Source organism: Pseudomonas sp. SCT, assembly GCF_003864275.1.
Classification (GTDB): Bacteria; Pseudomonadota; Gammaproteobacteria; order Pseudomonadales; family Pseudomonadaceae; genus Stutzerimonas; species Stutzerimonas stutzeri_AE.
In genome coordinates this window covers 796,939-853,008 of record NZ_BDJA01000001.1, presented here as the reverse complement: position 1 = coordinate 853,008, position 56,070 = coordinate 796,939, and the positions used below count along the sequence as shown (strand labels likewise).

Annotated in this window: 54 protein-coding genes and 1 pseudogene (2 of these 55 cut by a window edge); 31 read left to right on the top strand and 24 right to left on the bottom strand. The window is 63.8% G+C overall.

Going from position 1 to position 56,070, the window contains the following annotated elements; all coding sequences use genetic code 11:
- From BHD08_RS03895 to BHD08_RS03865, 7 genes are all read right to left on the bottom strand, one after another.
- Nucleotides 1-465 carry the 5' portion of an ABC transporter ATP-binding protein gene (locus tag BHD08_RS03895; RefSeq protein ID WP_015275734.1) on the bottom strand. 462 nt of this gene lie to the left of the window's left edge, so the window shows 465 of its 927 coding nt (coding positions 1-465); it begins with the start codon at nt 463-465; its stop codon lies off the left edge, out of view.
- Entirely contained in the window at nt 462-1,772 is a 1,311-nt protein-coding gene (locus BHD08_RS03890; protein WP_125020874.1) for a nitrous oxide reductase family maturation protein NosD, read from the bottom strand. The genes BHD08_RS03895 and BHD08_RS03890 overlap by 4 nt, the downstream gene beginning before the upstream one ends.
- Before the next feature lie 121 nt (nt 1,773-1,893).
- On the bottom strand, nt 1,894-3,807 hold the full coding sequence (nosZ, locus tag BHD08_RS03885) for a TAT-dependent nitrous-oxide reductase (RefSeq protein WP_106157649.1): 1,914 nt from the start codon (nt 3,805-3,807) through the stop codon (nt 1,894-1,896).
- Between the two features lie 67 nt (nt 3,808-3,874).
- A complete protein-coding gene (gene nosR, locus BHD08_RS03880) occupies nt 3,875-6,052 on the bottom strand; it encodes a transcriptional regulator NosR (protein ID WP_125020873.1) in 2,178 nt (725 codons plus the stop codon).
- Nucleotides 6,053-6,319: 267 nt separating this feature from the next.
- A complete protein-coding gene (locus BHD08_RS03875; protein ID WP_106157647.1) occupies nt 6,320-7,570 on the bottom strand; it encodes an acyl-CoA dehydrogenase family protein in 1,251 nt (416 codons plus the stop codon).
- Between the two features lie 166 nt (nt 7,571-7,736).
- Nucleotides 7,737-8,177, bottom strand: a complete 441-nt coding sequence (locus BHD08_RS03870; protein WP_106157646.1) for a CopD family copper resistance protein — start codon at nt 8,175-8,177, stop codon at nt 7,737-7,739.
- A gap of 68 nt (nt 8,178-8,245) precedes the next feature.
- On the bottom strand, nt 8,246-8,599 hold the full coding sequence (locus BHD08_RS03865) for a hypothetical protein (protein WP_106157645.1): 354 nt from the start codon (nt 8,597-8,599) through the stop codon (nt 8,246-8,248).
- Between the two features lie 215 nt (nt 8,600-8,814).
- On the opposite strand from BHD08_RS03865, the gene BHD08_RS03860 reads away from it, so the two are divergent.
- Nucleotides 8,815-9,234: a DUF488 domain-containing protein gene (locus tag BHD08_RS03860; protein WP_106157644.1), complete on the top strand. Its 420-nt coding sequence runs from the start codon at nt 8,815-8,817 to the stop codon at nt 9,232-9,234.
- Here BHD08_RS03860 and BHD08_RS03855 read toward each other — a convergent pair.
- Entirely contained in the window at nt 9,218-10,216 is a 999-nt protein-coding gene (locus BHD08_RS03855; RefSeq protein WP_015275726.1) for a TRAP transporter substrate-binding protein, read from the bottom strand. The two genes, BHD08_RS03860 and BHD08_RS03855, sit on opposite strands and share 17 nt — an antisense overlap.
- Nucleotides 10,217-10,579: 363 nt before the next feature.
- Nucleotides 10,580-11,575 carry a TRAP transporter substrate-binding protein gene (locus BHD08_RS03850; RefSeq protein WP_106158807.1) on the bottom strand — a complete coding sequence of 332 codons (996 nt, stop codon included), beginning with the start codon at nt 11,573-11,575 and terminating at the stop codon, nt 10,580-10,582.
- Nucleotides 11,576-11,928: 353 nt separating this feature from the next.
- Between BHD08_RS03850 and BHD08_RS03845 the strand changes: the two genes are divergently transcribed.
- From BHD08_RS03845 to BHD08_RS03835, 3 genes are all read left to right on the top strand, one after another.
- Nucleotides 11,929-12,876 carry an NAD(P)/FAD-dependent oxidoreductase gene (locus tag BHD08_RS03845; RefSeq protein WP_125020872.1) on the top strand — a complete coding sequence of 316 codons (948 nt, stop codon included), beginning with the start codon at nt 11,929-11,931 and terminating at the stop codon, nt 12,874-12,876.
- Nucleotides 12,877-12,984: 108 nt separating this feature from the next.
- Nucleotides 12,985-14,361 carry an L-serine ammonia-lyase gene (locus BHD08_RS03840; RefSeq protein WP_015275723.1) on the top strand — a complete coding sequence of 459 codons (1,377 nt, stop codon included), beginning with the start codon at nt 12,985-12,987 and terminating at the stop codon, nt 14,359-14,361.
- Between the two features lie 127 nt (nt 14,362-14,488).
- Nucleotides 14,489-18,661: a CheR family methyltransferase gene (locus BHD08_RS03835; protein WP_125020871.1), complete on the top strand. Its 4,173-nt coding sequence runs from the start codon at nt 14,489-14,491 to the stop codon at nt 18,659-18,661.
- 134 nt (nt 18,662-18,795) lie between these two features.
- Here BHD08_RS03835 and BHD08_RS03830 read toward each other — a convergent pair whose 3' ends face one another.
- Entirely contained in the window at nt 18,796-20,355 is a 1,560-nt protein-coding gene (locus BHD08_RS03830; protein WP_125020870.1) for a sigma-54-dependent transcriptional regulator, read from the bottom strand.
- Nucleotides 20,356-20,605: 250 nt separating this feature from the next.
- Here BHD08_RS03830 and phhA point away from each other — a divergent pair, with 250 nt between their 5' ends.
- From phhA to cynS, 5 genes are all read left to right on the top strand, one after another.
- Entirely contained in the window at nt 20,606-21,391 is a 786-nt protein-coding gene (phhA, locus tag BHD08_RS03825; protein WP_125020869.1) for a phenylalanine 4-monooxygenase, read from the top strand.
- 190 nt (nt 21,392-21,581) lie between these two features.
- Nucleotides 21,582-21,938, top strand: coding sequence for a 4a-hydroxytetrahydrobiopterin dehydratase (locus BHD08_RS03820; protein ID WP_011914586.1), 357 nt, complete (start codon nt 21,582-21,584; stop codon nt 21,936-21,938).
- Complete coding sequence (locus BHD08_RS03815; RefSeq protein WP_125020868.1) at nt 21,938-23,134, top strand: amino acid aminotransferase; 1,197 nt, start codon at nt 21,938-21,940, stop codon at nt 23,132-23,134. The genes BHD08_RS03820 and BHD08_RS03815 overlap by 1 nt, the downstream gene beginning before the upstream one ends.
- A gap of 197 nt (nt 23,135-23,331) precedes the next feature.
- A complete protein-coding gene (locus tag BHD08_RS03810; protein WP_125020867.1) occupies nt 23,332-24,093 on the top strand; it encodes a phytanoyl-CoA dioxygenase family protein in 762 nt (253 codons plus the stop codon).
- Between the two features lie 84 nt (nt 24,094-24,177).
- Nucleotides 24,178-24,627, top strand: coding sequence for a cyanase (gene cynS / locus BHD08_RS03805; RefSeq protein ID WP_015275717.1), 450 nt, complete (start codon nt 24,178-24,180; stop codon nt 24,625-24,627).
- A gap of 4 nt (nt 24,628-24,631) precedes the next feature.
- Here cynS and BHD08_RS03800 read toward each other — a convergent pair whose 3' ends face one another.
- A complete protein-coding gene (locus tag BHD08_RS03800; protein WP_125020866.1) occupies nt 24,632-25,186 on the bottom strand; it encodes an ankyrin repeat domain-containing protein in 555 nt (184 codons plus the stop codon).
- 64 nt (nt 25,187-25,250) lie between these two features.
- Nucleotides 25,251-26,789, bottom strand: a complete 1,539-nt coding sequence (locus tag BHD08_RS03795; RefSeq protein WP_125020865.1) for a catalase — start codon at nt 26,787-26,789, stop codon at nt 25,251-25,253.
- A 290-nt stretch (nt 26,790-27,079) separates the two neighbouring features.
- On the opposite strand from BHD08_RS03795, the gene codB reads away from it, so the two are divergent.
- On the top strand, nt 27,080-28,357 hold the full coding sequence (codB, locus tag BHD08_RS03790; RefSeq protein ID WP_125020864.1) for a cytosine permease: 1,278 nt from the start codon (nt 27,080-27,082) through the stop codon (nt 28,355-28,357).
- A 13-nt stretch (nt 28,358-28,370) separates the two neighbouring features.
- Nucleotides 28,371-29,606: a cytosine deaminase gene (gene codA / locus BHD08_RS03785; RefSeq protein ID WP_125020863.1), complete on the top strand. Its 1,236-nt coding sequence runs from the start codon at nt 28,371-28,373 to the stop codon at nt 29,604-29,606.
- On the opposite strand, the gene BHD08_RS03780 is transcribed toward codA, so the two are convergent.
- Nucleotides 29,600-30,286, bottom strand: coding sequence for a c-type cytochrome (locus tag BHD08_RS03780; protein ID WP_125020862.1), 687 nt, complete (start codon nt 30,284-30,286; stop codon nt 29,600-29,602). The two genes, codA and BHD08_RS03780, sit on opposite strands and share 7 nt — an antisense overlap.
- Before the next feature lie 339 nt (nt 30,287-30,625).
- On the opposite strand from BHD08_RS03780, the gene BHD08_RS03775 reads away from it, so the two are divergent.
- Complete coding sequence (locus BHD08_RS03775) at nt 30,626-31,129, top strand: acyl-CoA thioesterase (RefSeq protein WP_015275711.1); 504 nt, start codon at nt 30,626-30,628, stop codon at nt 31,127-31,129.
- 118 nt (nt 31,130-31,247) lie between these two features.
- Nucleotides 31,248-31,592: a zinc ribbon domain-containing protein YjdM gene (locus BHD08_RS03770; protein ID WP_015275710.1), complete on the top strand. Its 345-nt coding sequence runs from the start codon at nt 31,248-31,250 to the stop codon at nt 31,590-31,592.
- A gap of 47 nt (nt 31,593-31,639) precedes the next feature.
- Here the strand turns inward: BHD08_RS03770 and BHD08_RS03765 are convergent, their stop codons facing one another.
- A complete protein-coding gene (locus tag BHD08_RS03765) occupies nt 31,640-32,368 on the bottom strand; it encodes a DUF1294 domain-containing protein (RefSeq protein WP_125020861.1) in 729 nt (242 codons plus the stop codon).
- Nucleotides 32,369-32,504: 136 nt separating this feature from the next.
- On the opposite strand from BHD08_RS03765, the gene BHD08_RS03760 reads away from it, so the two are divergent.
- Nucleotides 32,505-33,332 carry an NYN domain-containing protein gene (locus tag BHD08_RS03760; RefSeq protein ID WP_015275708.1) on the top strand — a complete coding sequence of 276 codons (828 nt, stop codon included), beginning with the start codon at nt 32,505-32,507 and terminating at the stop codon, nt 33,330-33,332.
- 3 nt (nt 33,333-33,335) lie between these two features.
- On the opposite strand, the gene BHD08_RS03755 is transcribed toward BHD08_RS03760, so the two are convergent.
- The gene (locus BHD08_RS03755; protein ID WP_125020958.1) at nt 33,336-34,697 is read right to left on the bottom strand and encodes a diguanylate cyclase domain-containing protein; all 1,362 of its coding nucleotides are present in this window, start codon (nt 34,695-34,697) and stop codon (nt 33,336-33,338) included.
- Between the two features lie 258 nt (nt 34,698-34,955).
- On the opposite strand from BHD08_RS03755, the gene BHD08_RS03750 reads away from it, so the two are divergent.
- Nucleotides 34,956-35,360 carry a hypothetical protein gene (locus tag BHD08_RS03750; protein ID WP_125020860.1) on the top strand — a complete coding sequence of 135 codons (405 nt, stop codon included), beginning with the start codon at nt 34,956-34,958 and terminating at the stop codon, nt 35,358-35,360.
- 80 nt (nt 35,361-35,440) lie between these two features.
- Here BHD08_RS03750 and BHD08_RS03745 read toward each other — a convergent pair.
- Nucleotides 35,441-35,585, bottom strand: a pseudogene (locus BHD08_RS03745) (ABC transporter permease); the annotation flags it as partial.
- 521 nt (nt 35,586-36,106) lie between these two features.
- On the opposite strand from BHD08_RS03745, the gene BHD08_RS03740 reads away from it, so the two are divergent.
- From BHD08_RS03740 to BHD08_RS03725, 4 genes are all read left to right on the top strand, one after another.
- Nucleotides 36,107-37,663 (top strand): sensor domain-containing diguanylate cyclase, encoded by a 1,557-nt coding sequence (locus tag BHD08_RS03740; protein WP_125020859.1) that lies wholly within the window; start codon nt 36,107-36,109, stop codon nt 37,661-37,663.
- A 241-nt stretch (nt 37,664-37,904) separates the two neighbouring features.
- The gene (locus BHD08_RS03735; protein WP_375708235.1) at nt 37,905-38,354 is read left to right on the top strand and encodes a DUF2231 domain-containing protein; all 450 of its coding nucleotides are present in this window, start codon (nt 37,905-37,907) and stop codon (nt 38,352-38,354) included.
- Nucleotides 38,351-39,643, top strand: a complete 1,293-nt coding sequence (locus BHD08_RS03730) for a sorbosone dehydrogenase family protein (RefSeq protein ID WP_125020858.1) — start codon at nt 38,351-38,353, stop codon at nt 39,641-39,643. Before BHD08_RS03735 ends, BHD08_RS03730 begins: the two co-directional genes overlap by 4 nt.
- 200 nt (nt 39,644-39,843) lie before the next feature.
- Nucleotides 39,844-40,773, top strand: coding sequence for a DMT family transporter (locus tag BHD08_RS03725; RefSeq protein WP_125020857.1), 930 nt, complete (start codon nt 39,844-39,846; stop codon nt 40,771-40,773).
- A 25-nt stretch (nt 40,774-40,798) separates the two neighbouring features.
- On the opposite strand, the gene BHD08_RS03720 is transcribed toward BHD08_RS03725, so the two are convergent.
- A complete protein-coding gene (locus BHD08_RS03720) occupies nt 40,799-41,194 on the bottom strand; it encodes an SRPBCC family protein (protein WP_125020856.1) in 396 nt (131 codons plus the stop codon).
- Nucleotides 41,195-41,487: 293 nt separating this feature from the next.
- Here BHD08_RS03720 and BHD08_RS03715 point away from each other — a divergent pair, with 293 nt between their 5' ends.
- The 3 genes from BHD08_RS03715 to BHD08_RS03705 all read left to right on the top strand — a co-directional run bounded on the left by BHD08_RS03715 (nt 41,488) and on the right by BHD08_RS03705 (nt 43,272).
- The gene (locus BHD08_RS03715) at nt 41,488-42,234 is read left to right on the top strand and encodes a cyclopropane-fatty-acyl-phospholipid synthase family protein (protein WP_125020855.1); all 747 of its coding nucleotides are present in this window, start codon (nt 41,488-41,490) and stop codon (nt 42,232-42,234) included.
- Between the two features lie 60 nt (nt 42,235-42,294).
- A complete protein-coding gene (locus BHD08_RS03710) occupies nt 42,295-42,684 on the top strand; it encodes a VOC family protein (protein ID WP_125020854.1) in 390 nt (129 codons plus the stop codon).
- A gap of 129 nt (nt 42,685-42,813) precedes the next feature.
- Nucleotides 42,814-43,272 (top strand): hypothetical protein, encoded by a 459-nt coding sequence (locus BHD08_RS03705; RefSeq protein ID WP_125020956.1) that lies wholly within the window; start codon nt 42,814-42,816, stop codon nt 43,270-43,272.
- Between the two features lie 42 nt (nt 43,273-43,314).
- Here BHD08_RS03705 and BHD08_RS03700 read toward each other — a convergent pair whose 3' ends face one another.
- Nucleotides 43,315-43,773, bottom strand: coding sequence for a carboxymuconolactone decarboxylase family protein (locus BHD08_RS03700; RefSeq protein ID WP_125020853.1), 459 nt, complete (start codon nt 43,771-43,773; stop codon nt 43,315-43,317).
- Nucleotides 43,774-43,867: 94 nt separating this feature from the next.
- On the opposite strand from BHD08_RS03700, the gene BHD08_RS03695 reads away from it, so the two are divergent.
- Nucleotides 43,868-44,665, top strand: a complete 798-nt coding sequence (locus BHD08_RS03695; RefSeq protein ID WP_125020852.1) for a DUF6597 domain-containing transcriptional factor — start codon at nt 43,868-43,870, stop codon at nt 44,663-44,665.
- A gap of 97 nt (nt 44,666-44,762) precedes the next feature.
- Here BHD08_RS03695 and BHD08_RS03690 read toward each other — a convergent pair whose 3' ends face one another.
- Together BHD08_RS03690 and BHD08_RS03685 are read right to left on the bottom strand one after the other, a co-directional pair.
- Nucleotides 44,763-45,068: a helix-turn-helix transcriptional regulator gene (locus tag BHD08_RS03690; RefSeq protein ID WP_125020851.1), complete on the bottom strand. Its 306-nt coding sequence runs from the start codon at nt 45,066-45,068 to the stop codon at nt 44,763-44,765.
- Nucleotides 45,069-45,156: 88 nt separating this feature from the next.
- Complete coding sequence (locus tag BHD08_RS03685) at nt 45,157-46,281, bottom strand: alkene reductase (protein ID WP_125020850.1); 1,125 nt, start codon at nt 46,279-46,281, stop codon at nt 45,157-45,159.
- 262 nt (nt 46,282-46,543) lie between these two features.
- Between BHD08_RS03685 and BHD08_RS03680 the strand changes: the two genes are divergently transcribed.
- Complete coding sequence (locus BHD08_RS03680) at nt 46,544-47,533, top strand: GlxA family transcriptional regulator (RefSeq protein ID WP_125020848.1); 990 nt, start codon at nt 46,544-46,546, stop codon at nt 47,531-47,533.
- 94 nt (nt 47,534-47,627) lie between these two features.
- Nucleotides 47,628-48,809 (top strand): MFS transporter, encoded by a 1,182-nt coding sequence (locus tag BHD08_RS03675; protein ID WP_125020846.1) that lies wholly within the window; start codon nt 47,628-47,630, stop codon nt 48,807-48,809.
- Between the two features lie 22 nt (nt 48,810-48,831).
- On the opposite strand, the gene BHD08_RS03670 is transcribed toward BHD08_RS03675, so the two are convergent.
- Complete coding sequence (locus tag BHD08_RS03670; protein ID WP_125020844.1) at nt 48,832-49,206, bottom strand: VOC family protein; 375 nt, start codon at nt 49,204-49,206, stop codon at nt 48,832-48,834.
- A gap of 108 nt (nt 49,207-49,314) precedes the next feature.
- Entirely contained in the window at nt 49,315-50,025 is a 711-nt protein-coding gene (gene rutR / locus BHD08_RS03665; RefSeq protein WP_125020843.1) for an HTH-type transcriptional regulator RutR, read from the bottom strand.
- A 364-nt stretch (nt 50,026-50,389) separates the two neighbouring features.
- Between rutR and dksA the strand changes: the two genes are divergently transcribed.
- The 3 genes from dksA to BHD08_RS03650 are packed head-to-tail and all read left to right on the top strand — an operon-like array spanning nt 50,390 to nt 52,650.
- Nucleotides 50,390-50,794: an RNA polymerase-binding protein DksA gene (dksA, locus tag BHD08_RS03660; RefSeq protein ID WP_125020842.1), complete on the top strand. Its 405-nt coding sequence runs from the start codon at nt 50,390-50,392 to the stop codon at nt 50,792-50,794.
- A 9-nt stretch (nt 50,795-50,803) separates the two neighbouring features.
- Nucleotides 50,804-52,006, top strand: coding sequence for a zinc metallochaperone GTPase ZigA (gene zigA, locus BHD08_RS03655; protein ID WP_125020841.1), 1,203 nt, complete (start codon nt 50,804-50,806; stop codon nt 52,004-52,006).
- A complete protein-coding gene (locus BHD08_RS03650) occupies nt 52,006-52,650 on the top strand; it encodes a DUF1826 domain-containing protein (RefSeq protein ID WP_125020839.1) in 645 nt (214 codons plus the stop codon). The genes zigA and BHD08_RS03650 overlap by 1 nt, the downstream gene beginning before the upstream one ends.
- A 49-nt stretch (nt 52,651-52,699) precedes the next feature.
- On the opposite strand, the gene BHD08_RS03645 is transcribed toward BHD08_RS03650, so the two are convergent.
- Nucleotides 52,700-53,029, bottom strand: coding sequence for a four-helix bundle copper-binding protein (locus tag BHD08_RS03645; protein ID WP_015275686.1), 330 nt, complete (start codon nt 53,027-53,029; stop codon nt 52,700-52,702).
- Nucleotides 53,030-53,241: 212 nt separating this feature from the next.
- On the opposite strand from BHD08_RS03645, the gene BHD08_RS03640 reads away from it, so the two are divergent.
- The 3 genes from BHD08_RS03640 (at nt 53,242) to BHD08_RS23035 (ending at nt 55,504) form a co-directional block, all read left to right on the top strand.
- Entirely contained in the window at nt 53,242-53,829 is a 588-nt protein-coding gene (locus tag BHD08_RS03640) for a YigZ family protein (protein ID WP_125020837.1), read from the top strand.
- Nucleotides 53,830-54,288: 459 nt separating this feature from the next.
- Entirely contained in the window at nt 54,289-55,239 is a 951-nt protein-coding gene (locus BHD08_RS03635) for an adenosine deaminase (RefSeq protein WP_041756448.1), read from the top strand.
- 100 nt (nt 55,240-55,339) lie between these two features.
- Nucleotides 55,340-55,504, top strand: coding sequence for a hypothetical protein (locus BHD08_RS23035; RefSeq protein WP_015275683.1), 165 nt, complete (start codon nt 55,340-55,342; stop codon nt 55,502-55,504).
- 3 nt (nt 55,505-55,507) lie between these two features.
- Here the strand turns inward: BHD08_RS23035 and BHD08_RS03630 are convergent, their stop codons facing one another.
- Nucleotides 55,508-56,070, bottom strand: the 3' end of a protein-coding gene (locus tag BHD08_RS03630) for a Bcr/CflA family multidrug efflux MFS transporter (protein WP_015275682.1). The gene runs 610 nt beyond the window's last position; only the last 563 of its 1,173 coding nucleotides appear in the window; the start codon falls outside the window, past its right edge; its stop codon occupies nt 55,508-55,510.

The window sequence follows — 56,070 nt, the reverse complement described above, 5'->3', positions numbered from 1 at the left end:
CGGCTCGTCGAGCAGCAGCAGCTTCGGTTCGCCGAGCAGCGCCTGCGCCAGGCCGAGGCGCTGGCGCATGCCCTTGGAATAGGTCTTCACCCGGCGATCGGCGGCATGGGCCAGGCCGACCTGTTCGAGCAACTCATCCACCTGGGTCAGTGCCGCGCCCTTCAGGCGGGCGAAGTGGCGCAGGGTCTCGCGGCCGCTCAGTTGCGGGTAGAAGGTGACGTTCTCCGGCAGATAGCCGAGCTGGCGGCGCACCTGCGGATCGTTCGGCGCGCGGCCAAGGACTTTGACCTGCCCTTCGCTTGGCGCGAGCAGGCCGAGAATCAGCTTCATGCTGGTGGTCTTGCCCGCGCCGTTATGGCCGAACAGCCCCAGCACCTCACCTTCACCGAGGTTCAGGTTCAGATCGTGCAGCACGGTCATGCTGCCGTAACGCTGGCTTACGCCCTGGATCTCGACGGCGTTCATGACGTTGGTTCCTGCTTTTCGGTAAGGAGTTTTTCAGTGGGCAGCTTCATCAGTGGATGGCTGTCCTGTACGCCCGGCGATTTGACTACCGGAAAGGCGCGCTGCACCCAGCGCAGCACTTCGATGCTCGGGCTGTTCATCAGCAGGCGCACCTGCGGATACAGCCAGAGCAGGCGGTCGACGTTGTCGTTGGGTTCGTAGGGGACATCGCCGAGGCCGTCGTTGTTGCGGTCCCAGCCGAGGTAGTCGCTCCAGTAGTTGCCGCGGCCGTCCACCGACCACTCCTGGGTGCGGCTGGCAACATACTTGACCTGCTGCTGATTGCCGACGAAGGCATTGCCGGAAATACGGTTGTCTTCCGAGCCCGCCGTCAGGTGGATACCCAGCGAGCTCTTTTCGAAGTGGTTGTTCTCGATGGTGTTGAACAGCGAGTTGTAGATGAACAGCGCCTTGCCTTCACCACCGCTGATCATGCTGTCGCCGCCGGTATCGCCGCGCTGCACGTCACTGACGAAGTTGTCCTTGATCGTCGAGTAGGTGATGTAGTTGAGCAGGATGCCGTAGTTCTGATCCTGCTCGGAGCGGTTGCCGGTGACGATCAGCTTGCGACTCTGCATCAGCGCATAACCGGTACGGGTACGCCGGGTGATGTTGTCGATCACGCTGTTGTCGTTGGCGAACATGTAATGCACGCCGTAGCGGACATCCTCGATGACGTTGCCTTCCAGGTGATTGCCGTTGGAGGTATCGATATAGATACCGTCGCGCACGTCACGCACCTGGTTGCCGACGATCCGTGCGCCCTTCACCGCAAACAGGTGGATACCGTTGCCGCGGTCCTGCGAGCGAACGCTGGCGTCACCGTCGATCTGGTTGCCGAGCACCTGCACGTCGCTGGTGCCATCGACGAATACGCCAAACCCTGGACCGCGCATCTGGTTGTTGCTGATCTGCGCGCGATGGGCGGCAGGCAGGATGAACACCGCAGAATCCATGGCGGTGAGGTCGGCGCCCCACTCGCGCAGCGTGCAACCATCGACGAGCACGTCGGGCGCGCTGATGAGCAGGCTGCTGCCCTGCCCTTGCGACTGGATGATTGCACCCGGTTCGCAACGCAGCTGCATGGGTTGCTCGATGGTGAACTGACCCCGATATTCACCGGCAGGCAAGCGCCAGCGGTTTTCACCGTCGGGCTGCAGCGGCAAGGTTGTGATTGGTTGCGGTGCCGCCTGGGCCACACCGCTGAATAAGAGCAGCAGCGAAACTGCCGCCGAGTACCGCGAGAAAATAGCCTGAGCTTTGAACACTGCGTTTTGACCTTCTTCAGCTTCCAGGCGGGTAACACTGCGGCAAGAGCCTCGGCAGCACCGAGGCTCGTTGCGCAATCACTGAACCATCACCCGGCTTAGGGGCGATGGTTCGACCAGCTTACGCAGGCTCGACCATCATGCGGCCGACCATTTCCATGTGCAGGGCATGGCAGAACCAGCTGCAGTAGTACCAGTGCAGGCCAGGCTTGTCTGCCACAAAGGTGATGGAAGAGGTCTGCTGCGGGCTGATCTCCATGCTCACACCATGGTTGACCATGACGAAGCCGTGGGACACGTCTTCGATCTGGTCGATGTTGGTGATGGTCACGGTGACCTCGTCGCCCTGCTTGACGGTGAATTCCTGCACACCAAAAGCCGGCGCCATGGAGGTCATGTACACGCGCACCTTGTTGCCGTCACGGATGACCTTGTTGTCGGCGTCGAGGTTGATGCCGTCCTTCTTCGCCCGTTCCAACGTCGGCGCGAAGAACGGATCGTTGCGGTCCCAGATCTTCTTGGTCTTGATCTGGTCGCGGCGGGCCATGATGCAGTCGTGCGGCTCGGCAAAAGTAGGGCCGTCATGCACCAGCTTCATCTCGTCGCCGGAAATGTCGATCAGCTGATCGTTCTCCGGGTGCAGCGGGCCGGTCGGCAGGAAGCGGTCCTTGCCGAACTTGCACAGCGCCACCAGCCACTTGCCATCGGCTTCGCTGGTTTCACAGAGCGAGGCATGGATGTGGCCCGGCTGGTAGTGCACATCCAGCTTCTGCTTGATGTAGTTGACCTTCTCGCCGTTGTAGGCGCGTACCGCGTCGGCCATGTTCCACTTGACCACCTGGCTGTCGATGAACAGCGTGGTGTAGGCGTTGCCACGACCGTCGAAGGTGGTGTGCAGCGGGCCGAGGCCCAGTTCCACTTCGGCGGCGATGGTGTCGCGCGGGTCCTTTAGCTTGCCGGCGAACAGGTCGGGCAGTTTGGCGATCTCGATCATCGACACAGTCGGCGAAAGCTTGCCGTTGGCGATGAAGTACTTGCCGTCGGAGGAGGTGTTGCAGCCGTGCGGGTTCTTCGGTACCGGGATGTAGCGAGTGAATTCGCTGTCCTTGTCGCCCTTCTTGCGGCCATCGAGCACCGGCACCTTGGAGTCGCCAAGGGTGGTGAACTTGCCGGCCTTGACCGCTTTCTCCGCCGCCTCGATGTCGAACACCACGACCCAGTCACGCTCGTTGCGCATCATTCCGCCGAGGTCGTAGGCCTTTTCCGAGTTGTAGCAGGTGGCAGCAGCGAAGCGGCCGGTGTAGTCAGCGTCGGTGTTGTCCAGGTTGCCGTCGACGATGATCTGGAAGGCCATCTCCATCTTCTCGGCGTCGATGACGTTGTACATGGTGTAGCTGTTCTCATCCTGCAGATCGAAGACCTTGCCGTCGTTCGGGTGCGGGATGACGAATTCGGCGTTGGCGTAAACGTACTTGGTGTACGGCACCTTCTGCAGACGCAGGCCGTGGATTGCCTGGCAATTCGGTACGGTCAGCATCTTGTCGCACTTCATGATATCCAGGCGGATACGTGCAACGCGGGTGTTGGCCTTGTCGTTGATAAATACGTACTTGCCGTCGTACTTGCCGTCGGTCATCGAGATGTGCGGGTGGTGGCAGTCGCCGTTGAGGAACTTGGCACTGTCGCCCATGATCGCGCGGCTTTCGTTGGTCAGGCCCCAGCCGGTAGCGGAGTCGACGTTGAACACCGGGATGCGCATCAGTTCGCGCATCGACGGGATGCCCATCACGCGGACTTCGCCCTGGTGGCCGCCGCTCCAGAAGCCGTAGTAGTCATCCAGCTCGCCCGGGGCGACGTGGATGTTCTGCTGCGCATTCTTTACCGCTGCAGCCCAGGACTCGCGGCTCATTACCGCGCCACCGAAGGCAGTGGCCGCGACGGCCGCGCCAGTTACCGCGCTGGCACCGAGGAAACCGCGACGGCTCATGCCGCCCTTCTCCAGTACCTCGGGATTGTTCTTGCTCTTGTCACTCATGGGGTTTCGCTCCTTTGGGACATCTGCTTCAAACACATCGATCGAGCACCTCGCCAGCGGCGACGGCTCAGGGTTCCACCACTTGCACCACGGGAATCAGCTCGGCGGAGGCCGGTGCTTTCTTGCCGCGCTTGTTGCGCTTGTTCTTGTTCACCAGCGGCGGGCACTTGTTCTCGTTGTGATAGGTCATCTGGCAGTCGAGACAGTAGTGGCACTCGTTGGCATTGATGCGGCCGTCCGGATGGATCGCCTGGATCTCGCATTCCTTGGCGCAGAGCTGGCATGGGTCGCCACACTCCTTGCGGCGCTTGAGCCAGTCGAACAGACGCAGCTTGGTCGGAATCGCCAGCGCCGCGCCCAGCGGGCAGACGTAGCGGCAGTAAACCTTGCGGGTGAAGATGTTGATGACCAGCAGGAACACCGCGTAGGTGACGAACCACCACTGACGGTCGAACTTGAGGGTGATGGCGGTCTTGAACGGCTCAACCTCGGCAGCCTTCTCGGCCATCATCATCGACTCGAGGGAGATGCCGAACAGCACCAGCAGGATGATGTACTTGATCGCCCAGAGCCGCTCGTGCACGGCGAAGGGCAGCTCGTACTGCGGAATCTTCAGCTTGCGCGCGGCCTCGTTGATCAGCTCCTGCAGGGCGCCGAACGGGCACAACCAGCCGCAGAACACGCCACGGCCCCAGAGCAGGATGGTAGCGGCGGTGAAGGTCCAGATGATGAAGATCACCGGATCGGAGAGGAACAGCTCCCAGCGGAAATCCTGGAACAGCGCATGGACGAAGGTCAGCACGTTGACGACCGACAGCTGCCCGAGCGCATACCAGCCGATGAACACCACGGTGAACACCAGGTAGCCGCGGCGCAGCCAGTGCAGGAACTGCGGCTTCTGAGTGAACTTGTCCTGCAGGAACAGGATGACCGTCAGCAGGCCAAGGGCTGCGAGAATGACGCCAATCTGGAAGGTCTTCTGGTACCAGATATTGACCCACATCGGCCGGTTAGCTTCTTCAATCGCGGCCAGCTCCTCGTCGGTCGGCTGCGGCCGCTCGATGTACTCGTCGAGCATCTGGTAAGGCAGCTCGAAGCTGGTGAACATGCCGCTGACCGGTCCGATCTGCCGGCGCACCAGCAGTTCCAGTACCCAGGGCGAACCCGGATCGAAGCGCACCGCCTCACGGACGATGAAGATCGCCATCTCGCTGAAACGTGGTGCACCGTCGATGTAGATATCGTTGAGTCGCTGGAAGTCGAGATCGCGGAAACTGATGATGTCGCCGAACTGGCGCAGCTGAACCCGATCGAAGATGCCGCCGCGCACGTAGCCCGAGCCCTTGAACGAATACTCACCGCTGCCCAGCACGGCGATGGCGTGCTCGCCCGGCTTGAGTTCTTCCATCAGGAAGCGGTACTGGTTGTCGCCCAGCAGGTTGCGGCCGATGGTCGGCGGATTCAGTTCCGTCACGTAGAGATCGATGAAGGTATCGTCGGCGGTTTCCGGAGAAGCTTCGTCGATACCTTCGGCCTCGGTCCCCTTGAAGGCTTCGTCGATCTGCCCGCGAGTCAGGTGCAGCCGTCGAATCGCCCCATTGCCGGTCAGCTCGGTCCAGTCGGCCGGCTGGTAAACGTCTTCGCGCACCAGTGCGATTTTCGGCCGTGCCGTGTTGCCCGCCTCGATCAGGCCCAGCGATACGGCCACCTCATGGGCGGCGCGCATCACCACCTCGTTGACCACCATCACCGTCACGGTGGCGCCGGTTACCGCATCGATGGTCACCGCATTGCTGTCGCTGGAGCGGCCGACCACCACGCGCTGGTCAGCCTTGATGCCCTCGTACTTGGCATTGAAATCGTGGAGCTTCTGCTCGGGGATACCGATCAGCAGGATCGGTTCGTGGTGTTCCAGCACATAGGCGTCGCGGATCACGCCCTGTGGATCGAGCAGCACCTGCATGTTGATCGGCTTGCCGGAATAGGCCGGAATCTTGGTGACGTTGATGCTCTGGAAGGCGTAGCCGAGGACCTCGTCGCCCTTGCGCAGCGTTCGAACCTGATAGTCGCCCTCGGGCTCGGAAATGCTCGCACCGGGAAAAAACTGCTCGATGCGCTGTCGTTCGACTTCGTACTCAACGGCCTGCACCGACACGGAGCAAACTGCCAGGCTCAGGAAAATGAGCAAGCTACTGATCCAGGTACGCGCGGTACCGGTCAGCGACGAATGTCCGCGGGAAACCATCAGATCACCTAAATCCACTGTCGACGTGGGGCGAATGGTAGGTGACCGCTGACGGGACTCCCCTTGATTGCAATCAAGGACGCGCCGGGCCGCCACTTTCGTTGTTCCATGTCAAAGAAACACCCTGACGGAGAACGAAGACGTTGTTATGACCAAGCCTAGGTCAGTACCGGGCAAATGCGAGAACGGCGCCGTGGCAGTGTGCGTTAGCGCAAGAAGGAGAAGGCGGGCGCGGATCGAACCCACGCCGCCAGCAGGACGGCGCGCTCAGTGACGACCGGGTGGGGTTAGATAGGCCGCCGTCGCACCGCGCGTGGCTTCACTGGCCTTGATTTCCATCCTGGCGATGCTACGCAGATGCACCTGGTCCGGGCCGTCGGCAAAGCGCAGGGCGCGGCCACCGGTCCACATGTCGGCCAGCGGCGTGTCCGGGGTCAGGCCCATGGCGCCGTAGACCTGGATCGCGCGGTCGACCACGTTGATGTGCATGCGCGGCACCAGCGCCTTGATCATCGAGATTTCCTTGCGCGCCGCCTTGGCGCCGACCTCGTCGATCATCCAGGCGGTCTTGAGCACCAGCAGGCGCGCCTGTTCGATCTCGATGCGCGATTCGGCGATCCAGTCGGCGACGTTGGAATACTGATGCAGGTATCTGCCGAACGCCTTGCGTTCCTGGCAGCGCTCGACCATCAGCTCCAGCGCCAGCTCGGCCATGCCGATCGAGCGCATGCAGTGATGGATACGACCCGGGCCTAGGCGCGCCTGGGCCATCATGAAACCGTCGCCCTCCCTGCCCAGCAGATTGCTCGCCGGCACCCGCACGTTGCGCAGCAGCAGCTCGCTGTGGCCCTCCGGGGCGATGTGGTTCATTACCGGAATGTTGCGCACCAGCTCGACGCCGGGCGTGTCGAACGGCACCAGGATCATGCTCTGTTGCTGATGGGTCTCGGCGTCAGGGTCGGTCTTGCCCATGACGATCAGGAGCCTGCAGTTGGGGTGCGAGGCGTTGGTGATGAACCATTTGCGGCCGTTGATCACGTAGTCGTCGCCATCGCGGCGGATCAGCGTCTGGATGTTGGTGGCGTCGGAAGACGGCACGTCCGGCTCGGTCATGGCGAAGGCCGAGCGGATCTCGCCTTCGAGCAAGGGCACGAGCCAGCGCTGGCGCTGTTCCGGCGTGGCGAACATGTGCAGCAGCTCCATGTTGCCGGTGTCCGGCGCATTGCAGTTGAACACTTCGGACGCCCAGTGCACGCGCCCCATGATTTCCGCCAGCGGCGCGTACTCCAGATTGCTCAGGCCCACGCCCGGCTCGTCTTCGCCGAGCGACGGCAGGAACAGGTTCCACAGCCCTTCCGAACGCGCCAGCGCCTTGAGGTCGTCCATGAACGACACCGGATACTGCCCGGCCGCCACCTCCGCGTGCCAGGCGCCGATGCGCGGCACGATATGCTGGTCCATGAAGGCGCGCAGCTGGTGGCGCAGCGCCTCGACGCGTGGGCTGTAGGCGAAATCCATGGGTAACCTCTGCTGATCGGAAAACGATGCAGCCACCATAGACCCCGCTGCCGCTAAAGCAACGAGGCTGCGGTGACTGAATCAGGCCCGATAAGCAGGAAGCGAAGCGTCAGCCGAATTGACCGTGGTCATGACTGTCGCTGGTGAAACTGGTATGTGCGCAGCCTTACCAGTGCACGTAGAACATGCCCTTGGCCAGCAGCACGATACCGATCATCTGCAGCAGGATTGCCCAGTGAATGGCCCGGTAACGCGGCGGCGTCATCCGGCCTTTGCGCAGCAGAACCGCCACCAGGCCGAAGGTGAAGAACACGCCGATAGCCAGCAGAACCTTCAACGACAGAAGCGTGGCGAAACTGCTGGCGAACGGGTCGGCCAGCGCCTGGCGGTGATACCAGCCAAGGCCGATACCCGCGCCGTAGACGAACAGCACCACCCAATGCAGCACCACCCGCGAGCGGGCGCCGACGGCGCGCTCCACCAGCGGCATGGTCTGTTCACCAATCTGCTGGCGGATACGGCTGAGGATCATCACTTCGAAGAACAGCGTACCGATGAAGAAAATCGCGGCCAGCAGATGCACCACATGCAGAACGGAATAACTCATCGGTACCTCCAGGATGACTGTCAGCAGCGATCATCCTCCATCCGCACGCCAGCAGACTACCCACTCGGTCATTTCGCCGACGCGGTGACCTGCGCGCCATTGCGCTCGATGTGCTGACCTTGCAGGAATCCGCCGTCGGAGGTGCGGATGCGGCTGATGCTGCCATCGTCGCGTTTTACCACGTACAGCGTCTGCTCCAGCCCGGCAGCCTGCTGGGCACCCTGCCCGACCAGATAGCCGATGCCGCCACCGACCAGCGCGCCGATCGGACCACCCGCCGCCGCACCGAGCATGAAGCCACTGAGCCCACCGAAACCGCCGCCAACCGCACGATCCTCGTGCACCTCAAGAACCTCGTCCGCGCTGGCCATACTGCTCGCCAGAACTACCGCTGCCGCCATCAGAACCGTTGCGCTTTTCATGTCATCGCTCCTTTCGCGAATGGGGGTAACCACCATTCCCTACTACAGGAACCGTGCCGTTCGGATAGACCAATTAAATCAAGATGATATCAAACACCAGGGTAAATAGGACCCTGCGAAGAATGGTGATTTATACACCCAACAAAGTGATATACACCCTAACCAGTGCGGCATATTCACCTAAGCTTCTCGCAAGAAAGAAGAGGTGCAACACGATGATCCGCTGTAAACGCGCATACCAGCCTGCCGCGCAGGAAGACGGGCAACGTGTACTGGTCGATCGGCTATGGCCACGCGGCTGCCGCAAGGACAGCCTGGCGCTGCACGCATGGCTAGCGGACCTCGCGCCCTCGGCCGAGCTGCGCAAGGCATTCAAGGGCGGAGCGATGCAGTTCGACGAGTTCAGGCAGCGTTACCGCGGCGAGCTGGCGGCACATCCCGAGCATTGGTGGCCGCTGCTGGAGATCGCCGAAAGGGGCACCCTGACACTGGTATATGCCGCGCGCGACGAGCAGCAGAACAATGCGCGCGTGCTGGCCGAATGGCTGGAACAGGAGGGAGAGCGGCTTGAACGCCCCAGCTCGCCGGCCTGCATGGCCGGCGAGCTGGGAATTTGTCTCAGCGACGACGATTGACCGTCATCGCAGCGCGGATCAGATCGGCGCCGATGTCCGCTTCGTAGGTTTTCCAGACCGGCAGCATCTGCTCGCGCCACGCCTGACGCTCCTCCGGTGTAAGGGTGATCAGCTGGCTGCTGCCGCTGGCAAGAATGCGCTCGCGATCGCGCCGGTTCACCGCTGCGGCTTCGCGGTTCACCGCCTGGGTCACTTCAAGGATGATGCCTTCCAGCTCGGAGCGCACGGCGAAGGGCATGCTCAGCCAGAAATCGTTGTTGGTGATCAGCATGTAGTCGAGCACACCGTGGTTGCTCTCGGTGATGTACGGCTGAACGCTGTGCATGTTCTGGCTGAGGATGTTCGACCACGGATTTTCCGCGCCCTGCACCACACCACCCTTGAGCGACTCGTAGACCTTGGCGAATGGCAGTACGACGGACTTGGCGCCGACCGCCGCGAACTGCGCCTCGAGCACGGGCGAGGGCTGGATGCGGAACGCCAGGCCATTGGCATCGCTCGGCTTGCGCAGCGGTGTCGTAGCGGAAAGCTGCTTCAGACCGTTGTTCCAGTAGGCAAGTCCGTAGACGCCGTGATCGGCCATCGAGCGCAGCAGCTGACGCGCCGCCTCGCGCTTCTGGAAACGCTGCAGCGCCTCGGCGTCGTCAAACAGGAATGGCAGGTCGAAGACCTGCAGCTTCTTGGTGTAAGGCGCGAACTTCGACATCGAGGGCGCCAGCAACTGGACCTTGTTGTCGAACAGCGCCTGCATCTCCTCCGCATCGCCGACCAGTGTCGAGTTCGGGTAGACCTCGACCTTCACCTTGCCGGCCATGCGCTGCTCGACCAGCTGTTTGAGCAGCAACGCGCCCTTACCCTTGGGCGTGTCATCCGCCACCACGTGAGCGAACTTGATGACGATCGGCTCGGCCTCGGCAGCCATGGCCGGGGCACTGAACCAATACAGCGCTGCAACCAGCGCAGCGACACAAGACTTGTACATCTGACCCCCAATGGGAAATGCCCGAAGGCGCCTCGTGAGCACCGTTCGAGTGGTTAGTCGAAATGAATAAAGGTCCGGCTCACACGTCGCGCAGCCGGTCTTTTCTGAGGTAGCCCGATCGACGCGCTTGCGGCAGTCGTCGCTGGCCTTTATTGGAATGCAGCTGCGACAACACGGCGTGAGGGCCGTCCGCAGCTAGTACGAAAGTCTTAGTGAACGCCGCGGATGGCACAAGGCCAGAAAGTGCGACCAGCTCTCAAAACAGCGTTTTGCTCGCACGGGTAGACGCTGCGACGAGCCTGGCAAGGCCCGTCGCAGAGCGCTCCGATGACCGCTCCGGAGGCAGGGCCGGAGTCGGCAGCCTCAACGGCGGTTGACGGCCAGCGCGGCGCGCATGATGTCCGCACCGATGTGCGCTTCGAACGACTTCCACACCGGCTGCATCTTCACGCGCCAGGCCTGGCGCTGCGCCGGGGTCAGCGTGACCAGTGTGGTATTGCCGCTGGCGAGAATCTGCTCACGCTCACGCTGATTGATGGCCGCAGCCTCGGCATTCACCGTCTGGGTCACTTCAAGCACGATGTTTTCCAGCTCCGAACGTACAGCAAAGGGGATGCTCGTCCAGAACTCGGAGTTGGTCACCAGCATGTAGTTGAGTACACCGTGATTGGTTTCGGTGACATAGCTCTGCTTGAGCCCGGCGTTCTGGCCACGGATGTTCGACCACGGACCCTCGGTACCCTGCACCGTACCGCTCTGCATGGCCTTGGACACCTCCGAGAACGGCAGTCGCACGGCCTTGGCGTCGACCGCGGCGAACTGCGCCTCGAGCACCGGCGAGGGCTGGATGCGGAACGCCAGCCCCGCCGCATCGGCCGGGGTTTGCAGCGGCTGGTTGGCCGACAGCTGCTTGAGACCGTTATTCCAGTAGGCCAGCCCGTAGATGCCACGCCCAGCCATCGAACGCAGCAGGTCCCGGCTTGCTTCACGCTTCTGGAAGCGTGCAACCGCCGCATCGTCATCGAACAGGAACGGCAGGTCGAACACTTCCAGCTTCGGCGAGTACTCGATGAACTTGGACAGCGACGGCGCCAGCATCTGCACCTTGTTGTCCAGCAAGGCCTGCATCTCGTCAGCGTCGCCGACCAGCGTCGAGTTCGGATACACCTCGACATCCACCTTCCCAGCCAGACGCTCGCGCACCAGCGTCTGGAACAACAGTGCGCCCTTGCCCTTGGGGGTGTCGTCCCCAACCACGTGGGCGAACTTGATGACGATGGGTTCCGCGGCCTGCGCAACCAGCGGAGAAAGGGTGAGAACCAGCGCCGCGAACGGCGCAACAACCAGAGACTTGAACACGTTTACCCCCACGGGAAATAGGCTCGGCACGGCGCCTCGTGAGCTCCGTTCGAGTGGTGTTTGCGATTCGATGTGGTTCAGCCGTCACCTGGTGAGGCGTGGCCGACGTTTGTAGCGAGGCGACCAGTGCACCGCGAGTGAGGTCGCAGGCTGGTCTTTATTGGAATGGCGATGACCGATCAGTACGGGTTGGATCCGCCTGGTCACCGAGCCGCGCAGTGTTGGCTATCGAAGGCTCTGGCACAAGGGCTGAAGCTCCGACCAGCTCGCAAAACGGAATATTGCATCCATCGGCTGGGCCGAACTTCTCGCCGGCACCGCCTTCTACTGGCTACCACAGCCCGGGCCATGTGATGACTACCGACCAAGCGAACCCATCCACAACAGTGACCGATTGCCTGATCGTCGGCGGCGGACCCGCCGGCCTGACCGCGGCGCTGTACCTGGCGCGTTTCCGGCGCAGCTGCCTGGTCGTGGATGCCGGCTCGAGCCGGGCTTCGTGGATACCGCGCTCACGCAATTACCCGGGCTTCCCGCCGGGCATCAACGGCAACGACCTGCTGGCGCGCTTGCGCGAGCAGGCCAGCGGTTACGGGGCGCGCCTGGAACACGGCCGCGTGGAGCATATCGAGCCGCATACCGAGGGCTTCAGCGTGCGTTACGGTGAAAACGTCTGCGTCACACGGCGGATCATTCTGGCTACCGGCATCGAGGACAGTCTGCCGGACATGCCTGACATCGAAACGGCGATCGCTGAGGGCAAGGTCCGGCTCTGCGCGATCTGCGATGGCTATGAAGTCGACGGTGACAACGTCGCCGTGTATGGCGAAGCGGAGAATGCCATCAGCCACGCGGTGTTCCTGCGCACCTTCACCGACCGGGTCACCGTGGTGGTGCACGGCGAGCAGGACGCCTGCGATCAGGCTATCGCCCTGGCCGAGCATTACGCCATCCGCGTGATCAGCGACCGCGTCGAGTCACTGCACCCCTGCGAGACCGGCATCGAACTGCTGACCTGCCGCGGCGAGCGGCACCACTTCGACATCATCTATCCCAGCCTCGGCGCACGCTTTCGCTCCGAACTTGCCGTGCAGCTTGGCCTCGACTGCGACGAGTGCGGCGGGGTGAACGTCGACGAGCACCGCCAGACATCGTTGCGCGGGCTGTACGCCATCGGTGATGTGACCATGGGTCTGAAGCAGATCAGTGTCGCCATCGGCCAGGCTGCCCAGGCGGCGACCGCCGTGCATAACAGCCTGGAAGCCAACCCCTGGGGTGGTTCGACAGTGGCCGCGAGATAGGCCTGGCGCAAAGACACTCGGCCGATCGTCACTGCCGCCGCGTGTGATCAACATTCGCCAGCGCCTGAAGGGCTAGGCTTATACGAGCCCTTATCCCCGGAGCACCTCATGTCACTCAGCGTCTTCGACCTGTTCAAGATCGGTATCGGCCCGTCCAGTTCACACACGGTGGGGCCGATGCGGGCAGCCCTGCTGTTTGCCGAGGGGCTGCGGCAGGACCAACTGTTGGCTACCACCGACCATCTGAAGGTCGAGCTGTATGGCTCCCTCGGTGCCACCGGCAAGGGTCACGGCAGTGACAAGGCAGTGCTGCTCGGTCTCGAAGGCGAGCGGCCGGAACGCGTGGATACGACGAACATTCCTCAGCGCATGGCGGCGATACGTGAGACCTGCGCGCTGCGTCTGCTGGGCGAAAAGTCCATTCGCTTCGATGTCGGCCATGATCTGCAATTCATCCGCAAGCCGCTGGCCTTCCACCCCAACGGTATGGTCTTCCGCGCGTTCGATGCGGCCGGGCTGCAAGTGCGCAGCCGCGAGTACTACTCGGTAGGCGGTGGGTTCGTCATCGATGAAAACGCCACCGGCAACGACCGCATCGTCGAGGACGCGACGCCGCTGCCCTACCCTTTCCACAGCGCTGCACAGCTGCTTGCCCACTGCACGGCGCACAGCCTGACCATCAGCGAGCTGATGCTCGCCAACGAAACGGTCTGGCGTCCACAAGGCGAAACCCGCGCAGGGCTGCTGCGCATCTGGCAGGTGATGCAGGACTGCGTGGAGGCCGGCTGCCGTACCGAAGGCGTGATGCCCGGCGGGCTCAAGGTGCGCCGACGCGCGGCGGGCCTGTACCGCCAGCTCAGCGAGCACCCGGAGGCCAACCTGCGCGATGCGCTCAACGTGCTCGACTGGGTGGATCTCTATGCGCTGGCGGTCAACGAGGAGAACGCCAGCGGCGGCCGCGTGGTCACGGCCCCGACCAACGGCGCGGCGGGCATCATTCCGGCGCTGCTGCATTACTACATGCGCTTCGTGCCGGGTGCAGACGAGGACGGCGTGGTGCGCTTCCTGCTCACCGCCGCCGCCATCGGCATGCTCTACAAGGAGAACGCCTCGATCTCCGGCGCCGAGGTCGGCTGCCAGGGCGAAGTCGGCGTGGCCTGCTCGATGGGGGCAGGCGCGTTGTGCGAGGTGCTCGGCGGCACACCACAGCAAGTGGAAAACGCCGCCGAGATCGGCATGGAGCACAACCTCGGGCTGACCTGCGATCCCGTCGGCGGGCTGGTGCAGGTGCCCTGCATCGAGCGCAACGCCATGGGCGCGGTGAAGGCCATCAACGCCGCACGCATGGCCCTGCGTGGCGACGGCAGCCACTTCATCTCGCTGGACAAGGTGATCCGCACCATGCGCCAGACCGGCGCCGACATGAAGAGCAAGTACAAGGAGACCGCTCGCGGCGGGCTGGCGGTGAACATCATCGAGTGCTGAACATCGGCCAGGCAGTAATTGGCGGCGCAAACCCCTATCATCGGTTCGGCGGTGCCGCAGGCCAGGTGGACATTCTCTGACTGCTGCCCCCTTCCAGCGCCGCGGAAACGCCAGAACAGAGGAACCGATGAGCACCAGCCCCGAGCCAGCCACGCCCAAGAACGACACCCTGACCCGCAGCACGCTGCAGTTTCCAGTGGTCGGGATCGGCGCTTCCGCGGGCGGCCTCAAGGCACTGATGAGTCTGTTCGAACACATGCCAGCCGATTGCGGCATGGCCTTCGTGGTGATCATGCACCTCTCGCCCAATCACGAGAGCAATGTCGACAGGATCCTGCAGAACCTCACCCGCATGCCGGTGTTGCAAGTGCGCGGGCCGGTGGCTATCGAGCGCAACCACATCTACGTGATTCCGCCGGCGATGGATCTGTCAATGAACGACGGCTATCTGCGCCTGCTCGCCCCGACCCGCGAACGCGAGCCCCAGGTCGCGATCGATCTGTTCTTTCGCACCCTCGCCGATGCGCACCATAGCCATGCACTGGGCATCGTACTCTCCGGCAGTGGCTCGGATGGCTCGGTCGGTCTGGCCCGCATCAAGGAACAGGGCGGCGTGACCCTGGCGCAGGCCCCTGCGGACGCAGAGTTCGACTCGATGCCGCGCAGCGCCATCGAAACCGGCATGGTCGACATCGTGCTGCCGGTGGCGGAAATGCCGCAGAAACTGATCGAGTTGTGCCGCAACATGCAGGCATTGCTGGCGCGCCACGAGCCGAGCCTGTCCAGCGGCGATACCGAACAGGCGGGCGCGGAGCAGGCCGCGGTGGAATACGCCGACGCACATATCCAGTCCAAACCCAACGAACTGGCGCTGCGCGAGATCCTCGCCGCGCTGCGCACGCGCACCGGCCATGACTTCCGGCATTACAAGCAGGCAACCGTGCTGCGGCGAATCGAACGACGCATGCAGGTCAACGCACTGCCCGACATGCCGAGCTATGCGCGCTACCTGCAGGGCCATCCGGAGGAGACACCGGAACTGCTTGCCGACATGCTGATCGGCGTGACCAATTTCTTCCGCGACCGGGACGCCTTCGAAGCACTGGAGCGCGACATCATCCCGGCGCTGCTGGAGCAGAAGGCAGGCACCGATGACAAGACCCTGCGCGTCTGGTCGGCGGCCTGTTCGACCGGGGAGGAAGCCTATTCCCTGGGCATGCTGCTGGCCGACCAGGCCGCAATCACCGGCGCGGGCAGCGAGCTGAAACTGCAGGTGTTCGCCACCGATATCGACGACCGCGCTCTGGAAACCGCGCGCAACGGTGCCTATCCGGAAGCCATCCTGACCGACGTGTCGCCGACCCGACTGCGGCAGTATTTCGTAAAGGACCAGAATCAGTTCCGCCTGCACAAGGAGCTGCGCGAGCGAATCCTGTTCGCCCGCCACAACATCCTGCGCGACCCGCCGTTCTCGCGACTGGACCTGATCTCCTGCCGCAACCTGATGATCTACCTGGACAAGGACATCCAGATCGAAGTGCTGCGCATGTTCCACTTCGCCCTCAATCCTGGCGGCTACCTGTTCCTTGGCAACTCTGAAACCGCCGACGCCTGCGCCCAGCTGTTCACGCCGGTGGATAAGAAGAACCGCATCTATCGCGCCAGGGAAGTGGGTGCATCGCTGCGTCGGCCTCCGGTAGGGCCTTTCCAGGGCTTCTCGTTTTCCGCCCCCGCTCAACCACCGTTCAGCGAGCCGAGCCGACGCAGCAAGAAGTTCTCCTTTGCCGACGTGCACCAGCGGGCGCTTGAGCAGTACGCACCACCCAGCGTCATCGTCAATCAGGAAGCCGAGATCGTGCACATGTCCGATAAGGCGGGCAACTTCCTGCGCTATGTCGGCGGCGAGCCTTCGCTGAACCTGACCACGCTGGTCCATCCACAACTGCGCCTGGAACTGCGTACCGCGCTGTATCAGGCGACGCATACGGGCAAGAGCGTGGAAGCGCGCCGGGTGCGCCTTGAGCGCGACGGTCGCAGCTTCTACGTGAACATGGTGGTGCGGCCGTTCCGTGACAACGAGGCCGGTAACGAGTACGTGCTGGTCATCTTCGATGAAGTCGAAGCCTGCATGGATACCGGGGCCAGCGATGGAGCTGAGGCCAAGGACAGCGTCCTGGCCCAGCTGGAGGCCGAGCTGCAGCAGACCAAGGAGCAGCTGCAGATCACCATGGAGCACTCGGAGACCTCCACCGAGGAATTGCGCGCTTCCAACGAGGAACTGCAAGCGATCAACGAAGAGCTGCGCTCGGCCACCGAAGAGCTGGAGACCAGCAAGGAAGAACTGCAGTCGATTAACGAAGAGCTGACCACGGTCAACTACGAACTCAAGAGCAAGGTCGACGAAACCAGCAAGATCAACGATGACCTGCAGAACCTGATTTCCTCCACCGACATCGCCACGCTGTTCGTCGATCGCAAGATGCGCATCAAGTGGTTCACCCCACGGACCCAGGACATCTTCAACGTGATCGGCAACGATGCCGGCAGGTCGCTGTTCGATATCACCCATCGCCTCGACTATCCGCTGCTGCACGACGACGCGGCCGAGGCCTTTGGCGCGCTGCATCTGGTCGAGCGCGAAGTGGTGAACCGCGAAGGCACGCGATGGTATCTGGCGCGCTTCCTGCCCTACCGCACCCAGGATGATCGTATCGAAGGTGCCGTGCTGACCTTCATTGACATCACCGACCGTCGCCGCGCCGAGGATCAGCTGCGTGCCGGCGAGGCCCATCTGAAGCTGCTGGCGCAGAGCACCAAGGGCTACGGCATCATCACCCTGGACTGCGACGGACTGATCACCACCTGGAATCGCGGCGCGGAGATCATCTTCGGTTATCGCGAAGAAGAGGCCATCGGCCGCCAGATCGACCTGATCTATACCGAAGAGGACCGTCAGGCCGGCGTGCCTGAAGCCGAGCGCAAACGTGCGCTCGAGCAGGGCCAGGCCACCGACGAGCGCTGGCATATGCGCCGGGACGGCTCGCGCTGCTTCTTCAGCGGGCTGGTCAATCCGCTGGTGGACAATACAGGCAAGGTCACCGGCTTCGCCAAGATCGCCCGCGACCTCACCGAGGACCGGCAGCGCAGCTCAGAACAGCAGAACGAGCTGGAAAGCACCCTGGCCGCCAACCTGCAGAAGGACCAGTTCTTCGCCGTGCTGTCCCACGAGCTCAAGCACCCACTGAATCTCATCCAGCTCAACACCGACCTGGCCGCCCGCTCCCAGGCGGTAAAGAACAACCCGAGCGTGCACAAGGCGATGCAGTCGATCCAGAACGCAGTGCGCAGCCAGTCGCGGATCATCGATGACCTGATGGACGTTTCGCGCATCCGCACCGGCAAGCTCAAGCTGCACTTCGCCACGCTGCGCTACCAGGAAGTGTTGCGCGGTATCGAGTCGGTGTTTGCGCCGCTGGCGCTGGCCGAGAACGTCACCTTCGAAACCTTCAAACCGGATGAGCCCATTTTCATCCAGGCCGATCCGACCCGTCTGGAACAGATCATCTGGAACCTGCTGAACAATGCCTGGAAGTTCACCAAAGGCGGCCAGCGCATCTGCATGCAGCTCGAACGCGAAGGCGACTTGGCACGGCTCGACGTCATCGACACCGGGGAAGGTATCAGCGCCGACTTCCTGCCGAAGGTCTTCGACATGTTCGGCCAGGCCGAGATGCAGCATGCACAGCGCGCCAAGCATGGGCTGGGCATTGGGCTGGCGCTGGTCAAGCAGCTGGTCGAGGCGCACAACGGCCACATCGAGGCCTACTCTGAAGGCATCGGCCGCGGCGCCCGCTTCAGCGTCTGGCTGCCGATGCACCTGCAGACCGAATTCGAGCTCAACGACCAGGGTAACGTCGACGACGCCGGCGGGCTCAGGGGCATCCGCATCCTGCTGGTGGACGACTCGCCGGACATCCTCGAAACCATGTGCGAACTGCTGCAAAGCGAGGGCGCCGAGGTCACCACCGCCAACGGCGGTGCGCGCGGCATCGAGCTGGCCGAGCAAACGCCGTTCGACGTGATCGTCTCCGACATCGGCATGCCGGAAATCGATGGTCACAAGATGATGTCGGTAATTCGCCAACAGGGTGCGAACACGCAGACCCCGAGCATCGCCCTGACCGGATACGGCACCCTGCGCGATGTGGAAAAAGCCATGGCCGCCGGCTTCACCCAACACCAGCGCAAACCCATCGATCTGCAGGCGCTGATCGATGCGGTGACCCAGGCCGTGCGCTGATCCACTGGCCAGCAGCAGGATTGGCTAATGGCTGCCACGCTCCCACGCGGAACATGGCAGCGATCGGGTAGCGGGCTCTGCTAGCTGGGTGATGGGGAACGCGCGAGAAGGCTGAACTTTGGCCGCGGCCGGCCTCAGCCCTCGGCCTTGCCCAGCCCATGCTCGCGCAGCTTGTTGGCGATGGTGGTGTGCGAAACGCCGAGCCGCTTGCCCAGCTGGCGGCTGCTCGGGAACTGTTTGTGCAGCCCTTCCAGCACGGCCTTCTCGAAGCGCCCGACGATGCTCGCCAGATCGCCCTCCAGGGAGAAATCGCCCAGCGGCTGCGCCGCGCCGTAGCCCGGCAGGCGGATATGCTCGGGCTTGATGGTGCCGCCCTCGCACAGCGAAACTGCCTGGAACAGGGTGTTCTCCAGCTGCCGCACGTTGCCCGGCCAGTGATAGCCGGCCAGCCGCTCCAGCGCCTGCGGCGAAAGGGTTGGCAGCGGACAACCGATCTGCCGGCTGGCCTGATCGATGAAGTGCAGCGCCAGCGGCTGCAGGCCGTCCAGGCAATCGCGCAGCGGCGGGATATGCAGCGACAGCACGTTGAGGCGGTGATACAGATCCTGGCGAAACTGACCGTTGGCGCAGAGTTCGGACAGGTCGAGCTGGGTCGCGCAGATCACCCGCACATCCAGATAGACCTCCTCGTCGCTGCCGACCCGACGAAAACCGCCATCCTGCAGGAAGCGCAGCAGCTTGGCCTGTAGCCGCGGGCTCATCTCGCCGACGCCATCGAGAAACAGCGTGCCGCCGGCGGTCAGCTCCAGGAGACCGAGCTTGCCTTCCGGCCGCGCGCCCTCGAAGGCGCCGGGGCCGTAGCCGAACAGCTCGGTCTCGGCCATGGATTCGGGCAGGCCGGCGCAGTTGAGGGCCATGAGCGGCGACTGCCCGCGCGGGCTGGACAGGTGACAGGCGCGCGCCAAGAGCTCCTTGCCGGTGCCGGTCTCGCCTTCGATCAGCAGCGGCGCATCCAGTGGCGCCATGCGCCGTGCCTCGCGTACCACCGCGGCCATCACTTTCGAGCTCTGGAAGATGCTGTCGAAGCCGCGCAGCTCCTGTTTGCGCACCTGGTAAATGCGTTCACCGACCCGGTCGGCGCGATGCAGGGTCAGTACCGCGCCCGCCAGCGCCTCGCTGTCGTCGTGTTCGGATTGCAGCGGGGCGATGTCGGCGAGAAACACGTCGCCCTTGATCTTCACCCGCAGGCCGTTGATCCGCGCCTTGTTGGCGCGCACCAGCTCGGGCAGGTCAAAGTCCTCGGCATAGCGCGACAGGCTCATGCCCGGCACCTCGTCGACACGCACGCCGAGCAACTGCGCGGCGGCACGGTTGGCGGCAACGATGGCACCGCTCATATCGATGGAGAGCACGGGAAATTCCAGCGCGCCGAGCAGTGCATTGAGTTCCAGGGAATGCCGCTCGCTGGGCATCAGGCTGACCTTGCGCAACTCGAACACGCCCGGCAACGCCTCGATTTTCGGCCGCAGCGCCTGCAGTTGCAGGTTCATCAGGTTGGGACAATGCAGGTAGATGGCGTTGCCCTGCTCGCCGCCAACTTCACCGCGGGCGACGTTGATGCCGTAGTCCACCAGCAGATTGAGCATGTCGCGCAGGATGCCGACGCGGTTCTGGCAGAGAATCTTGATACGCATGGCGAGGCCCTGTTGTTTTGTTGTGGGGCTGACGACGCTTCATTCGAGCGCCGCAAATTTCCGTCAAGATTATTTGCCAGATAACACACTTGGCAATGCCGCCGATCCGGCGATCGGTAATAACGTCACGCTTTCCTTACAGCACAGATCGCGCACGCTGCGACATTCCGCCACAGCGGGACTCCACGACGGTACGTGTTCGGGTTCGAATGAGGGCAACAACAAGATGCCCAAGCGGCCAGGAGTAGCGATGAAGACCACCCACTACGTAGCCCGCGAACCGGACGCGCAGGGGCACATTCATTACCCCGACGCCGAACACGCGGTGTGGCAGACGCTGGTCGAGCGGCAGCTGAAGCTGCTCGAAGGGCGCGCCTGCCAGGAATACCTCGACGGCCTCGACCAGCTCGCCCTGCCCCACGAGCGCATCCCGCAGCTCGGCGAGATCAACCGCGTGCTGGAGGCATCCACCGGTTGGCAGGTCGAGCGCGTACCGGCGCTGATCCCCTTCCAGCGCTTCTTCGAGCTGCTGGCGAGCAAGCGCTTCCCGGTCGCGACCTTTATTCGCACCCCGCAAGAACTGGACTACCTGCAGGAGCCGGACATCTTTCACGAGATCTTCGGTCACTGCCCGCTGCTGACCAACCCGTGGTTCGCCGAATTCACCCACACCTACGGCCAGCTCGGCTTGAAAGCCAGCAAGGAGGAACGGGTGTATCTAGCGCGGCTGTACTGGATGACCGTCGAGTTCGGCCTGGTGGATACCCCGGCCGGGCTGCGCATCTACGGCGGCGGCATCCTCTCCTCGCCCAAGGAAACGCTCTACAGCCTGTCCGACGAGCCAGAGCGGCAGCCGTTCGATGCCATGGAAGCCATGCGCACGCCTTATCGCATCGACATCCTGCAGCCGCTGTACTTCGTCCTGCCGGATCTCAAGCAGCTGTTCGATCTGGCCCAGCAGGACATCATGGCAATGGTGCGCGAGGCCATGCGCCTGGGCCTGCACCAGCCGAAGTTTCCGCCGAAGGCGGCGTAGGCTGCACAACGCCGCAGGCCGGTTAACGCGTGTCGCAAGACGCCATTCGGCCTACACCCCTGCGGAAGGAACCTGGCCGCGAATCCCCTTGCCTTGTAGGGTGGATAACGCCGAAGGCTTATCCACGCGGCCAGTACGAGCCGTCCATCTCACCTACGCTTTCCAACCATCAAACAAAAGGACCACCACCATGACCGCCCTTGCCCAAGCCCAATGCGAAGCCTGCCGCGCCGATGCGCCCAAGGTGTCCGACGAAGAACTGGCCGAGCTGATCCGCGAAATCCCCGACTGGAACATCGAAGTGCGCGGCGACCACATGGAGCTGGAGCGCGTCTTCCTGTTCCGCAATTTCCGCCACGCCCTGGCCTTCACCAACGCAGTCGGCGCCATCGCCGAGGAGGTCGGCCACCATCCCGCCCTGCTCACCGAGTGGGGCAAGGTCACCGTGACCTGGTGGAGCCACGAGATGCGCGGCCTGCACCGCAACGACTTCATCATGGCCGCACGCACCGACCAGCTCGCCGCCAGCGCGGAGGGCCGCAAGTAATGCATTTCGGCCAGATTCCCCGCGTGCCCGGCGACCCCATCCTCGGCCTGATGGACCTGTATCGCGCCGATATCAACCCGGCCAAGCTCGACCTGGGCGTAGGCGTCTACAAGGACGCCCAGGGCCTGACGCCGATCCCGCGTGCGGTGAAACTGGCCGAGCAGCGCCTGGTCGACGGTGAGCAGACCAAGAGCTACATCGGCGGCCACGGCGACGCCCAGTTCGGCGCCCTGCTACTGCGCCAGGTGCTCGGCAGCCGCGCCATTGCCCTTGGCGAGCAGCGCGCCGGCTGCACCCAGGCACCGGGCGGCACTGGCGCGCTGCGGCTGGCCGGTGAGTTCATCGCCAAGTGCCTGCCGGGGCGCAGCATCTGGCTGAGCGACCCGACCTGGCCGATCCACGAAACCCTGTTCGCCGCCGCTGGCCTGCGCGTGCAGCACTACCCCTACGTCGGCGCCGACAACCGCCTCGATGTCGACGGCATGCTCGCCGCATTGCAACAGGTGCCGCCCGGTGACGTGGTGCTGCTGCACGCCTGCTGCCACAACCCCACCGGTTTCGACCTGAATCACGACGACTGGCTGCGGGTGCTGGAAGTGGTGCGCGCGCGCGAGTTGCTGCCGCTGTTCGACTTCGCCTATCAGGGCTTTGGCGACGGACTGGAAGAGGACGCCTGGGCAGTACGGCTGTTCGCCGAAACGCTGCCGGAAATGCTCATCACCAGCTCTTGCTCGAAGAACTTCGGCCTCTACCGCGAACGTACCGGCGCGCTGATCGCCGTCACCAGCGATGCCGAGCGCCTGCTCGACGTGCGCAGCCAGCTCGCTTCGCTGGCTCGCAACCTCTGGTCGACACCGCCGGCTCACGGCGCCGCGGTGGTGGCGACGATCCTCGCCGACGAGCCGCTGCGGCAGATCTGGCAGGACGAGGTCGAGCGCATGCGCCGGCGCATCGCCAGCCTGCGCGCCGGGCTGGTCGAGGCGCTGATGCCCTATGGGCTGGCCGAGCGCTTTGCGCATATCGCCCAGCAGCGCGGGATGTTCTCCTACACCGGCCTGACCGCCGAGCAGGTACGCCGGCTGCGTGCCGAGGATTCGGTGTATCTGGTGGAAAGCGGTCGGGCCAACGTCGCCGGACTGGATGCCGAGCGCCTGGATGCGCTGGCCAAGGCCATCGCACGGGTGGTTTCGAACTAGGCGAGGTGCGCGCCGGTGACGCCGCTTCTGGCGACGCCGCCGGGTACGCCGGAGCGAGGAGACAGTCGCGCGGCTCGTGACCACGCAACTGGCTGCCGCAGCAGCGCCGGCACAGTAGCGCGGCAAGCTTTCAGCCGGCTTTCAACGCGCGCCCACGCTGCCTATGCTGAGCGATAGTCGTCCGACCGGTTAGTGCCATGCCTGACTCCGCCACCACCCGCCGGCAGCTCGCCGCCCTGCACCAGCAGGGCTTTGTGCTGCTGCCTGCGGTGGTCGATCCGCCGACGATCACGGAATTGCGCGACGCCATCGACCGCCTCGAACCCATCCACTGGGATTACCAGGGACTGGTCGACGACCACTTCAAGTGCGTGTTCAACCGTTCGCCGTTCTGGCTGCGCTTTCTCGATCTGCCCGGGGTGATCGAACTGGCCGAGGCAGCGCTCGGCGCGGACTGCCATATCATCGGCCAGACCGCCTGGCGCAGCCGCCCGGGCTTTATCGGCGGCGAGCTGCATTCCGACCATCTGGCCATGGAGCTGCCGGAAAGCCTGCTCGCCGACCCCGCCTTCGAACTGCCGATGCAGATCTGCACCGCACACCTGTATCTGGACGACATCGACGCCGACCTCTGCCCGACGCTGGTGATCCCCGGCAGCCACCGCGCCGGGCGCAAGCCGCGCCCGAGCGAAACGCAATGGCACGGACGCGCCCCTGAGCCAGTACTGTGCAAGGCCGGCGACCTGCTGCTGTTTCGCAGCGACCTCTGGCACGCCGGCAGCCGCAACCGCACGGCCGAGCGCAGCCGCTACCTGCTACAGATCCACTACGGCCGGCGCATGGTCGCGCAGAAGTTCTCGCCCTACCTGCACTTCAGTTTCAATCCCGAGGTGCTGGCCGCCGCCACGCCGCGCCAGCGTCGCCTGCTCGGCGAGCACGAGGCAGCCGAATACGATTGAAACGCCTGGCACCGAACCTGCATCGACCGAGGCCCGCCGCGCCCGTGCGGCCATTCACTCGCATTCGCCAGATGAGGATTCGCCATGATCAGCAGTCGTGAACAGGTCACCCAGATGATCGTCTCCGCCAAGGTACGCAAGGGCCTGAAGTGGGCGCATGTCGCCGAAAGCATCGGCATGTCCAAGGAGTGGACCACCGCCGGTTGCCTCGGCCAGATGGCCTTCGACAAGGCCCAGGCCGAGACCCTGGGGCAGCTCTTCGAGCTCTCCGACGAGGCCGTCGCCTGGCTGCAGATCGCGCCCTACAAAGGCTCGCTGCCCACCGCAGTGCCGAGCGATCCGCTGATCTACCGCTGGTACGAGCTGGTCAACGTCTACGGCACCACCATCAAGGAGCTGATCCACGAGGAATTCGGTGACGGCATCATGAGCGCCATCGACTTCTCCATGGATATCCAGCGCCAGAGCGACCCCAAGGGCGATCGCGTCAGTGTGGTGCTGTCGGGCAAGTTCCTGCCCTACAAGAGCTACTGAGGGATCAGCGGGTGCGGATCTCGCCGCGCGCCAGGCTTTCCACGCTGTTGCCCAGCGGGTCCGCCGCGCTCAGGTCCGCACCATGTTCGCGCAGCGTCTGGAGCAGTGCCTCGCGCTGGAACAGCGCGGCGTACATTGCCGGCGTCTGCCCGGCGTTGTTGCGCTGGTTGGGATCGCACTCGGTGGCCAGCAGCCGCTTGGCGATACCCAGCTCGCCTTTGAAGATCGCGCCGAGCAGCGCCGTATTGCCGCGCTTGTCTTCGGCGCAGGCATCGGCCCCGGCGGCGAGCAGACGCTCCACCGTGTCGCCATGGCCGTTGTAGGCCGCCAGGATGAGGGCGGTGTAGCCATTGCCATCGGCGCTGTTCAGGTCGTAACCGGCCCGGATGAATTCGTCGAGAATCTCGTTATCGCCGAAGCGCGCCGCATTGAAGAAATAGTCGCGCAACTGCTGTTTGACCGCCTCTGGCGTGTCGGCGGCATTCGTCAGCGGGCCATCAGCGGCCACGGCGGCCCCGCTGCCCAACAGCAGCGCTGCCATCAGCAAAAGACCTTTCATATCTGCCTCCACGATAAAAAAGACCCGGGTCATCGCCCGACCCGGGTCAAAAGCAACCGTTTGCTTAGTCCTGCAGCTCGGCAGCCAGCGCCTTGACCCGCTTGAGGTCGGCCTTGGCGACCTTTGTCAGGCCCTCGCCGTAATTGACGTCAGCCTTGTAGAAGAACGACAGCAGGATGTGCCTGGCCTCGTCGTCCGCATTGGCCAGCTCGCCACCCAAGGTTTTGATCAGGTCGGTCTGCTCCTTCTTGCTGAACGAGCGATACAGATCGCCGGCCTGCTTGAAGTTCTGCTGACGCTGGATCGGTGCCTGCTGGGTGGTCCCGCTCAGCTCCAGTTTGCTGAGTACGGCGCGCGGGGTTTCCTCGCGGTTCTCACGGCGGCTCGGCTGGTAGTTGACGCTGGTGTTGGTGTGGCCGGGGTTCAGCTGACCGTCCTGATTGCCGTTGTTGACCGCCACCTTCGGCCGATTGATCGGCAGGCTCATGCCATTGGCACCAACGCGGTACATCTGGGTGTCGGCATAGGAGAACAGACGGCCCTGCAGCAGACGGTCCTCGGACGGCTCGATACCCGGCACGAGATTGGCCGGCGCCATGGCGACCTGCTCGGTTTCCTGGAAGATGTTGTCCGGATTCCTGTTCAGCACCATCTGGCCGATCTTGCGCTCGGGCACGTCAGGCCAGATCTTGGTGGCATCCAGCGGATCGAATTCGAACTTGGCCAGATCCTCCGGCTTGAGCACCTGGATCATGAGGTCCCATTTGGGGTAGTCGCCGTTGTCGATGGCGGTGACCAGATCGCGGCTCAGGTGACTGTAGTCCTTGCCCTGCATCGCCTCGTTCTCTTTCGGGTCGAGGTTCTTCAGGCCCTGCTGGCTCTTCCAGCGGAATTTCACGTAGTGGGTTTCGCCCTGCTCGTTGACGAACTTGTAGGCGTGCACACCGTTGCCATCCATCATCCGGTAGCTGGCCGGGGTGCCCTGGTTGGAGTACAGCAGGGTCAGGGTGCGGGTCGACTCGGGGTGGTGCGAGAGGAAGTCGAAGCGGCGGCTGTCGTCATCCAGGTTGGTGCGCGGGTCCGGCTTGAAGGAGTGGACCATGTCCGGGAACTTGACCGCGTCGCGGATGAAGAAGGTCGGGAAGTTGTTGCCGACCAGGTCCCAGTTGCCGTCGGCGGTGTAGAACTTGGTGGCGAAGCCGCGCGGGTCGCGCAGCGTTTCCGGCGAGTGCAGGCCGTGCACCACGGTGGAGAAACGGACGAACACCGGCGTGCTGCTGCCCTTCTCGAAGACCTTGGCCAGGGTCAGGTCGGAGATGTCTTCGGTGGCGGTGAACTCGCCGTGGGCGCCGGTGCCACGGGCATGCACAACGCGCTCGGGGACACGCTCGCGACCGAAACGCTGCAGCTTCTGCAGTAATTGCACGTCCTGCAGCAGGGTCGGACCGTTGGGCCCGGCGGTCTGGGAATTCTGGTTGTTGCCGACCGGCGCGCCATTGTCGCGGGTCAGCGGGGCAGCATTGGCAGACAGCGCAAGGAGGCTCGCGGAAATAACACCGAGCGCAAAACGCGCTGGTGTGGAGCCGAAGGTCATACGGGACATGGGTGATTCCTCTTCGATTTTCTGATGCGCTTATGGCGCGTCGGAAAGCCTAAGAGGGGGGCCGAAGATGCCCCAATTGAATAAGCCGAACGTGGCGATAGAGAAAATGTCGCTCCGCTTGGCGGAACTTCGCGCTAGAGCGCAATCCCAGTGCACACGGATAGCTTGACGCACCGGGACGAATCACGCTGGCTGCAGCGTTATCGCCAGCGCGCCGAACTGGCCGATCGGTCAGCAAATGGCATGGCATCTGCACCGTGGGCTGCATTGACCTTGCGGAGCATCCACCGATGAAACAGCCCGTCGATACCGACTACCCCCTGAGCGAAGTGCCTGCCGGCGCGCGCAAGGGGCTGTGGTCCACTTCCATCCTGCTGTTCGGCTTCACCCTCTTCACCGCCACCATGTTCGCCGGCGGCAAGATCGGCCTGGCCTTCGACTTCAAGACCATGCTCTGGGCCGCGGTGATCGGCAACCTGCTGCTCGGCCTCTATGCCGCCGCGCTCGGGCTGATCGCCTGCCGCAGTGGGCTGAACTCGGTGCTGATGGGGCGCTTCTGCTTCGGCGAGGCCGGTAGCCGGCTTTCCGACTTCCTGCTCGGCTTCACCCAGATAGGCTGGTACGCCTGGGGCACGGCGACCATCGCCATCGTCCTGGTGCGCCTGCTGGCGTTGCCGGAAAGCTGGACGATGCCGTTGATGGTGCTGTTCGGCTTCGGCTTCTGCCTGACCGCCTTCGTCGGCTACAAGGGCCTCGACCTGCTCTCGCGTATCGCGGTGCCGGCGATGCTGATCCTATTGATCGCCTCGCTGTGGACCGCCACCCGCGACATTGGCGGGCTGGACGGCCTGCTAGCGGTGCAGCCGGGCGACAGCCTGACCCTCGGTATGGCCATCACCATGATCTTCGGCACCTTCGTCAGTGGGGCAACCCAGGCCACCAACTGGACGCGCTTCGCCCGCAGCAGCAAGGTGGCCGTATGGGCCAGTTTGATCGGCTTCTTCATCGGCAACGGCTTGATGATCGTCGCCGGCGCCTACGGAGCAATCGTCTACCAGCAGCCGGATATCGTCGAAGTGCTGGTGCTGCAGGGCCTGTCGATGGCCGCGGTGGTGATGCTTTTCCTCAACCTCTGGACCACCCAGGACAACACCATTTACAACTTTGCCGCCGCCGGCTGCAACCTGCTGCGCACCGAGCGTCGCCGCCTGGTGACCCTCGGCGGTGCCTTCGTCGGCACGCTGCTGGCGCTCGGCGGCATGTACGAACTGCTGATCCCCTTCCTGATCCTGCTCGGCTCGATCATCCCGCCCATCGGCGGCGTAATCATGGCGGACTATTTCTACCGCCATCGCGGGCACTATCCAAAGCTGGCCGAGGCGCGTCTGCCCAAATACAACAGCCTGGGCCTGGCGGCCTACGTGCTGGGCGCCGCCTGCGCGTATTTCTCGCCCTGGGTGGCGCCCATCGTCGGCATACTGGTGGCCGCCGCAGCCTATATTGTGCTGTACGAGGGTCAGCGCCTGGCCCTGTCGCGCACGGTGCTGACGCAAACCGACGCACGCTGATCAAGGAGTCACCATGAACATCCTCAACGCCCGCCTGCGCGGCCGCAGCGGTCTGTACCGCATCGAACTGGACGGTGCACGCATCGCTTCCATCAGCGCGCAGCAGGCGCCGGCCGAAGCCAATGAGGGCGATATCGACGCCGCCAGCAACCTGGTGGTGCCGCCTTTCATTGAGCCGCACATCCACCTCGACGCCACCCTCACCGCCGGCCAGCCGGCCTGGAACATGAGCGGCACGCTGTTCGAAGGCATCGAGCGCTGGGGCGAGCGCAAGGCGCTGGTGACCCACGAGGACACCAAGGCGCGGGCGAAGAAGACCATCGACATGCTGGTCGACCACGGCATCCAGCATGTGCGCACCCATGTCGACGTCACCGATCCGACGCTGTCGGCGCTGAAATCGATGCTCGAGGTGCGCGAGGAAACCCGCCACCTGATCGACCTGCAGATCGTCGCCTTCCCGCAGGAGGGCATCGAGTCGTTCAAGGGCGGTCGCGAGCTGATGACCGAGGCGATCGCCATGGGCGCCGATGTGGTCGGCGGCATTCCGCACTTCGAGAACACCCGCGACCAGGGTGTCAGCTCGATCAGGTTCCTCATGGACCTGGCCGAACGCACGGGCTGCCTGGTGGACGTGCATTGCGACGAAACCGACGACCCGCAGTCACGCTTTCTCGAAGTGCTCGCCGAGGAGGCGCGGGTGCGCGAGATAGGCGAGCGGGTCACCGCCAGCCACACCACGGCGATGGGCTCTTACGACAACGCCTACTGCTCCAAGCTGTTCCGCCTGCTCAAGCTATCGAAGATCAACTTCGTCTCCTGCCCGACCGAGAGCATCCACCTGCAGGGCCGCTTCGATACCTACCCGAAGCGCCGCGGGCTGACCCGTGTGGCCGAGATCGACCGCGCCGGAATGAACGTGTGCTTCGGTCAGGATTCCATCGTCGACCCCTGGTATCCGCTGGGCAACGGCAACATCCTGCGCATTCTTGAAGCCGGACTGCACATCTGCCACATGCTCGGCTACGAGGACCTGCAGCGCGGCCTGGACCTGATCACCGACAACAGCGCACGCACGCTGAACCTCGGCGAGCGCTACGGGCTGGAAGTGGGGCGCCCGGCCAATCTGCTGGTGCTGTCGGCGCCGGACGACTACGAGATGCTGCGCACCCAAGGCCATGCCCTGCTTTCGGTGCGCAATGGTGAGGTGCTGATGCGCCGCACACCGGCGCAGATCCAGCGTTACTGAGCGGCTGCAGTGGTCTTGCGCAGGCGGTTGATGTTGGCCATCTCCTCGGCCGGGGTCAGCTTGAGGTGCGATAGATAGGCCGCCAGCGCTTCGACATCCGCTGCGGACAGGTGGCTGGCGACGCCAATCATCACCGAACCGGCACGGCTGGGGTCGTTCTCGCGGAAGCGCGTCAGCGCCTTGCGGATGTACTCGTCGGGCTGGCCGGCCAGCCGCGGCATGGTTTCCATGCCTTCGGCATGGGCACCGTGGCAGCCGGTACAGGTGGTCTTGAAGATCTTCTCGCCGCTTTTGTGCAACGCCAGGTTCGGTGCGCCCTCTGGCGGACTGACCTTCTGCTGGCTGAAGTACACCGCGATGTTCACCCGTTCCTCCATGCTGAGATTCTGCGCCAGCTTGGACATGACGAAATCGACGCGTTCGCCACTGGCGAACTTTTCGAAGGAGTGGAACAGGTACAGCGGATTCTGCCCGGCGAGATTGGGGATGTGCTTGCGCTTGCTGTTGCCGGTTTCGCCGTGGCAGTACGAGCAGAACACGGCGCGTTCCTGACCGGCCAGGCTGGCCTGCTCACGACGCTGTTCATCGGCCATCAGATAGTTGAATCGCTCCATCGCCTCTTCGCTGGCATGGGCAAGCGGGACGAAGCAGGCGAGCAGAGCAAGAACAAGCGTGCGCATGAGGATCATCCGTGTCTGGAGTTGGCCAATGGAGCGTTGCGGGCGCCGACTATAGGAAGCGTGGCGGGGCAGAACCCCGGCACAAGTCAACAAAAGTGCTGCCTGATGAGCGCAACGCCGGACTTCCGTGATGAGCATCACAAAAGCCCGTCACGGGCATTCTCGATACGATGATATTTGCGTCGTAGCACCGGCTTATTCAGCCAAATGACACAAGTGCGCGCCTTTGCCGCATTGACGATAGAAAATTTTGATGAAGCGTCTTGCTGGTTTCACCAGACAGACGGGAGGCATTCGACTAAAGTAGCAACCCTTGATCACCGAGGAGCCGTAACCCCCATGCTAGATGGACATGCAGAGCTGACCATGACCGTGCTGATGACGCCGGACAAAGCCAATTTTTCCGGCAACGTACATGGCGGCACGCTGCTCAAGTATCTCGACGAAGTCGCCTATGCCTGCGCCAGCCGCTACGCCGGGCAGTACGTCGTTACCCTCTCGGTGGATCAGGTTGTGTTCCGCCAGCCGGTGCACGTCGGCGAACTGGTCACCTTCCTCGCCTCGGTCAACTACACCGGCACCACATCGATGGAGATCGGCATCAAGGTCGTCACCGAAGACATTCGCGAGAAGACCGTGCGCCATACCAACAGCTGCTTCTTCACCATGGTCGCCCTCGGCGAAGACGGCAAACCGGTGCCAGTGCCGCCGCTGAACCCGAAAACTGCCGAGCAGCAGCGTCGTTTCGCCCAGGCCTACCAGCGCCGCGAAATCCGCCGCGAACTGGAACATCGCTACAGTGAGCTGCGCGCTGGCAACGAGCGCCTCACCGCCGTGAAGTAAGCGCTACTCCGTGAACCACGTGGAATCTGGCCAGCCTGGATTCCACGCCGGCCCCAAATTTGTAACAAAACCTTATACAATGCACGGCTTTCCGCAATTTCCCATTGAAGGACCTGCCGTGAGCACCTTGCCGCCCTGCCCCAAATGCAACTCCGAATACACCTACGAAGACGGCCAGATGCTGGTCTGCCCCGAGTGCGCCCATGAGTGGTCCGCCAGCGAAAGCGCCGCGGCCGCTGGCGAGAACGACAAGGTGATCAAGGATGCCGTGGGCAACACCCTGCAGGACGGCGACACCGTCAGCGTCATCAAGGACCTCAAGGTCAAGGGCTCGTCGCTGGTGGTCAAGGTCGGCACCAAGGTGAAGAACATCCGCCTGTGCGACGGCGACCACGATATCGATTGCAAGATCGACGGCATCGGCGCGATGAAGCTCAAGTCCGAGTTCGTCAAGAAGGTCTGAGCCGAGATGCTCGTTCGAAAGCCCGGTATTTGCCGGGCTTTCGCGTTTCAGAGCAGCCGCAGCAGCCAGTCCATGCGCTCACGGGTAAAGCCGCTGCCGATGAACAGCAGATCGATCCAGAACGCCTGGTGCAGCACCACGATCAGCCAGAACGCCAGCTGATAGCTCAGTTTGCGGGTCTTGTGGCGAAAGACCTGCTGCGCCACCAGCGCGCCCGGCCAGCCGCCCGCCAGCTCGAAGAAATGCAGCGTGGTTTCCGGCGTGCGCCAGCGATCCTTCAGCGCGCTGTGCTTGTCGCGCCAATAGAGAAAGAAGGTCAGCAGGCTGGCAACGGCATAGACCGCCAGCGGCAGCGCCGTGCCCAACCGGTAAAGGCTACCCGCCAGCGGCAGCAGGCACAGCAGCGCGAACAGCACCAGCTTGAGCGGAAGCTGCTGAATGTTACCGGCGACCAGCTGACGCGCAGGCTTTCCAGCGGCTCGCCCGGACGCGCGTGGGCGAGCCTGCTGCTCGGTGCTCTGCCGCGGGCTGCCCGGGCGCTGGCGAATCGAAGGCTGGTCCAGCGTCATTGGCGCATCCAGCCGCAGATGCTCGGCACGTAGCCGTCCCTGTGGATCGCGCCCGGCCACATACAGCACCCGATCGCCCACCAGCGGCCGCCGTTCGCCATGCACCGCCGAGATATGCGCAAACACATCCTCACCGCCCTGCTCGGGGCGAATGAAGCCAAAGCCCTTCTGGTCGTTCCAGCTTTTCAGCGTGCCGCGCTGTTCCATGCCGTCAATCCCTGTGTTCAAAGGCGCGAATGCTAACCGAGCCCGCCGCGTTCGGCATGCCCTGACCGCACGCCGCTATGGCCAGGGCACGGCTGTCGGCGTTATGGTCGGACGATCTCAAGTCCAGGGAAGAAGCATGGCCAGCAAGCCCAGCAGTTCGAACAAGCAGAAGCACCTCGCGGTTCTGATCGATGCCGACAACGCGCCCGCCGCCATCGTCGAGGGGCTGTTCGAGGAGATCGCCAAGTATGGCGTCGCCAGCGTCAAGCGCATCTACGGCGACTGGACCAAACCCAACCTCGGCAGCTGGAAGAAGGTCCTGCTCGACTATTCGATCCAGCCGATCCAGCAGTTCGCCTATACCTCGGGCAAGAACGCCACCGACAGCTCGCTGATCATCGATGCCATGGATTTGCTCTACACCCGACGCTTCGACGGTTTCTGCCTGGTTTCCAGTGACAGCGACTTCACCCGCCTGGCGGCGCGCATCCGCGAGGAAGGCCTGACGGTGTACGGCTTCGGCGAGCAGAAGACACCCTCGCCGTTCGTCTCGGCCTGCGACAAGTTCATCTACACCGAGATCCTGCGCGCCGATGCACCGAAGGCCGTCGAAGCCCCCTCGCCGGAGAAGCTCGTCGCTGCAGCTCAGGTCGAGGAAGCCAGTAGCAAGCCCGTGCGCACCAGCGACAAAGGCGATGCGATCAACTGCCAGCAGGTGCCGGTGGACTTCATTGCCAAGGTGCTCGACGACCTGTCCGAAGAAGATGACTGGATCCAGCTGGGCACGCTCGGACAGAACATCAGCAAGCTGCGTCCCGCCTTCGATCCACGGTTGTACGGCTGCAAGAAGCTCAGCGAGCTGATCGCCAACCAGCCCAAGCGCTTCGACCTGGAGTCCCGTGGCAGCAGCGCCACGGGTGGCAAGGATCTCTACGTCAGGCTGCGCAAGCCCGGCAAGCACTGAGCATCACGCCTCACCCTGCTCGGCGGGCACATCCAGACAGACCCGGTCGCGCCCGCCACGCTTGGCCCGATACAACGCGGCATCGGCACGCCGCAGCAGGCTGTCGGTGGTGTCCGCCGGGATCAGCTCGGCCACCCCGGCGCTGAGGCTCTGGCGCTGACCGGTGCTGAACGGGAACGCCCGCACCTGCTCACAGATACGCTCGGCAAACACCTCGGCCTGCAGTCCGTTGGTTTCCGGACACAGCACGAGAAACTCCTCGCCGCCCCAACGCCCTACCGCATCGGTGCCGCGCAGACAGCTCTGCAGCAGCCCGGCGATTTCGCGCAGCACGCGGTCGCCCATCTGGTGACCGAATTCATCGTTGATGCGTTTGAAGTGGTCGATATCCAGCATGACGATCGACAGTGGCCGGTGATACCGCCGGGCCTGCTCCAACGCCACCGCGAAGCGGCCGTCGAGTGCCGAACGATTGGCCAGGCCGGTCAGCGAGTCGGTCTGCGACTTGATCTGCAGCTGCTCGTTGAGCCGGCGCAGGCGCCCGATCCAGAACAGGCTGGTCAGCAATACCACCGAGAACACCACCACCATCTGCACGACCAGCCGATAGTCCGTCGCCGTCTCGACGCGAATCGGCACGTGACGGTTGGCGATCTGATTGAGCTCCACTGGCGTGACCGTCGCGATGGCCTTGTCGAGAATGTCGCGTAGCAGCGGTTCGCTGTTCAGCACGCCGATACGAAACTGGTTGTCGAAGCCGCTGACCTGGCCGGCGATCTTGAGATTCAACCAGCCGTCGTGACGAATGGTGTAGGCCGCCACGGTCAGCGAGCGGATGGTCAGATCGGCCTTGCCTTCGCTGACCATCATCAACGCCTGAGCATCGGTTTCGGTGCGAATGATGCGCAGCTGAGGGAAATCGTGTCGGATGCGCTCCTCCACCGACGTGCCGGAAGGCAACGCCACGCTTGCGCCAGTGAGCGCCGACAGATTCACCACATGGGGGTGTTCGTCGCGGGCGATGAGTACGTTGGCATCGGTGAACAGCGGCCGGGTGAAGATCAGCCAGGTATCCCGCTCGGGCGTCTGATTGAGAAAGCTGAGCAACTGGCAACGTCCAGCTTTGGACGCGGCCACCGAGGCATCCCAGTCCCGGGTAGGCACTATCTGCAGCGGCAGGCCCGCCCGCTCGGCGACCAGGCGCAACAGGTCCGCTGCAATACCTTCGTGCTCACCGCGCGCATTGAGCATCTCGAACGGCAGCCAGTCGGGATCGACGCACACGCTGACTGAATCCCGCTCGGCCAACCAGGCACGCTCCGCCGCGCTCAGTTCCAGAGTCGCATCGGCTGCAGCGACAGCCATGCCGCCGTAGAGCACAAGCAACCCGATGAACAGAGACCTAGCCACGTGAGCCACTCCCGAACAGCACCGCACAACATCGGCTGTACCAGCAGTTCAACACGCTGGAAACGGCACGGCAAGGCGAAATGCGTCAAAGTGCCATCAGGCGCCGAGCGACCGCTGCGACAGCGCCTCATCATTTGCAATCATTGATTCGTCCGGCCATCGAACCGACCGGCCTCGACTCCTTCTAAAGGTGACCGAATGACGGAGATTCCCATGACCAGACAACTTGTCCTTGCCTGCGGCCTGGCGCTTTGCGCTCCGCTTGCCATAGCGCAGACACCCCAGCCGGAAATCATCACCCACCTCAACGGCCTGGACGTCGAGGTCAGCCCCATGGGCGTGCCGGCCAAGTCCGAAGGTGTCGAAGGCGAGCTGCTCGGGGTGCGTGCGGTGAAGGTGATGAACCGCACCGGCGGCCAGATTTCCTGCGAATTCCACGTGCCGGCCGATGCGCGCTCGGATACCTCGGCCTCGCCGGTGTTCAGCGTCGCACCCAATACCCAGCGCACCGAGCGGGTACCCGGCGACTACTCGCCCGACGAGCCCTATGCCGAGATCACCTGCCGCTCCAGCGACCAGAGCCAGAACCAGAACCAGAACCAGAATCAGGCGCAGTAGCCGCAGGGCCGTCGGCGGCGCTCCTCGCGGATAAAGGGAATACCTAGCGCGCCGGGCTGATTGCCGTCACCGCCAGCGTCACCGCGTAGGGCGTCATCAGCACGAAGTACTGCGGCGCCGAGGGCCAGCACGCCAGCGCGCTCCGTGAGGATCAGACCCAGCGCCGCCAGGGCGAAGCGCACGGCGAAGTCCGGTGTTGCCCAGCCAGTTGGCGATCATGTCCATCAGCTTTCGCCTCTCTGAACGCGGCGTATACGGTGGCGACCTGCTGTTTGCCTTCCGGCGTGCCGGCGAAACATGGCGCCAGGTCGATGATGGGAATGTATTGCAGAGTCATGGATGACGCACTCTTCGAACACAGGACTGAACCTGAGCGCTTCGCCGATGGCGCGGGCGCTTTTCTGTGTGCGTGACGCCGCCGTCCTTTGCACACCGGCGGCTTTCGAGGAGAGAGCAGAACGCGTGCCACCAGAATGATTCGCTTATGAATCAGCCACTTGGCTTTTTACGGAAAAGAAATGGATCAAATGGTCTGCTTCGGAGCACCTGCTTTGTGCGTGAGGCACGAAAACCGTGCCTGATAGCACTTCGCTCGACTGCTAGACCCCAAGATGGCGTTTTGCTAGCTTGACGTGACGCCAGCGGTTGTGCCGATAGAACACGGCGCCACCCGCACCGGCGGCCTATGCAACCAGGCGTCAGGGGTTGGCTAAGAACCCGTGCATAGTCATCGGGAGAAAGTATCGATGCTGACCAAACGCCGGCGCTCTTTTGCAGCCTTCATCCTGTTGTCCCTGCTGCTGGCCGGTGTTTCCGCTCAGCTGCTGTTCGTGTCCGAAATTCAGCGATGGGATGCACGCTTCGCCCAGCAGGTACAGAACATCTCCGCCGCGGTACGCAACAAGCTCGATACCAACGAAGCAGTCCTGGCAGGCTTCTCGGCCTTTCTGCAGGCGGTCGATCAAAGTGACGAGGCAGCCGCCGCGCGCTATGCCGAGGCCGTTGTCACCGCATACCCGCAGGTTTACATGCTGGAGGTGGCACGTGGCGTTCCCCTGGCCGAGCAATACGCCTTCGAGGAACTGCTACGCCTCAGCTGGCGCGCCGACTTCAGACTCAAGGACTTTCCCAGCCCGGCGCTGCAGCCGACAACGGCACCGCTGCCATTGAGCGAAACCTGGCCGGTGCTGTTCATGTATCCGAAGCTGGTGCAAGCCAGCACCATCTATGGTCTCCGACTGGAGACGGTGGGCCACCTGTCCCAGGCGCTGGCCCGTAGCCGGCAAACCACGGCACCGGTCGCCTCGCCGGTATTCGCCCTGCACGAAGGCGGCGACGCCTACATCCTGCTCCAGGCGGTAAGTCGTCCCGAAACCCCTCGTCCAAGCGCCGGCCCTAACTTCTTCGGTAGCAGCATGGTTGCCCTGCTGCTGATGAGAACCGACGCATTGCGGAACGCTGTGCTTGCCACTGATAGGGATGGGCAGCTGCGCATCGAGGCGTTTCTCGACAGCGGCGTCGGTGCATCGAGCCCGCTGTTCACGACAACACCCATGCCAGCCGGCATGCTGGACCGTCTGTTGCTGCCACGCCTGACGGCGCGGGTAGGGATCGGCAGCAGTTCGCAGCCAACCACATTGCTGATCGAGCGACAGTTGCATCTGGCCGACGTACTGACCCGCGAGACGCTGGCCATCCTGCTGATTCTCGTCGCCGCACTGGGGCTGCTACCGGCAGTGCTGGTGCGTCACTACCGCGCCATCGCGACGGCTGAGCGCGAGTATCAGCGCTCCACCTACCTGGCGACGCACGACGTGCTCACCCGCCTGCCCAACCGCCAGCTGCTGACTGACCGTTTCACCGAGGCCTACGCGTACCTGCAGCGGCACGGAACGCCGTTTGCCGTGATGGTCGTCGATCTCGATCGCTTCAAGGACATCAATGATCGCTTCGGTCACGAAGTGGGCGATCAGGTATTGATCGGCGTTGCCGAGCAGATGCGCCAGGTGATCCGCATGTATGACACCGCGGCACGTTACGGCGGTGACGAGTTCGTCGTGCTGGTCAGAGATATCGCCAGTGCGGCGGATGCCGAAGCCGCCGGGCACAAGCTGCTCCAGGCGGTCAGCCTGCCCATCGCGACTGACGCCGGCGAGCAGCGAGTTTCATGCAGCATCGGCATCGCGCTGTGCCCCGTTGATGGCGAGAACCTCGACGAACTGCTGACCGCAGCGGACCGCGCCATGTACAAGGTCAAACAACACGGTCGTGAGAACGTCGCACTTTGCAGCAGCAATGCCTGATTGCGAGTGCTTGCAGCGACAGCAGTTCAGCGGCCACCGAAAGCTCCAGAGCCCGTCTCGTCTGCGTCAGAGCGCGCCAGGGTCAACTCATGCCCGCCGCTATGAACACCCGGCTGTCCATCAGCAGTGAACTAACCCCGCGCCGTCACGATCCCCTTTAAAGCACAGCCAGAGCGATCCCGGCCGCCAGCGCATCCGCGCCGAGCATGAGGTCAGGCCTCCAAGCGATGAGGATATCTACGTGACCGTTATCACCCACCGCACGCAAACCACCACCCATAGCATCTCCCGCCACATCCCCAACCCGCTGCACGGGACGTTGCTCGCCGGGACCGTGCCACTGTTCCTTGGCGCCATGCTCAGCGATATCGCCTACTTCAAGACCTACGAGGTTCAGTGGAGCAACTTCGCCGCCTGGCTGATCGCCGGCGGGCTGGTGTTCTGCGGCCTGGCGTTGCTGTTCGCGGTAGTGAACCTGATCCGCGCCCATCACAAGAAGGGGCGGCCACTGATGTACTTCTTGCTTCTTCTGGCGACCTGGCTGCTGGGCTTTATCAATGCGCTGGAGCACGCCAAGGATGCCTGGGCGACGATGCCGCTAGGCCTGGTGCTGTCGGTAATCGTCACCGTATTGGCGTGCGCCGCGACCTGGATCGGCCTGAGCAACCTGCGCGACGGAGGTGAGGCATGAAGCATTCCAGCGCACTGACCGCCCTGACCATGGCCGTACTGCTGAGCGCATGCGGCGGCGAGCAGGACGCCTCTCAGCATTACGGCACCAACCCCAAGCTGCCCGAACCGGAACGGGGCCTGCTGCCCAGCATGAAAATCGCAGAGCCTTCGCCCTGGGGCGACCAGGTACCCACGGTGCCGGAGAACTTCAGCGTGACGGCGATCGCCACCGATCTGAAGATTCCGCGCCAGACCCTGGTGCTGCCCAACGGCGACATCCTTGTCGCTGAGGGTCGCGGCGGCAACGCGGCCAAGCTCAAGCCGAAGGACGTCATCGCCGGCTATCTCAAGGCCAAGGGCAACACCTCGGTGGAAAGCGGCAACCGCCTGACCCTGCTGCGCGATGCGGACGGTGACGGCACCTACGAACTGCAGACCGTGTTCGCCGAAGACCTCAACGCGCCCTATGGGCTCGCCTTCCACGACGGCAATCTGTACGTCGCCAATCAGGACGAACTCGTTCGCTTCGATTATCAGGATGGCCAGACCGAGGCCAGCGGCCCACCGAGCAAGGTTGCGGACCTGCCGTCGGAGATCAACCACCACTGGACCAAGGCACTGACCATCAGCCCGGACGGCCAGTACCTGTATGTCGGCATCGGCTCCAACAGCAACATCACCGAGCGCGGGATGGAAGCCGAGGTGGACCGCGCCATGGTCTGGCAGGTCAACGCCGAAACCGGAGCCTACAAGCCCTACGCCACCGGCCTGCGCAACCCCACCGCGATGGCGATACAGCCGGAAACCGGCCAGTTGTGGACGGTAGTCAACGAACGCGACGAACTTGGCGAAGACCTGGTGCCGGATTACCTGACGTCAGTTAAGGAAGGCGGCTTCTACGGTTGGCCCTACGCCTACTGGGGGCAGAACGTCGATGACCGCGTGCGCCCCCAGGACAAGGACAAGGTCGCCGCCAGCATCACACCGGACTACGCTCTCGGCTCGCACGTGGCCGCACTGGGCCTCGATTTCTCTTCGGATGTCATGGGCGAGCAGTTCGCCGAAGGCGTGTTCATCGGCGAGCATGGCAGCTGGAACCGCAAGGACCCGGTCGGCTACAAGGTGATCTTCGTGCCCTTCCGCGACGGCCGCCCGGCGGGTGAGCCAATCGACTTCGCCACAGGCTTTCGCACCGACGATGGCAAAACCCGCGGCAGGCCGGTCGGCGTCACCGTCGACCCGCGCGGCGCGCTGATCGTCGCCGATGACCTGGCCAATGTGGTGTGGCGGGTGACGCGGGAGCAGTGATGAGCGAGCCGGTATCCCAAGGGCTACCGGCGGCTTACGCTCGTTTCAACCATCGCGGCAACCCTGCGCACTGACTCGGCTGCGCAACCGCTCTTGCTCGCCGAGCGAGCTCGGGGGCGGCCTGCCGCGCGGCTACGGCAACGCGCACGCGCCGCAGCTCCAAATCAGCAGCATTGAGCCGAAGGCATGGGACGTACTAGATGGTGCAGCATTCGCCGCCACCGAATGGGGAACGTTCAGTAGGGAAGACGGGGCGCCATGGCGCACTGTTCGTCGCTCTTGCGGCGCTATGCTGGGGGTTGTCGGGCGGGATCGGCGGCATTCTCGCCGCCGAGGGCTGGAGCCCGATCGTAGTCTCGTTCTACCGCGGCGCGATAGGGCTGCTGTTCGTTGTTGTCTGGCTTGCGTTACGACCGGACGGCAGCGGATTGGCGAGCCGTCGGCTGTGGTTCTGGTCCGCAGTGGCCGGTATGGGCGTGGCGGGCAACTTCTCTTTCTATTTCCTGAGCATCGCCGAGGGCAGCGTTGCGGTTGCGGCCACCCTGATGTACTCCGCACCGGTGTTCGTCTATCTCGTCTCCTTCGCGTGCAGGCTCGAAAAACCAACTCTGTTCAAGTGGGCGGCAATCGCGATGGTAATGGTTGGTGTCGTGTTGCTCACCGGCATCTACGACATCGGAGCGGGTGACATTACCGCCATCGCTGCCGGAGCCGGCCTGCTTTCCGGCGTGTCCTACGCGGTGTTTATCTTTGCCTTCAAGTACGCCGCCCCTCACGGCAGCCCCCAGGCGATTCTGGTGATAGCGTTCGCGGTACTCGTTGGCATACTTGGTTGGATGAGCGATGCGGAACAGGCAGTGGCCGTGCTCCACGCACCGAATTGGCCCCTGTTTGTGGTGCTGGGTGTGCTGGGGGCCGGGCTGTCCTTCATCTTCTACATTATCGGCCTCAACCAAACCGCACCGGCTGTAGCGTCTATCGTGGCCATGGTCGAGCCGGTAACCGCTTCGCTGTTCGGTGTCGTGGTGTTGAACGAGAGTCTGGCTGCACTACAGATGTTCGGGATGGCTTTGATTCTGCTGACGGTCACGGCGCTGGGTGTTCATTCGAAAGATGGAAACCAGACCTGATGCGGCCATGGCGAACCGCTAGTGACTATTGCTCGAGCAGATCCTTGAGCCGCTGCAGGTCCGCCTCGACCGCAAGCGCATCTGCGGCAAACTGCTCATCGCTCATGTCGGGCTGGCGGAACAGCGTGAAAACGAACTCGCTTCCGCCACTGCTCCGCATAACGCGCATGGGGTTGCGCACGACCCGCCCCGACGCCAGTTCGACTTCGTGATCCATGACACCGAACGCGTTCGGCGCAGCGAAGCGGATCCGGACCTGACCGAACGGCGCCTCCGCCACCCACGCGTCGCCCTGTTGCCTGACGTCGGAACGTGCCAGCCCGGCGGCCCACTGCGGTAGATTGCGCGGGTCGGCGGCAAACTCATACACCTCGTCCGGATCCCGGCTGATGAAGATGCTGATATGGCGAACGTGGTGCATGGATCAGGCCTCCGGTCGTTTCGTGTCGTGCGTTTTTACTCGACATACACCCCGCCTGCGAGCCCCGCAATGACGGAATGGCGACGTCCAGGCGAAGAATCCGCTGAACTGCTTCAAGTTGAGATGCTGGTCGGTCACGCCCGTACGCCCGGATTCCGAGCGGCGGCGCCAACATCGCGCGCCTTCCCCAGCGGGCGAGCGTGGGCGCAGGTGCGCCGCTGGGTGCGCCGCGCAACGCTACGGATACACTGGACGGGTAAGCCATCGTCCCTGCCGCCGAGGAAGCTGCACTCATGGATATCCCACGGATCTTCAACATCACCGAGAGCGCTCACCGCATCCACAATCCGATCACGCCCGAGAAGCTCGCTACGCTCGGCGCAGCGCTGCGGCTGCAGCCGGGCGATCGAGTGCTCGATCTCGGCAGCGGCTCGGGGGAAATGCTCTGCACCTGGGCGCGCGATCACGGCGTCGTCGGCACGGGCATCGACATGAGCCAGCTATTCAGCGAGCAGGCGACGCTCCGCGCTGTGGAGCTGGGTGTTGCAGACTGGGTCGCGTTCATCCATGGCGATGCGGCCGGCCATGTCTCGCACGAGAAGGTCAGCGTAGCCGCCTGTATCGGCGCAAGCTGGATCGCCGGTGGCGTCGCCGGCACGCTCGAACTGCTGGCGCGCAGCCTGCGCAGTGGCGGGATCATCCTGATCGGCGAGCCCTACTGGCGCCAGTTGCCGCCGACCGAGGACGTCGCCAAGGGCTGCCTGGCCGAGGCGATCAGCGACTTTCTCGTGCTTCCCGAACTGCTCGCGTCTTTTCGCCAGCTGGGCTACGACGTGGTCGAAATGGTCCTGGCGGACCAGGATGGCTGGGACCGTTACGAGGCGGCGAAATGGCTCACCATGCGCCGCTGGCTGGAGGCCAATCCCGACGATGAGCTGGCGCAGGAAGTCCGCGCCCAACTCAGCTCGGAGCCGGAGCGCTACGCCACCTATACCCGGGAATACCTCGGCTGGGGCGTCTTCGCACTGATGCCGCACTGACGCGTAGCAAACGGAGCCGGGCGCCAGCTGTCCACCCGTATTCTGCTCATTGGAATGTCCATGCTGCTCTCTCTCCACCATGCCGCGATCATCTGCTCCGACTATGCCGTGTCGAAGCGCTTCTATACCGAAACGCTGGGTCTTGCGGTGATCGCCGAGCATTACCGGGAATCGCGGCAGTCCTACAAGCTCGACCTGGCCTTGCCGGACGGTGGGCAGATCGAGCTGTTCTCCTTTCCCGATGCCCCGCCTCGCCACTCGCGGCCGGAGGCGCAGGGGTTGCGGCATCTGGCTTTCGCGGTGGATGACGTCGGGGCCTGCAAGGCTGAGCTGGAAGCCAAGGGCGTGGCGGTCGAGCCTATTCGGGTTGATGAGTACACCGGCCGCCGCTTCACCTTCTTCGCCGATCCGGATGGCCTGCCGCTGGAGCTGTACGAAAGGGCGTCCTGATGATCGCCAGCCGGTTGCCCTTACCGGGTCCGCGAGCGAATCCATCCTTGTTTCCCTAGGCCGTCCTCGGCTAGGGTGCGGCCCTCGAAGGACGGCCCGTCAGGAGCATGCAGATTGATCAAAACAGGGATGTTGGCGCTGGGTTTGGCCCTGGCGCTATCGACACAGGCGGCCGAGCGGCAGGTCTATCTGGTGGCCACGGTGCAGCTGGATGGCTCCAGCCTGGCGCAGAGCATCTTTCTTCACGAGCCGCAGATCACCGAGCTACAGGGCTGCCTCGACGCGGTGCGCGACGGCCAGAGCAAGCGGGACTGGCTCCTGTACCGGCACATCTTCCGCCGTGATCGTTTCAAGGGCTTCTCCGGCCATATTCGCTACCAATGCGGCTTAAGCGAGCTGCGCTTCAGCAGCTGGCACGACGGCCCGCGCTACAACAAGCCGTACCTGATCGGCGTGAACGACGACGCCGAGCTCAGCGTGGTGCGCACGCCCAGCCAGGCTCAGTGCATGACCCAGCTGCGCGCGCTGCCGGCGGCGCGGCAGGCGCAGAGCTTCTGTGCCATGGGCAACCAGGAACTGCAGCCGTGAACCGGAGCCGCCCGACCAACAGGTCAGGCGGTACGGCATGCATCAGCCCGGCTGGTAGCTGCCCGGCACCGGCGCGAAGGACACGCCGAAGCGGTTCCAGGCGTTGATGGTGGCGATGGCCAGCGTCAGGTTGGCGAGCTGGGCTTCGGAAAACTGTTCGCGCACCTCCTCGAACAGCTGCTGCGACACGCCCTGGGGCAACAGGGTGTTGGCCTCGGCCCAGGCCAGGGCGGCACGCTCGCGGTCGCTGAAGAACGGGGTTTCGCGCCAGGCACTCAGGGCATAGATGCGCTGCTCGGTTTCGCCCAGGGCACGGGCGTCCTTGGCGTGCATGTCGAGGCAGTAGGCGCACTGATTGATCTGCGAGACGCGAATCTTCACCAGCTCCATCAGCGGCTTGTCGACGCCATCCTCGCGGCGGCTCTGGCGCGCCAGGTAGGTCTCCAGCCCGATCATTGCCGTCATCACGTCGGGGGCGGCAGCTTCGTAGTTCATGCGCATGGTGGTCACTCCTCGGTTTGAATGTGCAGCCAAGGCTACGTAGCCGCCGCGCTGAGCTATTGTAGATTTTCGACATCTTCGAACGCCGCCCGCCATGTCCGCCCTGCACGAACGACTGCCACACATCGATGGCTTCCTGACTCGCCCGCCTACGCCTGCACTGGCTGCCTACGTGCAACGCTTCTGGTGGCTGGAGGGTGACGCCGCCGCGGTGTATGACGAGCAGATGCTGCATCCGGACGGCGCCTGTGGGGTCATCTTCAACTTCGCCGATCCGCTGGCCTTCGATGGCAATCTGCACAAGCCGCGCGCACTGATCGCAGGGCCGCAGCTGGCCAGCTCGCGGTTGCAACTGGCAGGGCAGGTAAGGCTGATGGGCGTGCGTTTTCGCCCCGGGATGGGCGCGGCGTTCTTTGGCGTCAGCCTGGATGAGCTGGCTGGCTTCCACGGTGCCGACTGGCAGCGGCTGGGCTTCGCTGCAATGGTCGACCAACTGGCCGAGTTGAGCCGCGAGGCGCAGCAACTGCTGGTGGAGCAGGAGTTGATGAGGCGCTTGCAGGCGACGCAGGAGCGACGCGCGCCAGTGCAACAGCTACTGTCGCAGATCACTGCGACCCAGGGCCGACAGCGTCTGGCTGATCTGCTACAGGCGGTACCACTCGGGCAGCGTCAGCTGGAACGCCTGTTCCGCTATCAGGTGGGCCTGACGCCCAAGCAGTTCAGCCGCATTCAGCGCGTCGCGCTGATCCGTCAGCAGCTGCAACAGGGCCAGCCGCTGCTGGATACCGCGCTTACTTGCGGCTACAGCGACCAGGCGCACTTCATTCATGACTTCAAGACGGTGGTCGGCATGACGCCGGGGCAGTATCGGACGAGCAGGATAAGGCGATAACGGCTGCAAGCCCTGCCGAGCGGCATGTCACCACCTGCGGGAAGGGATCGGCCGGGGTGGCCTTGAACGCGAAACGCTCAAGGCTCTGCTAGCCCGCTCAGATGGCTTTGCTGAGCGCCTCGAGCAACTGGGCTACCTTCTCTTCGTTTCGCTTGTAATAGGTCCAGGGACCGATACGCTGCGACGTCACCAACTGCGCGCGCTGCAGCGCCGCCAGGTAGTTCGAGACGGTGGACTGCGACAACCCCACGCGCTCCTGGATGATGCTGACGCAGACACCCAGCTGTTCGGGATCGACTTCCTGCTCGGGGAAGTTGGTCTTCGGGTCCTTCAGCAGGGTAAGGATGGCCAGCCGCGTGGGGTTATCCAGGGCCTTCAGCGCTTCACTGACGTCTATGCTCATATCCGCGGCAGGTAGTGGGTTTTCGCGATCTTACGATACTTTGCCGGCGCTGGCTGCGTGCGCTCCACGGGAGCGCACGCATGCCGACTCAGTGCGCGTACGTCGGGTAATCGATGTACCCCTTTTCGGTGCCGCCATACATGCTGCCGGCATCCAGCGGGTTCATCGGCCAACCGTTGGCGATACGCGCCGGCAAGTCGGGGTTGGCAATGAATGGACGGCCGAAAGCGATCAGGTCCGCCCAACCTGCCTCAACTGCTGCAGCGGCGCGCTCGGGGGTGTATTTGCCCGCATAGATGATCGTACCGCTGAACGCCGCCCGCACTGCCTCGCGGAAACTGCCGGGCAACTCGGGCGCGCTGTCCCAATCGGCCTCCGCCAGTGATACGTACGCGACGCCGATGGCTTGCAGGATTTTCACCGCCTCGATGTAGGTCTCATGCGGGTCTTGCTCCACGAGGCCGAGGTAGACGCGCTCCTCGTCCGTGCTGGCGAACAGCGGCGCAAAGCGAACGCCCATGCGCTCGGCACCTATGGCGTCGGCGATCGCCTCAACCACTTCGCCCAGAAAACGCAGTCGGTTCTGCAACGAGCCGCCGTACTCATCGGTTCTGCTGTTAGTGTGAGCGGAGATGAACTGGTTGACCAGATAACCATTGGCGCAGTGAATTTCGATGCCATCGAAGCCTGCGTCCATCGCGTTGCGCGCGGCCTGGGCGTAGAGCTGCACCAGCTCTTTGACCTCGGCATTGGACAGTGCCCGGGGCATCGAGGGCTCGACCAGGGCGCCCTCGCCAGGTCCCGTCTCGACAAACACCTTGACGTTGGTCGCCGGGATGGCGGACGGCGCAACAGGCTGCTCACCACCGGGTTGTAGCGAGGTGTGCGAGACACGGCCGACATGCCAAAGCTGGGCGAAAATCACGCCGCCCTCGTCATGCACCGCCTGGGTAACGGCCTTCCAGCCTTCGACCTGTTCCGGGCTGTGAATTCCGGGCGTCCAGGCATACCCCTGACCTCTCGGCTCGATCTGGATGCCTTCCGTCACCATGAAGCCTGCACTGGCTCGTTGCTGGTAGTAGGTCGCCATTACCGCATTCGGAATATTGCCTGGCTGCGAACTGCGCGAGCGTGTCAGCGGTGGCAGCACGACGCGGTTACGCAGCGCGAAGGAACCAAGCGAGGCAGGTGTAAAAAGAGCTTTATGATTCATAACGTAAGATTTAGATATCGTAAATTCTAGATATTAGATAACGGAGGCGGCCTCACCGAACGTGAGCTCCCCGCTGACGACTGTGCAGTCGGGTTTACCGCAACTGCGACAAGAGGCCGATCGTCGGCCTCATATCTATAAATGTCAATATCTAGATTTTATGGAGCCAGAAATATGCATTGGCAAGATCCGTGGGAACCTTGTCATTGCGACAGCGGCGCCCCGGCAGCAGACTGCAGGCATCCACCCTGAGAGCTGCACCATGGACGCCACCCGCACCGTCGCCTGCCTGATCTACCCGGATGTGATGAGCCTCGATGTCACCGGCCCGATGCAGGTGTTCGCCTCGGCCAATGTCGAGCGGCAGCGTCAGGGCCTGCCGCGGCATTACGAGCTGATGCTGCTCGCTGCCGGCGACGGCCCGGTCGCCACCTCGGCGGGGCTGAAGCTGGTGGCCGATGCGAGCTGGGCCGAGTGCGATCCGGCCACGCTGGATACCTTGCTCATCCCGGGCGGCGTCGGCGTGGATGCGCAGAAGCGCGACCAAGCGCTGCTCGACTGGCTGCGGGCAGCCGAACCTAGCGTGCGGCGCCTGGGTTCGGTCTGTTCCGGCGCGCTGATCCTGGCCGAGGCCGGGCTGTTCGACGGACGCAAGGCAACCACGCACTGGGCCGATCTTCCTGCGCTGGGCACGTACCCGGCCATCGAGGTGCAGGGTGATCGGCTGCACACCTACGACCCGACCGATCCGCGGGCGGCGCACCTGTTCAGCTCCGCAGGCGTCACCGCCGGCATCGACCTGGCGCTGGCGCTGGTCGAAGCCGATCTCGGCCGCGCACTGGCGCTGGCGGTCGCCCAGCGGCTGGTGATGTTCCTGCGCCGGCCCGGTGGGCAGACCCAGTTCAGCCCGATGCTGGCGGCGCCGTGCGGCAGCGTGGCGCGCCTAGCCGCATTGCTGGAATGGATTCCCGGGCACCTGGGCGACGATCTGTCCATCGAGGCGCTGGCCGCCCAGGCGCATATAACGCCGCGCACGCTGTGCCGCCTGTTCAGCCAGGAAACAGGCATGGGGCCGGGCCAATACATCGAACGGGTGCGCCTGGAAGCCGCACGTAACCTGCTGCTCGACGCCCAGGCCTCGATCGCCACGGTGGCGCGGCTGACCGGTTTCGGCCATCCGGAAAACCTCAGGCGCAGCTTCCAGAAGCACCTGTCGGTCAGCCCGCGGGATTTCTACCAGCGCTTCGGCTGACGCCTAGTCCGCCCCTTCACTCACCGTTTCCAGCTCGCTCGGCATCCAGCCAGGCAGCGCTGTGCCCGCTCGTCACCCTCAAGGAGCCGCCCTTATGCATCTTCTGCTCAGCAATCCTCAGGTTCTGCGTCTGTTCATCGCCCAGGCGCTGTTCTGGTCCTGCTCGATGACCGGCATCATCTTCACCTCCATCGTCGGCCTGCGCCTGGCACCGGCGGCCGGTCTCGCCACCCTGCCGCTCGCCCTGCTGATGCTCGGCGGCCTGCTCGCCCTGCAACCACTGGCGGGGTTGATGCAACGCCGTGGCCGTCGCGCCGGCTTTCTCATCGGTGCGTTGGCCGGCGTGCTGGGCGGACTGATCAGCGCGCTGTCGCTCTGGCTCGACAGCTTCACCCTGCTCTGCCTCGGCGCCATGCCCATCGGCGCCTACCAGGCCTCGGCCATGTACTACCGCTTCGCCGCGCTGGAAGCGGTAAGCGACACCTTCAAGGGGCGCGCCACCGCCTGCGTGATCGGCGGCGGCGTGCTGGCCGCGCTGATCGCGCCCACACTCGGCCACCTGGCGCGTGATATCGCTAGCGTGCCGTTCGCCGGCACCTATCTGCTGATCGCCAGCCTCGCGGCGCTGGGCGTTCTGGTGCTCGCTGGATTGCCGACGAATAGCGGAGCGCCTGGCGTTCAGGCTGTCCCTCCAACAGTCGGCTGGCAGGCACTGCTGGCGCGGCCGACCATTCGCGCCGCGGTGCTGACCACCGCTGCCGGCCACGGTCTGATGATCCTGGTGATGAACGCCACGCCCCTGGCGATGCATGGCGAAGGTCTGGACCTGCAGGCCAGCGGCCAGGTCATCCAGTGGCACATGCTCGGCATGTTCCTGCCGGCGTTTGTCGCCGGACCGCTGGTGGATCGCTTCGGCTGCCGGCTGGTCGCCTGCCTTGGCGGAGGACTGCTGATCGTCAGCGCAGTGGTCGCCCTGCTCGGCATCAGCCACTGGCACTTCCTGCTCAGCAGCTGCCTGCTCGGCATCGGCTGGAACCTGATGCTGGTCGCCGGCACCACCCAGCTAGGCCAGGGCCATGCCGCAAGCGAACGCGCCCGGGCGCAGGGCCTGATGGAGCTGAGTAACGGCAGCGTCGCGGCCGCGATGTCGTTCGCCTCCGGCGCACTGATCGCTCAGGCCGGATGGGCGGCAGTGAACATCGGGCTGCTGCCCATCGTGACGCTGGTGGTGCTGCTGCAGGTCGCGCAGGGCTATCGGCAAAGGCAGGCGGCGTAACGCTGCGCAGACGGAGGCGTGTTCAGGACGGTTTCTGCTCGGAGATCAGATGAATGATATTGGCCGGGCTGGAGATCCAGAACGCGCGGAACCCATCAGGCAGAGGTTCGATTTCGTCGCGACGGGTGCAATGCTGCTGTTGCAGAAACGCCGAAGCAGCGTCCAGATCGTCGGTCACGATTTCCAACCAGATTTCCGCCTGGCTGATGCCCGCCACACGATCGAGCCAGAGCACCTTGTCGCCGAATTCAAAGCGCGGTGTCTGTTCGCCATCCGCGTCGTTCGGCGTCAGCTCCTTCAGTCTCAGGGTTTCGCGGTAGAAGGCAACGGTGCTGGTGTACTCATGGGTGGGCACCTTCATCGCCATGTTTCGGCCAGGCAGGAATCTCGGGTTCATAGGGACGCTCCACTGGCGCGCCGACCAACCGGGCCGGCGCCGCTAGCAAGCCAGTACAGACGCCAGCGGCCGTGCGCGCAAGCCGCGAGTGCCGCTTCAGCTGGCTACTCAGCACGGCCTCACCCCATCCAGTATCAGCGCCTGCAGACTCTTGAGTGTCTCCTCGAAGAACGCTGGATCATCCAGCGTCTTTCCCGCGACAGCCTCGACCTGCACGCGGAAGTCGGCGTAGTGCTGGGTGGTCGCCCAGAGCGAGAAGATCAGGTGATGCGGCGCAATGGGGGCGAGCTTGCCGGCGTCGATCCAGGCCTGGATCACGGCGACCTTGCTCTCGACCAGATCGTGCAGCGGCTGCTGCAGCTCGCCCAGCAGCAGAGGCGCGCCCTGCATGATCTCCATGCAGAACAGCCGCGATTCGGCGGGATGGTCGCGGGAGAGTTCGAGCTTGACCCGCAGGTAGTCGCGGATCGCCTCGACCGGGTCCTGCTCGACGGAGAACGCCTGCAGCGGCTGCAACCAGACCTCCAGCAGCTGGCGCAGGACGCTGGTGTACAGCTCTTCCTTGCTGCCGAAGTAGTACAGCAGGTTGGTCTTGGAGACGTCCGCCTGGGTCGCCACCTGATCGAGGCTGGTGCCATGCAGGCCGAAGCGGGAGAACAGCTCGAGCGCCGCCTGGAGGATGCTGGCGCGCTTGCTTTCGATCATACGCAGGCGGCGGTCCTGGGCGCTGGCGCTCGGTACGCGAGCTGCGCCCTTGAGCCGAGGTGTCTTGCTGGCAGTGAGGCGCTTGCGGGGCGGAACGGGAGGTTGATCTGTCACGGGATTACCGGATGGGTTCGAACGAGCCGCTACTGTAGCGCGGCGAGCGTGTGGCGCACGAGCAACGAAGGCAGCAGGCCGCTGCTGCACGATCTTCGTGCGCCATGCACAAACAGGCGCTCCGATTCAGACCAAACGGTCCACAACCGACCGATAAATTTGCCATCTTCTTCGGGTTGCCCGACGCCGTCTGACCGCTCGGCTGCCACCCGAACCTACCGCTCGATCCGCGCCGCGGGTTTTTTCTTCGCGACATGAACAACGTCCCTTATCTGTCCGCCGTTTCAACACGCAAACAGCGCTTGCATCACAAGCGCAATTGTTATGTTATAACTACTGCATTATTTCCGACACGTGCCAGCCGATGACCGAAGCCGAACTTCTCGCCCAACCCACCGAGGCGTACATGAACGCCGAACAACAGGCGTTCTTCCGCGACCTGCTGCTGCGCCAGCGCCAGGATTTGCAGAGCCGCATCGCCGAGGAGTTCGACGCCCTGCGCGAGGTTGAGCCAAGCAGCGATCCGGCGGATATCGGCAGTGCCGAAGAGCAGCGCCAGTGGCAACTGCGTGTGCTGGAGCGGGAGAAGAAGCTGCTCGACAAGATCGACGACGCGCTGGATGCCATCGCTCGTGGCGAATACGGCTGGTGCGCCGAAACCGGCGAACCGATCGGCCTGCCGCGCCTGTTGCTGCGCCCCACCACGACGCTGTCGATCGAGGCGAAACAACGCCAGGAACAGCGCGAAAAACACCAACGATCCGCCTGAGAGACCGCCATGAACCGCCTCCCCGTTACCGTCCTGTCCGGCTTTCTCGGTGCCGGCAAGAGCACCCTGCTCAACCACATCCTGAAGAATCGCGAAGGCCGCCGTGTCGCGGTGATCGTCAACGACATGAGTGAGATCAACATCGACGGCAACGAGGTGCAGCGCGGTGTCAGCCTCAATCGCGCCGAGGAAAAGCTGGTCGAGATGAGCAACGGCTGCATCTGCTGCACCCTGCGCGAGGACCTGCTCGAGGAAGTCGGCAAGCTTGCCCGCGAGGGCCGCTTCGACTACCTGCTGATCGAGTCCACCGGCATTTCCGAGCCACTGCCGGTGGCCGAAACCTTCACCTTCCGCGACGAGCAGGGCCAGAGCCTGGCCGATCTGGCACGACTGGACACCATGGTCACGGTGGTCGACGGGGTGAACTTCCTGCGTGACTTCCACGAAGCCGAGAGCCTGGCCAGCCATGGCGAAAGCCTCGGCGAGGACGACGAGCGCTCGGTTACCGAGCTGCTGATCGAGCAGGTCGAGTTCGCCGACGTGATCCTGATCAGCAAGATCGACCTGATTTCCGCCGCCGAACGCGAGGAGCTGGTCGCCATTCTCGGCCGGCTCAACACCCACGCCGAGATTCTGCCGATGAGCATGGGCCAGGTGCCGCTCGAGCGCATCCTCGACACCGGCCGTTTCGACTTCGAGCGCGCTGCCCAGGCACCGGGCTGGCTCAAGGAAATGCGCGGCGAGCATGTACCGGAAACCGAAGAATATGGCATCGCCTCGACCGCCTACCTGGCCCGCCGGCCGTTCCATCCGCAGCGCTTCTACAACTTCCTCAACCGCGAGTGGAGCAACGGCAGGTTGCTGCGCTCGAAAGGCTTTTTCTGGCTGGCCACCCGGCCAGAGGAAGCAGGCAGCTGGTCCCAGGCCGGTGGGCTGATGCGCTACGACTATGCCGGCCGCTGGTGGCACTTCACCCCTGAATCGGCCTGGCCGAGCGACAGCGAAAGCCGCTCGGCAATCCTGGCCAAATCCCGTGGCGAGTTCGGTGATTGCCGTCAGGAGCTGGTCTTCATTGGGCAGAACATCGACTTCGACCGGCTGCGCCGCGAGCTGGACGCCTGCCTGCTGAACGACAGCGAGTGGGCCGTGGGCGCCACCGGCTGGCTGCGCCTGCCGGACCCGTTCGGCCCCTGGCACGAGCAGGTCGCCTGATGCTGGCGCAGCAGATCATCCGCCCACAGCCGCGCCAGTTGCTGGGCGACTCCCCGGCAGTACTCGGCGAAGCGCTGAACGATGGCGTCAACCTCAGCGTATGGCAGCGCCAGCTGCCGCTGCACATTGCCGAGTTCGCCGACACTCTCCTGGCCCTGGGCGAGCCGCTGGCGGAATCGCTGACCCTCGAACCGACCGGCGACGGTGAGCTGCAACTGCCAAACCTGGCGGCGGCTTATCGGGACCTTGCCGGCCATGCCGGTTTCGTCGCCGACGTGGCCTGGCTGGTGCGGGCGTTCAGCTGCCTGGTCGATGCGCGGCGCATCGGCCTGCGCCTGCGCCTGCTGGACAAGCCGATGTGCCCGCGCTTCCACGTCGATCATGTACCGCTGCGGCTGATCACCACTTACGCGGGCGCAGGTAGCGAATGGCTTCCGGAGGGCGGCATGCAGCGTCGGCGCCTGGGCGATCCGGCAGCCGAACCGACTGAACCGGCCGCCATCCAGCGGCTTGGCGCTGGCGACGTGGCATTGTTCAAGGGGGAGAAGTGGTTGGGTAACGAAGGCGCCGGGATCATTCACCGCTCTCCGCAGGCGACCAACACCGAACGCCGTCTGATCCTGACGCTGGACTGGCTGGCGTGAAGCAAAAGGGCCGGCAGCGGCAGCTGCGGCCCTGCGAATCGGCGACCGATCAGGCAGCCATCTTTTCGCACTCTTCAGCACACTTGCGACAGGCCTCGGCGCAGGCCTGGCAATGGTCGTGCGTGTGCTTGCCACATTCCTCGGCGCAATCGCGACAGACCTGTGCGCAGAGTTTGCAGAAGGCTTTCGCATAGGGGCTGTCGCGGGTCATCAGCACTGCCGCGATCGCACACATGTCGGCGCAGTCACGATCGAGCTCGATGCAGCGCGCCATCATTTTCACATCGTCCTCGCGCAAGCAGGAGGCCGCACAGGTTTCGCAGACCAGCGCGCAGTTGGAGCAAGCCTGAATGCACGACTGGTAAGTGGAATTGAGCATGGAATTTCCTCCATCTGATGTGCCAGCGAAATGCGGTACGGCGGGACCTTCTCTAGGTCATGCGCACAAACCGCGCCCTACTAGGTAGGGGTTGGACGATCCATCGAAGTTCAATCCGTTCGCCGGACGGGCCATGCAGCACGACGCAGCGCAGCCGCAGCGGCGCCGCTACAATGGCCACCCCGTAAACCATCACCGACGCCGTAACTGCCATGCCCTTCACCCTGTCCGCGCCCTGCGAACTGCTGGAAGTCATCAGCAAAAGCCGCTTTCTCGCCAAGGCGGCACCCGTGCAGAGCGCCGAAGAGGCCCAGGCCTTTATCCAGGCGGTCAGCGATCCCACCGCTACGCATAACTGCTGGGCCTGGAAGATCGGCAATCAGTACCGTTTCAGCGACGACGGCGAACCGGGCGGCACGGCGGGTCGGCCGATGCTCACCGCCATCGAAGGGCAGGATTTCGACCGGGTCGCGGTGGTGGTGATCCGCTGGTTCGGTGGCATCAAGCTCGGCACCGGCGGCCTGGCCCGCGCCTATGGCGGCACCACGGCGAAGTGCCTGCAGGCTGGCGAGCGCAGCGAGCTGGTGTCGCGCTCGCACTGCCGCTGCCATTGCCGCTTCGCCGAGCTGGCCCTGTTCAAGGCACGCCTGCCGGACTTCGAGGCGCTGCTGGAAGCCGAGCATTTCGATGCCGAAGGCGCGACGCTGGAACTGGCCCTTCCCGCCGCTCAGCTGCAGCCACTGCAGAGATTGCTCGCTGATATCACCCGCGGGCGCAGCCAGCTGCAAGCGTTGAACTAGAGCCTGCGTTGCCCACAAATACTGTGGACGCAATTGTGGATAACAATTGTATGGCCGCCTGGGAAGCACTCACCGCGGGCGCTCGGCAGAACTGCACATTTTTTGATCAACACAGCTAAAGCGCCCCCGCGGGGCGCGTTAAACGCTTGAATTACCGTGTTTTTCGACCAACCAGTCGCGAGATGACGTTCTGCCATCAATTGCGTTCTGCCAGCCTTCAGTTATGCCCGGAATGCGTGGAGAACTTTGTGGATAACATTGGGAACAACCTCGCCAAAGCCCGCCAGAACTGGCCTGCGGACCGCTGGTCAATTAATCGCCAAAGTGCCCTGATGGCAATGGATGGGTCATTAGGTCGTCATGCAACAGTGCTATGCGGGACAAACTGGTCCGCTGGCATATCAGTTGCTCCAACCCACCGATAGAATGCCCGCACACCCGAAAGACGAGAATTTCGCGATGCACGACTGGCTCAACAATCTGCCCAAGGCCGAACTCCACCTGCACCTGGAGGGCTCGCTGGAACCCGAACTGATGTTCCGCCTGGCCGAACGCAACAAGATTGCCCTGCCCTGGAACGACGTGGAGGCACTGCGCAGCGCCTACAACTTCGGCAACCTGCAGGAATTCCTCGACCTCTACTACGCCGGCGCAGACGTGCTACGCACGGAGCAGGACTTCTACGACCTGACCTGGGCCTACCTGCAGAAGTGCGAAGAGCAGAACGTGGTGCACACCGAGCCCTTCTTCGACCCGCAGACCCACACCGACCGCGGAATACCGTTCGAGGCCGCGCTCAACGGCATCAGCGCCGCGCTGGCCGATGGCCGCGAACTGCTGGGCATCAGCAGCGGGCTGATCCTCAGCTTCCTGCGCCACCTGCCGGAAGAAGACGCTTTCAAGACGCTGGAGCAGGCGCTGCCCTATCGCAACGCCTTCTTCGCCGTCGGTCTGGACAGCTCCGAAGTCGGCCATCCGCCAAGCAAGTTCCAGCGCGTGTTCGACAAGGCACGGGCCGAAGGCTTGCTGACCGTTGCCCACGCCGGTGAAGAAGGCCCGCCGGAATACATCTGGCAGGCGCTCGACCTGCTCAAGGTCAGCCGCATCGACCACGGCGTGCGCGCTGCGGAAGATCCGAAGCTGATCGCCCGCCTGATCGAGGAGCAGATTCCGCTGACCGTCTGCCCGCTGTCCAACACCAAGCTCAAGGTGTTCGCCGACATGCGCCAGCACAACATCCTCGACCTGCTGGAGAAGGGTGTGAAGGTCACGGTGAATTCCGATGACCCTGCCTATTTCGGCGGCTATGTGACGGAGAACTTCGTCGCGCTGCACGAGAGCCTGGGCATGACCGAGGAACAGGCCCGCCGCCTGGCGCAGAACAGCCTGGACGCACGCCTGGCCTACTGAGCCGCTCGTCGGCGCCAGGCTGACCTGCGACACCATGGCTCGCCGCGCGAGCCATGGCTGCGCCTAGACTGTGCGGCGCCCCCTATACGAGGAGATCGCCATGAACATTCTCGTCCGCCCTTTGACGCCCTACCCCGACAGCGCCTGGCAAGTTAGCCTGGATCGCCAGCGCATCACCTTTCGCAGCGAAGCCGAAGCACGCAACTTCGTCGAGACCCTGCGCCGCCGCCTGCAGGCGCCACATCCTCTGCCAATGAGCGCCTGAAGCTCACTCAGTGCTGGCACGCGCCGTTGTGTAGGCGACAACCGTTGCCAGCAGGCCGCACAGGCTGATGATTGCGGCCAGCGGCACCGCGGTGCCGTTGTGCAAAGCCCCCACCGCGGATGCGGCGATGGCTGCAATGGTGAACTGCATGCTGCCGAGCAGGGCCGAGGCGCTGCCGGCATTGGCGCGCTGGTCGGCCATGGCGCAGGCCGTGGCGTTTGGCAGCAGGCAACCGAGGCAGGACACGCAGCAGAACAGCGGGATCAGCAACGGCCAGAGCGATTCGGGCTGTGCCGCCGCCACCGCCAGCAGCGCCAACGCGCTGCCAAAGAAGAACCACACCCAGCGCCGCACCCAGAACTCCGGCCCGCGCCAGCGCACCAGCCGCACGTTGACCTGCGCCATCAGGATGAAACCCGCCGCATTGATGCCGAACAGCCAGCCGAAGTGCTCGGGCTTGACGCCGTACAGCTCGATGAAGACGAACGGCGAGCCGGTGATGTAGGCGAACATACCGGCCATGCACAACGCGCCGGTCAGCACGTGGCCGATGAAGAAGCGATCGC

Coding starts and splice junctions, on each gene's coding strand:
- nosZ (WP_106157649.1), bottom strand. CDS start 3,807: ATGAGTGACAAGAGCAAGAACAATCCCGAGGTACTGGAGAAGGGCGGC.
- nosR (WP_125020873.1), bottom strand. CDS start 6,052: ATGGTTTCCCGCGGACATTCGTCGCTGACCGGTACCGCGCGTACCTGG.
- BHD08_RS03875 (WP_106157647.1), bottom strand. CDS start 7,570: ATGGATTTCGCCTACAGCCCACGCGTCGAGGCGCTGCGCCACCAGCTG.
- BHD08_RS03870 (WP_106157646.1), bottom strand. CDS start 8,177: ATGAGTTATTCCGTTCTGCATGTGGTGCATCTGCTGGCCGCGATTTTC.
- BHD08_RS03865 (WP_106157645.1), bottom strand. CDS start 8,599: ATGAAAAGCGCAACGGTTCTGATGGCGGCAGCGGTAGTTCTGGCGAGC.
- BHD08_RS03860 (WP_106157644.1), top strand. CDS start 8,815: ATGATCCGCTGTAAACGCGCATACCAGCCTGCCGCGCAGGAAGACGGG.
- BHD08_RS03855 (WP_015275726.1), bottom strand. CDS start 10,216: ATGTACAAGTCTTGTGTCGCTGCGCTGGTTGCAGCGCTGTATTGGTTC.
- BHD08_RS03845 (WP_125020872.1), top strand. CDS start 11,929: ATGACTACCGACCAAGCGAACCCATCCACAACAGTGACCGATTGCCTG.
- BHD08_RS03840 (WP_015275723.1), top strand. CDS start 12,985: ATGTCACTCAGCGTCTTCGACCTGTTCAAGATCGGTATCGGCCCGTCC.
- BHD08_RS03835 (WP_125020871.1), top strand. CDS start 14,489: ATGAGCACCAGCCCCGAGCCAGCCACGCCCAAGAACGACACCCTGACC.
- BHD08_RS03830 (WP_125020870.1), bottom strand. CDS start 20,355: ATGCGTATCAAGATTCTCTGCCAGAACCGCGTCGGCATCCTGCGCGAC.
- phhA (WP_125020869.1), top strand. CDS start 20,606: ATGAAGACCACCCACTACGTAGCCCGCGAACCGGACGCGCAGGGGCAC.
- BHD08_RS03820 (WP_011914586.1), top strand. CDS start 21,582: ATGACCGCCCTTGCCCAAGCCCAATGCGAAGCCTGCCGCGCCGATGCG.
- BHD08_RS03815 (WP_125020868.1), top strand. CDS start 21,938: ATGCATTTCGGCCAGATTCCCCGCGTGCCCGGCGACCCCATCCTCGGC.
- BHD08_RS03810 (WP_125020867.1), top strand. CDS start 23,332: ATGCCTGACTCCGCCACCACCCGCCGGCAGCTCGCCGCCCTGCACCAG.
- cynS (WP_015275717.1), top strand. CDS start 24,178: ATGATCAGCAGTCGTGAACAGGTCACCCAGATGATCGTCTCCGCCAAG.
- BHD08_RS03800 (WP_125020866.1), bottom strand. CDS start 25,186: ATGAAAGGTCTTTTGCTGATGGCAGCGCTGCTGTTGGGCAGCGGGGCC.
- BHD08_RS03795 (WP_125020865.1), bottom strand. CDS start 26,789: ATGTCCCGTATGACCTTCGGCTCCACACCAGCGCGTTTTGCGCTCGGT.
- codB (WP_125020864.1), top strand. CDS start 27,080: ATGAAACAGCCCGTCGATACCGACTACCCCCTGAGCGAAGTGCCTGCC.
- codA (WP_125020863.1), top strand. CDS start 28,371: ATGAACATCCTCAACGCCCGCCTGCGCGGCCGCAGCGGTCTGTACCGC.
- BHD08_RS03780 (WP_125020862.1), bottom strand. CDS start 30,286: ATGCGCACGCTTGTTCTTGCTCTGCTCGCCTGCTTCGTCCCGCTTGCC.
- BHD08_RS03775 (WP_015275711.1), top strand. CDS start 30,626: ATGCTAGATGGACATGCAGAGCTGACCATGACCGTGCTGATGACGCCG.
- BHD08_RS03765 (WP_125020861.1), bottom strand. CDS start 32,368: ATGGAACAGCGCGGCACGCTGAAAAGCTGGAACGACCAGAAGGGCTTT.
- BHD08_RS03760 (WP_015275708.1), top strand. CDS start 32,505: ATGGCCAGCAAGCCCAGCAGTTCGAACAAGCAGAAGCACCTCGCGGTT.
- BHD08_RS03755 (WP_125020958.1), bottom strand. CDS start 34,697: ATGGCTGTCGCTGCAGCCGATGCGACTCTGGAACTGAGCGCGGCGGAG.
- BHD08_RS03750 (WP_125020860.1), top strand. CDS start 34,956: ATGACCAGACAACTTGTCCTTGCCTGCGGCCTGGCGCTTTGCGCTCCG.
- BHD08_RS03740 (WP_125020859.1), top strand. CDS start 36,107: ATGCTGACCAAACGCCGGCGCTCTTTTGCAGCCTTCATCCTGTTGTCC.
- BHD08_RS03730 (WP_125020858.1), top strand. CDS start 38,351: ATGAAGCATTCCAGCGCACTGACCGCCCTGACCATGGCCGTACTGCTG.
- BHD08_RS03725 (WP_125020857.1), top strand. CDS start 39,844: ATGGTGCAGCATTCGCCGCCACCGAATGGGGAACGTTCAGTAGGGAAG.
- BHD08_RS03720 (WP_125020856.1), bottom strand. CDS start 41,194: ATGCACCACGTTCGCCATATCAGCATCTTCATCAGCCGGGATCCGGAC.
- BHD08_RS03715 (WP_125020855.1), top strand. CDS start 41,488: ATGGATATCCCACGGATCTTCAACATCACCGAGAGCGCTCACCGCATC.
- BHD08_RS03710 (WP_125020854.1), top strand. CDS start 42,295: ATGCTGCTCTCTCTCCACCATGCCGCGATCATCTGCTCCGACTATGCC.
- BHD08_RS03705 (WP_125020956.1), top strand. CDS start 42,814: ATGTTGGCGCTGGGTTTGGCCCTGGCGCTATCGACACAGGCGGCCGAG.
- BHD08_RS03700 (WP_125020853.1), bottom strand. CDS start 43,773: ATGCGCATGAACTACGAAGCTGCCGCCCCCGACGTGATGACGGCAATG.
- BHD08_RS03695 (WP_125020852.1), top strand. CDS start 43,868: ATGTCCGCCCTGCACGAACGACTGCCACACATCGATGGCTTCCTGACT.
- BHD08_RS03690 (WP_125020851.1), bottom strand. CDS start 45,068: ATGAGCATAGACGTCAGTGAAGCGCTGAAGGCCCTGGATAACCCCACG.
- BHD08_RS03685 (WP_125020850.1), bottom strand. CDS start 46,281: ATGAATCATAAAGCTCTTTTTACACCTGCCTCGCTTGGTTCCTTCGCG.
- BHD08_RS03680 (WP_125020848.1), top strand. CDS start 46,544: ATGGACGCCACCCGCACCGTCGCCTGCCTGATCTACCCGGATGTGATG.
- BHD08_RS03675 (WP_125020846.1), top strand. CDS start 47,628: ATGCATCTTCTGCTCAGCAATCCTCAGGTTCTGCGTCTGTTCATCGCC.
- BHD08_RS03670 (WP_125020844.1), bottom strand. CDS start 49,206: ATGAACCCGAGATTCCTGCCTGGCCGAAACATGGCGATGAAGGTGCCC.
- dksA (WP_125020842.1), top strand. CDS start 50,390: ATGACCGAAGCCGAACTTCTCGCCCAACCCACCGAGGCGTACATGAAC.
- zigA (WP_125020841.1), top strand. CDS start 50,804: ATGAACCGCCTCCCCGTTACCGTCCTGTCCGGCTTTCTCGGTGCCGGC.
- BHD08_RS03650 (WP_125020839.1), top strand. CDS start 52,006: ATGCTGGCGCAGCAGATCATCCGCCCACAGCCGCGCCAGTTGCTGGGC.
- BHD08_RS03645 (WP_015275686.1), bottom strand. CDS start 53,029: ATGCTCAATTCCACTTACCAGTCGTGCATTCAGGCTTGCTCCAACTGC.
- BHD08_RS03640 (WP_125020837.1), top strand. CDS start 53,242: ATGCCCTTCACCCTGTCCGCGCCCTGCGAACTGCTGGAAGTCATCAGC.
- BHD08_RS03635 (WP_041756448.1), top strand. CDS start 54,289: ATGCACGACTGGCTCAACAATCTGCCCAAGGCCGAACTCCACCTGCAC.
- BHD08_RS23035 (WP_015275683.1), top strand. CDS start 55,340: ATGAACATTCTCGTCCGCCCTTTGACGCCCTACCCCGACAGCGCCTGG.